General features: G+C 69.9%; 61 protein-coding genes (1 of these 61 cut by a window edge). 31 read left to right on the top strand and 30 right to left on the bottom strand.

Translation table 11 applies throughout. The annotated features are described in order from the left end of the window. A protein-coding gene (locus tag AB0M88_RS14345) for a potassium/proton antiporter (RefSeq protein WP_364100726.1) crosses the window boundary here: on the top strand, nucleotides 1–894 show its 3' portion. 588 nt of this gene lie to the left of the window's left edge; 894 of the gene's 1482 nt are visible here — the last part of the coding sequence; the start codon falls outside the window, past its left edge; the stop codon is at nucleotides 892–894. A gap of 67 nt (nucleotides 895–961) precedes the next feature. On the opposite strand, the gene AB0M88_RS14340 is transcribed toward AB0M88_RS14345, so the two are convergent. Further along, nucleotides 962–1396, bottom strand: coding sequence for a response regulator (locus tag AB0M88_RS14340; protein WP_364100723.1), 435 nt, complete (start codon nucleotides 1394–1396; stop codon nucleotides 962–964). A gap of 474 nt (nucleotides 1397–1870) precedes the next feature. On the opposite strand from AB0M88_RS14340, the gene AB0M88_RS14335 reads away from it, so the two are divergent. Beyond that, nucleotides 1871–2563 carry a serine/threonine-protein kinase gene (locus AB0M88_RS14335; RefSeq protein WP_364100720.1) on the top strand — a complete coding sequence of 231 codons (693 nt, stop codon included), beginning with the start codon at nucleotides 1871–1873 and terminating at the stop codon, nucleotides 2561–2563. A 151-nt stretch (nucleotides 2564–2714) separates the two neighbouring features. Here AB0M88_RS14335 and AB0M88_RS14330 read toward each other — a convergent pair whose 3' ends face one another. Further along, complete coding sequence (locus tag AB0M88_RS14330; RefSeq protein WP_364100717.1) at nucleotides 2715–3326, bottom strand: TetR/AcrR family transcriptional regulator; 612 nt, start codon at nucleotides 3324–3326, stop codon at nucleotides 2715–2717. A gap of 67 nt (nucleotides 3327–3393) precedes the next feature. On the opposite strand from AB0M88_RS14330, the gene AB0M88_RS14325 reads away from it, so the two are divergent. Next, the gene (locus AB0M88_RS14325; RefSeq protein ID WP_364100714.1) at nucleotides 3394–3798 is read left to right on the top strand and encodes a nuclear transport factor 2 family protein; all 405 of its coding nucleotides are present in this window, start codon (nucleotides 3394–3396) and stop codon (nucleotides 3796–3798) included. Nucleotides 3799–4006: 208 nt separating this feature from the next. Here the strand turns inward: AB0M88_RS14325 and AB0M88_RS14320 are convergent, their stop codons facing one another. Next, nucleotides 4007–5344, bottom strand: coding sequence for a DUF2254 domain-containing protein (locus tag AB0M88_RS14320; protein WP_364100711.1), 1338 nt, complete (start codon nucleotides 5342–5344; stop codon nucleotides 4007–4009). A gap of 300 nt (nucleotides 5345–5644) precedes the next feature. Between AB0M88_RS14320 and AB0M88_RS14315 the strand changes: the two genes are divergently transcribed. Beyond that, nucleotides 5645–6943, top strand: coding sequence for an ArsB/NhaD family transporter (locus tag AB0M88_RS14315; protein ID WP_364100708.1), 1299 nt, complete (start codon nucleotides 5645–5647; stop codon nucleotides 6941–6943). A gap of 6 nt (nucleotides 6944–6949) precedes the next feature. Here the strand turns inward: AB0M88_RS14315 and AB0M88_RS14310 are convergent, their stop codons facing one another. From AB0M88_RS14310 to AB0M88_RS14295, 4 genes are all read right to left on the bottom strand, one after another. Beyond that, nucleotides 6950–7396 (bottom strand): CBS domain-containing protein, encoded by a 447-nt coding sequence (locus tag AB0M88_RS14310; protein WP_364100705.1) that lies wholly within the window; start codon nucleotides 7394–7396, stop codon nucleotides 6950–6952. Between the two features lie 100 nt (nucleotides 7397–7496). Further along, the gene (gene nhaA, locus AB0M88_RS14305; protein WP_364100823.1) at nucleotides 7497–8726 is read right to left on the bottom strand and encodes a Na+/H+ antiporter NhaA; all 1230 of its coding nucleotides are present in this window, start codon (nucleotides 8724–8726) and stop codon (nucleotides 7497–7499) included. Between the two features lie 135 nt (nucleotides 8727–8861). Next, nucleotides 8862–9359, bottom strand: a complete 498-nt coding sequence (locus AB0M88_RS14300; RefSeq protein WP_364100702.1) for a MarR family transcriptional regulator — start codon at nucleotides 9357–9359, stop codon at nucleotides 8862–8864. A gap of 58 nt (nucleotides 9360–9417) precedes the next feature. Further along, a complete protein-coding gene (locus tag AB0M88_RS14295; RefSeq protein WP_364100699.1) occupies nucleotides 9418–10161 on the bottom strand; it encodes a DUF4142 domain-containing protein in 744 nt (247 codons plus the stop codon). Between the two features lie 194 nt (nucleotides 10162–10355). On the opposite strand from AB0M88_RS14295, the gene AB0M88_RS14290 reads away from it, so the two are divergent. Next, nucleotides 10356–11105 carry a DUF4142 domain-containing protein gene (locus AB0M88_RS14290; protein WP_364100696.1) on the top strand — a complete coding sequence of 250 codons (750 nt, stop codon included), beginning with the start codon at nucleotides 10356–10358 and terminating at the stop codon, nucleotides 11103–11105. Nucleotides 11106–11278: 173 nt separating this feature from the next. On the opposite strand, the gene AB0M88_RS14285 is transcribed toward AB0M88_RS14290, so the two are convergent. Beyond that, nucleotides 11279–12220, bottom strand: a complete 942-nt coding sequence (locus AB0M88_RS14285) for a calcium/sodium antiporter (RefSeq protein ID WP_364100693.1) — start codon at nucleotides 12218–12220, stop codon at nucleotides 11279–11281. A 61-nt stretch (nucleotides 12221–12281) separates the two neighbouring features. On the opposite strand from AB0M88_RS14285, the gene AB0M88_RS14280 reads away from it, so the two are divergent. Beyond that, nucleotides 12282–12548: a hypothetical protein gene (locus AB0M88_RS14280; RefSeq protein ID WP_364100690.1), complete on the top strand. Its 267-nt coding sequence runs from the start codon at nucleotides 12282–12284 to the stop codon at nucleotides 12546–12548. Here AB0M88_RS14280 and AB0M88_RS14275 read toward each other — a convergent pair. Then, nucleotides 12502–13278, bottom strand: a complete 777-nt coding sequence (locus AB0M88_RS14275) for an alpha/beta fold hydrolase (RefSeq protein ID WP_364100687.1) — start codon at nucleotides 13276–13278, stop codon at nucleotides 12502–12504. The two genes, AB0M88_RS14280 and AB0M88_RS14275, sit on opposite strands and share 47 nt — an antisense overlap. 125 nt (nucleotides 13279–13403) lie before the next feature. Between AB0M88_RS14275 and AB0M88_RS14270 the strand changes: the two genes are divergently transcribed. Next, nucleotides 13404–13598 carry a hypothetical protein gene (locus AB0M88_RS14270; protein ID WP_364100684.1) on the top strand — a complete coding sequence of 65 codons (195 nt, stop codon included), beginning with the start codon at nucleotides 13404–13406 and terminating at the stop codon, nucleotides 13596–13598. A gap of 145 nt (nucleotides 13599–13743) precedes the next feature. On the opposite strand, the gene AB0M88_RS14265 is transcribed toward AB0M88_RS14270, so the two are convergent. Both AB0M88_RS14265 and AB0M88_RS14260 read right to left on the bottom strand, forming a co-directional pair. Continuing rightward, nucleotides 13744–14067 carry an SDR family oxidoreductase gene (locus tag AB0M88_RS14265; protein WP_364100821.1) on the bottom strand — a complete coding sequence of 108 codons (324 nt, stop codon included), beginning with the start codon at nucleotides 14065–14067 and terminating at the stop codon, nucleotides 13744–13746. Between the two features lie 45 nt (nucleotides 14068–14112). After that, nucleotides 14113–14412, bottom strand: coding sequence for an SDR family NAD(P)-dependent oxidoreductase (locus AB0M88_RS14260; RefSeq protein ID WP_364100681.1), 300 nt, complete (start codon nucleotides 14410–14412; stop codon nucleotides 14113–14115). A gap of 110 nt (nucleotides 14413–14522) precedes the next feature. On the opposite strand from AB0M88_RS14260, the gene AB0M88_RS14255 reads away from it, so the two are divergent. Then, a complete protein-coding gene (locus tag AB0M88_RS14255; RefSeq protein WP_364100678.1) occupies nucleotides 14523–15413 on the top strand; it encodes a LysR family transcriptional regulator in 891 nt (296 codons plus the stop codon). Nucleotides 15414–15490: 77 nt separating this feature from the next. On the opposite strand, the gene AB0M88_RS14250 is transcribed toward AB0M88_RS14255, so the two are convergent. Beyond that, complete coding sequence (locus AB0M88_RS14250; protein WP_364100675.1) at nucleotides 15491–16414, bottom strand: SDR family oxidoreductase; 924 nt, start codon at nucleotides 16412–16414, stop codon at nucleotides 15491–15493. Between the two features lie 234 nt (nucleotides 16415–16648). Here AB0M88_RS14250 and AB0M88_RS14245 point away from each other — a divergent pair, with 234 nt between their 5' ends. Continuing rightward, nucleotides 16649–17650, top strand: coding sequence for an aldo/keto reductase (locus AB0M88_RS14245; RefSeq protein WP_364100673.1), 1002 nt, complete (start codon nucleotides 16649–16651; stop codon nucleotides 17648–17650). A gap of 80 nt (nucleotides 17651–17730) precedes the next feature. After that, complete coding sequence (locus AB0M88_RS14240) at nucleotides 17731–18573, top strand: helix-turn-helix transcriptional regulator (RefSeq protein ID WP_364100670.1); 843 nt, start codon at nucleotides 17731–17733, stop codon at nucleotides 18571–18573. 37 nt (nucleotides 18574–18610) lie between these two features. On the opposite strand, the gene AB0M88_RS14235 is transcribed toward AB0M88_RS14240, so the two are convergent. Then, nucleotides 18611–19132, bottom strand: a complete 522-nt coding sequence (locus tag AB0M88_RS14235; RefSeq protein ID WP_364100667.1) for a DUF1360 domain-containing protein — start codon at nucleotides 19130–19132, stop codon at nucleotides 18611–18613. 285 nt (nucleotides 19133–19417) lie between these two features. Here AB0M88_RS14235 and AB0M88_RS14230 point away from each other — a divergent pair, with 285 nt between their 5' ends. After that, the gene (locus AB0M88_RS14230; protein ID WP_364100665.1) at nucleotides 19418–20140 is read left to right on the top strand and encodes a GAF and ANTAR domain-containing protein; all 723 of its coding nucleotides are present in this window, start codon (nucleotides 19418–19420) and stop codon (nucleotides 20138–20140) included. 102 nt (nucleotides 20141–20242) lie between these two features. Here the strand turns inward: AB0M88_RS14230 and AB0M88_RS14225 are convergent, their stop codons facing one another. Both AB0M88_RS14225 and AB0M88_RS14220 read right to left on the bottom strand, forming a co-directional pair. Further along, complete coding sequence (locus AB0M88_RS14225; RefSeq protein ID WP_364100662.1) at nucleotides 20243–21355, bottom strand: glutamate--cysteine ligase; 1113 nt, start codon at nucleotides 21353–21355, stop codon at nucleotides 20243–20245. Between the two features lie 4 nt (nucleotides 21356–21359). Next, nucleotides 21360–22337, bottom strand: a complete 978-nt coding sequence (locus tag AB0M88_RS14220; RefSeq protein ID WP_364100659.1) for a class I SAM-dependent methyltransferase — start codon at nucleotides 22335–22337, stop codon at nucleotides 21360–21362. A 193-nt stretch (nucleotides 22338–22530) separates the two neighbouring features. Here AB0M88_RS14220 and AB0M88_RS14215 point away from each other — a divergent pair, with 193 nt between their 5' ends. After that, nucleotides 22531–22869, top strand: coding sequence for an STAS domain-containing protein (locus AB0M88_RS14215; RefSeq protein WP_364100656.1), 339 nt, complete (start codon nucleotides 22531–22533; stop codon nucleotides 22867–22869). A 220-nt stretch (nucleotides 22870–23089) separates the two neighbouring features. Here AB0M88_RS14215 and AB0M88_RS14210 read toward each other — a convergent pair whose 3' ends face one another. Further along, nucleotides 23090–23989: an SDR family oxidoreductase gene (locus tag AB0M88_RS14210; RefSeq protein WP_364100653.1), complete on the bottom strand. Its 900-nt coding sequence runs from the start codon at nucleotides 23987–23989 to the stop codon at nucleotides 23090–23092. 190 nt (nucleotides 23990–24179) lie between these two features. Here AB0M88_RS14210 and AB0M88_RS14205 point away from each other — a divergent pair, with 190 nt between their 5' ends. Further along, nucleotides 24180–24698 carry a hypothetical protein gene (locus AB0M88_RS14205; protein WP_364100650.1) on the top strand — a complete coding sequence of 173 codons (519 nt, stop codon included), beginning with the start codon at nucleotides 24180–24182 and terminating at the stop codon, nucleotides 24696–24698. A gap of 265 nt (nucleotides 24699–24963) precedes the next feature. Here AB0M88_RS14205 and AB0M88_RS14200 read toward each other — a convergent pair whose 3' ends face one another. The 4 genes from AB0M88_RS14200 to AB0M88_RS14185 form a co-directional block, all read right to left on the bottom strand. Further along, the gene (locus tag AB0M88_RS14200; RefSeq protein WP_364100647.1) at nucleotides 24964–25578 is read right to left on the bottom strand and encodes a dihydrofolate reductase family protein; all 615 of its coding nucleotides are present in this window, start codon (nucleotides 25576–25578) and stop codon (nucleotides 24964–24966) included. A 125-nt stretch (nucleotides 25579–25703) separates the two neighbouring features. Beyond that, nucleotides 25704–26639 (bottom strand): hypothetical protein, encoded by a 936-nt coding sequence (locus AB0M88_RS14195; RefSeq protein WP_364100644.1) that lies wholly within the window; start codon nucleotides 26637–26639, stop codon nucleotides 25704–25706. Nucleotides 26640–27063: 424 nt separating this feature from the next. Then, the gene (locus AB0M88_RS14190) at nucleotides 27064–27627 is read right to left on the bottom strand and encodes a DinB family protein (RefSeq protein WP_364100641.1); all 564 of its coding nucleotides are present in this window, start codon (nucleotides 27625–27627) and stop codon (nucleotides 27064–27066) included. A gap of 514 nt (nucleotides 27628–28141) precedes the next feature. Further along, nucleotides 28142–28486, bottom strand: coding sequence for a metalloregulator ArsR/SmtB family transcription factor (locus tag AB0M88_RS14185; protein ID WP_364100818.1), 345 nt, complete (start codon nucleotides 28484–28486; stop codon nucleotides 28142–28144). 119 nt (nucleotides 28487–28605) lie between these two features. Here AB0M88_RS14185 and AB0M88_RS14180 point away from each other — a divergent pair, with 119 nt between their 5' ends. Genes AB0M88_RS14180 through AB0M88_RS14170 form a run of 3 tightly spaced genes read left to right on the top strand, consistent with a single transcriptional unit; the run spans nucleotide 28606 to nucleotide 31081 of the window. Beyond that, nucleotides 28606–30576 carry a heavy metal translocating P-type ATPase gene (locus AB0M88_RS14180; protein ID WP_364100815.1) on the top strand — a complete coding sequence of 657 codons (1971 nt, stop codon included), beginning with the start codon at nucleotides 28606–28608 and terminating at the stop codon, nucleotides 30574–30576. Further along, nucleotides 30573–30938, top strand: coding sequence for a (2Fe-2S) ferredoxin domain-containing protein (locus AB0M88_RS14175; protein ID WP_364100638.1), 366 nt, complete (start codon nucleotides 30573–30575; stop codon nucleotides 30936–30938). Before AB0M88_RS14180 ends, AB0M88_RS14175 begins: the two co-directional genes overlap by 4 nt. Beyond that, nucleotides 30935–31081 carry a hypothetical protein gene (locus AB0M88_RS14170; RefSeq protein ID WP_364100635.1) on the top strand — a complete coding sequence of 49 codons (147 nt, stop codon included), beginning with the start codon at nucleotides 30935–30937 and terminating at the stop codon, nucleotides 31079–31081. The genes AB0M88_RS14175 and AB0M88_RS14170 overlap by 4 nt, the downstream gene beginning before the upstream one ends. A 143-nt stretch (nucleotides 31082–31224) precedes the next feature. On the opposite strand, the gene AB0M88_RS14165 is transcribed toward AB0M88_RS14170, so the two are convergent. The 5 genes from AB0M88_RS14165 to AB0M88_RS14145 form a co-directional block, all read right to left on the bottom strand. Further along, the gene (locus AB0M88_RS14165) at nucleotides 31225–31680 is read right to left on the bottom strand and encodes a hypothetical protein (RefSeq protein ID WP_364100633.1); all 456 of its coding nucleotides are present in this window, start codon (nucleotides 31678–31680) and stop codon (nucleotides 31225–31227) included. A 2-nt stretch (nucleotides 31681–31682) separates the two neighbouring features. After that, nucleotides 31683–32558, bottom strand: coding sequence for an ABC transporter permease (locus tag AB0M88_RS14160; RefSeq protein ID WP_364100630.1), 876 nt, complete (start codon nucleotides 32556–32558; stop codon nucleotides 31683–31685). Next, entirely contained in the window at nucleotides 32555–33508 is a 954-nt protein-coding gene (locus AB0M88_RS14155; protein ID WP_364100627.1) for an ABC transporter ATP-binding protein, read from the bottom strand. The genes AB0M88_RS14160 and AB0M88_RS14155 overlap by 4 nt, the downstream gene beginning before the upstream one ends. Nucleotides 33509–33578: 70 nt before the next feature. Further along, entirely contained in the window at nucleotides 33579–34754 is a 1176-nt protein-coding gene (locus AB0M88_RS14150; RefSeq protein ID WP_364100624.1) for an MFS transporter, read from the bottom strand. 109 nt (nucleotides 34755–34863) lie between these two features. Further along, nucleotides 34864–35502 carry a DedA family protein gene (locus AB0M88_RS14145; RefSeq protein ID WP_364100621.1) on the bottom strand — a complete coding sequence of 213 codons (639 nt, stop codon included), beginning with the start codon at nucleotides 35500–35502 and terminating at the stop codon, nucleotides 34864–34866. A gap of 244 nt (nucleotides 35503–35746) precedes the next feature. Between AB0M88_RS14145 and AB0M88_RS14140 the strand changes: the two genes are divergently transcribed. The 3 genes from AB0M88_RS14140 (at nucleotide 35747) to AB0M88_RS14130 (ending at nucleotide 38988) form a co-directional block, all read left to right on the top strand. Next, on the top strand, nucleotides 35747–36424 hold the full coding sequence (locus AB0M88_RS14140) for a response regulator transcription factor (protein WP_364100618.1): 678 nt from the start codon (nucleotides 35747–35749) through the stop codon (nucleotides 36422–36424). A gap of 4 nt (nucleotides 36425–36428) precedes the next feature. Then, nucleotides 36429–37868: a HAMP domain-containing sensor histidine kinase gene (locus AB0M88_RS14135; RefSeq protein ID WP_364100615.1), complete on the top strand. Its 1440-nt coding sequence runs from the start codon at nucleotides 36429–36431 to the stop codon at nucleotides 37866–37868. 214 nt (nucleotides 37869–38082) lie between these two features. Beyond that, a complete protein-coding gene (locus tag AB0M88_RS14130) occupies nucleotides 38083–38988 on the top strand; it encodes a hypothetical protein (protein WP_364100612.1) in 906 nt (301 codons plus the stop codon). A 69-nt stretch (nucleotides 38989–39057) separates the two neighbouring features. Here the strand turns inward: AB0M88_RS14130 and AB0M88_RS14125 are convergent, their stop codons facing one another. After that, nucleotides 39058–39642, bottom strand: coding sequence for a DUF5709 domain-containing protein (locus AB0M88_RS14125; protein WP_364100610.1), 585 nt, complete (start codon nucleotides 39640–39642; stop codon nucleotides 39058–39060). A 72-nt stretch (nucleotides 39643–39714) separates the two neighbouring features. Between AB0M88_RS14125 and AB0M88_RS14120 the strand changes: the two genes are divergently transcribed. Further along, nucleotides 39715–39966, top strand: coding sequence for a hypothetical protein (locus AB0M88_RS14120; RefSeq protein WP_364100607.1), 252 nt, complete (start codon nucleotides 39715–39717; stop codon nucleotides 39964–39966). Between the two features lie 55 nt (nucleotides 39967–40021). On the opposite strand, the gene AB0M88_RS14115 is transcribed toward AB0M88_RS14120, so the two are convergent. From AB0M88_RS14115 to AB0M88_RS14105, 3 genes are all read right to left on the bottom strand, one after another. Then, nucleotides 40022–40570 carry a hypothetical protein gene (locus AB0M88_RS14115; RefSeq protein WP_364100604.1) on the bottom strand — a complete coding sequence of 183 codons (549 nt, stop codon included), beginning with the start codon at nucleotides 40568–40570 and terminating at the stop codon, nucleotides 40022–40024. Nucleotides 40571–40580: 10 nt separating this feature from the next. Then, on the bottom strand, nucleotides 40581–41729 hold the full coding sequence (locus tag AB0M88_RS14110) for a zinc-dependent alcohol dehydrogenase (RefSeq protein WP_364100601.1): 1149 nt from the start codon (nucleotides 41727–41729) through the stop codon (nucleotides 40581–40583). Nucleotides 41730–41832: 103 nt separating this feature from the next. Beyond that, complete coding sequence (locus tag AB0M88_RS14105) at nucleotides 41833–42843, bottom strand: hypothetical protein (protein WP_364100598.1); 1011 nt, start codon at nucleotides 42841–42843, stop codon at nucleotides 41833–41835. A gap of 177 nt (nucleotides 42844–43020) precedes the next feature. Here AB0M88_RS14105 and AB0M88_RS14100 point away from each other — a divergent pair, with 177 nt between their 5' ends. From AB0M88_RS14100 to AB0M88_RS14060, 9 genes are all read left to right on the top strand, one after another. Next, nucleotides 43021–43395, top strand: coding sequence for an STAS domain-containing protein (locus AB0M88_RS14100; RefSeq protein WP_364100595.1), 375 nt, complete (start codon nucleotides 43021–43023; stop codon nucleotides 43393–43395). A 2-nt stretch (nucleotides 43396–43397) separates the two neighbouring features. Then, nucleotides 43398–45017, top strand: coding sequence for an alpha-amylase family protein (locus AB0M88_RS14095; protein WP_364100812.1), 1620 nt, complete (start codon nucleotides 43398–43400; stop codon nucleotides 45015–45017). A gap of 36 nt (nucleotides 45018–45053) precedes the next feature. Next, entirely contained in the window at nucleotides 45054–46388 is a 1335-nt protein-coding gene (locus tag AB0M88_RS14090) for a cytochrome ubiquinol oxidase subunit I (RefSeq protein WP_364100592.1), read from the top strand. Continuing rightward, nucleotides 46385–47353 carry a cytochrome d ubiquinol oxidase subunit II gene (locus tag AB0M88_RS14085; protein WP_364100589.1) on the top strand — a complete coding sequence of 323 codons (969 nt, stop codon included), beginning with the start codon at nucleotides 46385–46387 and terminating at the stop codon, nucleotides 47351–47353. The genes AB0M88_RS14090 and AB0M88_RS14085 overlap by 4 nt, the downstream gene beginning before the upstream one ends. Before the next feature lie 80 nt (nucleotides 47354–47433). Next, nucleotides 47434–47976, top strand: a complete 543-nt coding sequence (locus AB0M88_RS14080; RefSeq protein WP_364100586.1) for an SRPBCC family protein — start codon at nucleotides 47434–47436, stop codon at nucleotides 47974–47976. Then, complete coding sequence (locus tag AB0M88_RS14075; protein ID WP_364100584.1) at nucleotides 47973–49148, top strand: zinc-dependent alcohol dehydrogenase; 1176 nt, start codon at nucleotides 47973–47975, stop codon at nucleotides 49146–49148. The genes AB0M88_RS14080 and AB0M88_RS14075 overlap by 4 nt, the downstream gene beginning before the upstream one ends. Further along, nucleotides 49145–49822 carry a DUF1345 domain-containing protein gene (locus AB0M88_RS14070; protein ID WP_364100581.1) on the top strand — a complete coding sequence of 226 codons (678 nt, stop codon included), beginning with the start codon at nucleotides 49145–49147 and terminating at the stop codon, nucleotides 49820–49822. The genes AB0M88_RS14075 and AB0M88_RS14070 overlap by 4 nt, the downstream gene beginning before the upstream one ends. A 93-nt stretch (nucleotides 49823–49915) precedes the next feature. Then, complete coding sequence (locus AB0M88_RS14065; protein WP_364100809.1) at nucleotides 49916–50434, top strand: helix-turn-helix domain-containing protein; 519 nt, start codon at nucleotides 49916–49918, stop codon at nucleotides 50432–50434. Nucleotides 50435–50566: 132 nt separating this feature from the next. After that, complete coding sequence (locus AB0M88_RS14060) at nucleotides 50567–52012, top strand: methyl-accepting chemotaxis protein (protein ID WP_364100578.1); 1446 nt, start codon at nucleotides 50567–50569, stop codon at nucleotides 52010–52012. Here AB0M88_RS14060 and AB0M88_RS14055 read toward each other — a convergent pair. Next, the gene (locus AB0M88_RS14055) at nucleotides 51964–52926 is read right to left on the bottom strand and encodes an AraC family transcriptional regulator (RefSeq protein ID WP_364100575.1); all 963 of its coding nucleotides are present in this window, start codon (nucleotides 52924–52926) and stop codon (nucleotides 51964–51966) included. The two genes, AB0M88_RS14060 and AB0M88_RS14055, sit on opposite strands and share 49 nt — an antisense overlap. Nucleotides 52927–53070: 144 nt before the next feature. Here AB0M88_RS14055 and AB0M88_RS14050 point away from each other — a divergent pair, with 144 nt between their 5' ends. Together AB0M88_RS14050 and AB0M88_RS14045 are read left to right on the top strand one after the other, a co-directional pair. Then, nucleotides 53071–53451, top strand: coding sequence for a DUF2267 domain-containing protein (locus tag AB0M88_RS14050; RefSeq protein ID WP_364100572.1), 381 nt, complete (start codon nucleotides 53071–53073; stop codon nucleotides 53449–53451). 106 nt (nucleotides 53452–53557) lie between these two features. After that, nucleotides 53558–54235 (top strand): BON domain-containing protein, encoded by a 678-nt coding sequence (locus AB0M88_RS14045; RefSeq protein WP_364100569.1) that lies wholly within the window; start codon nucleotides 53558–53560, stop codon nucleotides 54233–54235. The last annotated feature ends 105 nt before the right edge of the window (nucleotides 54236–54340 follow it).

The following is a 54340-nucleotide window of genomic DNA, read 5'->3' as shown; positions in this document are numbered from 1 at the left end:
ATCGGCGGTGTGGCCGGGGCGGCCGGTGGCTGGCTGCTGCAGCGCCTGATGCGCCGGTTGCCGCTGCCCAGCGAGGCGCTGTACCCGCTCCGGACACTGGCGTTCGCCGGTGCGGTCTACGGTCTGGCCACCGTGGCCGGCGGCTCCGGCTTCCTGGCTGTCTTCGTCGCCGGGATCGTCGTGGGTGACGCCAACGCACCGTACAAGCGGGAGATCGAGCGGTTCCACAGCGCCGTCGCGAGCCTGGCCGAGGTCGTCGCGTTCGTGGTGCTCGGCCTGACCATCTCCCTGCGCGACCTGCCCAAGGTTCACGCGTTGTGGCCCGGCCTGATCATCGCGGTCGTGCTCACCCTCCTCGTGCGGCCGCTGCTGGTCGGCCTCGTCTCGCTGCCCGTACGGCTGCGCGCCGGCGAGCGGATCTTCGTACTCTGGGCCGGCCTCAAAGGCGCCGTGCCGGTGTTGCTGGGCACCTTCGCCTTCACCGCCGGCATCCCGGGCGCCCAGCGCATCTACGAGATCGTCTTCGTCGTGGTCACGTTCTCGGTCGTCGTCCAGGGCGGCCTCGCCCCCACCGTGGCCAAGTGGGCGAAGGTACCCATGCGCAGCACCGAGCTGGAACCGTGGGCGCTCGGCATGCGCTTTCGGGAGGAACCCACCGGCCTGCACCGCTACCGGGTCGCCGCCGGCTCGACCGCCGACGGCAGCACCATCGCCGACCTGCCCCTCGGCGAAAACCTCTGGATCAGCATGATCAACCGCGACGGCCGGCTGGTCCAGGCCGCGCCGAACACCGTCCTGCACGCCGGCGACGAAGTCCTCGCGCTCGCCGACACCGAGACCGACACCGACGGCAGTGATCCCGGCCGCATCTTCACCGCCGCACCCGAGGACTGAGGGCGGCACGCTCCGAGATCACCCCGGCGGATCCGCGGCGCCGGGCACGGATAGTTGATCGCTGCGATCAATCCCGCCGACGTACCTCGAAGCCGAACGAGGCCTGAGATCGAACGATCTCGGCCAAGGCTTCGAAGTCGACCGGCTTACGGGCATAGCCCTGCACCGGCAAGCCTTGTCCGCGCAGAATCTGCTCGGCGACCGGCGAGTCGGCCAGCAGGATCACCGGTGTGCCGGCGGTCACCGGATCGGCGCGCACCTTGGCCAGGAATGCCCGGCCGTCGCGACCGGGCAGGTTGAGATCGAGCAGGATCAGATCGGGCCGGCCGGGAGCGCGATAGGGCGCCGATCCGTCGAGGTACGCGGACGCGGTCGCGACGTCGCGGACTGCGTGCAGGGTGTTCAAGACGCGATGTGACTCGAGGATCTCGCGCAGGAACAGTTCATCGGCGACGTCGTCCTGCACGAGCAGGAACTCCGCCGCCCGTCCGCCGCTTGTCATCCGTCCTCCGCAAAAGATGCAACGGTGCACATGATGCCGCCTCGGCGGCGGTCAAAACAAGCGGGTAGTGCCACAGGATCGCGCACGGAAAAGCGGAAAACCGGAGCGGCACTCGCTGCCCAGGGTCATGAATGATTCATGGTTGCACCTGAATCGGCTCGCTGAGACCAGCCGGAGTGTCGCACAACCGTCACGCGATCGCGGAACTCCCGCCGCATCCGCGACCAACGATTGCCAGGATGCCCAATCGCCGGAGCTCATATGTGCGGAGGTGTGAATCATGACGCTCGCCGGGCGCTACCGCCTCGGAGACGAGATCGCCCGCGGCGGCATGGCTACAGTGCACCTCGCGACCGACACCGTCCTGAACCGACCCGTAGCCATCAAGGTGGTGACACCCGAGCGGTCCAACAACTACAGGTACCGCGACGCGGTGCGCCGCGACGCACTGAGCGCGGCCCGACTGACCCCAATGTGGTCCGCGTCTTCGACTACGGCGAGATGGAACGAGGCGGCCACTACCTGCCGTTCGTCGTCATGGAATTCCTCCCCGGCCGATCGCTGGCCGCCCACCTTCACGACACCGGCCCGCTGACGTGGCACGACGCCGCGCGCATCTGCATGGACATCGCCTGCGCCCTAGCGGCCGCGCACCACCACAACGTCGTTCACCGCGACATCAAACCAAGCAACATCATGCTTGCTCCCGCCGGCCCCAAAGTCGTCGACTTCGGCGTGTCGGCTGCTCCCGGCGAGTCCTCGATCGGCGACGACGGCCGGGTCTGGGGAACGCCCGCCTATTTCGCCCCGGAACAAATGCGCGGCGAAGCCGCCGGACCGGCAGCCGACATCTATGCACTGGGCCTGGTCCTGCACACCTGTCTGACCGGTCGCCCGGCCTGGACCGGCCACACCTTCCGCGACGTCGTCGTCTCCCGCGCCCTCTCACCGCTCCCCCGGCTCCCGGACCACTGCGACGTACCCGAACAGGTTGTGGCCGTTCATCGCCGCCGCCTGATGCCACAGCCGCGGAAACGCCCGTCGGCCCGCGAGGTCGCCCGCTTGCTGCACGACGCAATCACCCCGACGAGGGGCGAACAAAACAAAGCCGGCGGCTTCCCGTGGGTGAGGAACGCCGTTCTCCGAGTCGCAGGAGCGCAATCGTGATGGCGAGCTTCGTTCTCGCCTGACTCACCGCTGGATTCCTTGCCCGCCGTCCTGCTCGCTCCGTTGTTCTTCGCCGGCGTCGGCGTCGCGGTGCTGACGTTCGGTACCGGCAGGCCGGCCAAGGGACGCCGCTGATACCGCGGTGCCGGCGTCAGCCGTTCCCGGCGGCCGGCCGGTTCAGGAGAAGGCGCATGACGCCGTCGCGGTAGGCCGCTCCCGCGTCGTCCCGGCTCATCCGGCCCGCTGCGACCTCCTGCCCCGCGGCGTGGCCGAGGGCGATGACCGCGGCGACCGCCCACGACTCCGGTGAGCTCGTATCGAACACGCCGGTCCGCCGGCCGCGACGGATCAACTCGATCAGTTGGGCGGTGACGGGTTCGTGACGCTCGTTCTCCTCGGCGGCCGGCGCGGCCTCGGCGATCACGGGACTGAGCAGGACGGGATAACTGTCGATGATGTTCCAGGTCGCTCGCAGCCATCGTCGTAGTGCTTCGTCGGCGGGCGGGGTCGTCAGGTCGAGCGCGGCCAGGCCGGCCGCGGTCTCGGCGGTCAGACGCTCGAGCACTGCGCCGACCAGAGCGCTGCGCGACGGAAAGTGGGCGTACACGGTCTGCCGGACGACACCCGCGGCCGAGGCGATGTCCTCGATGCTCGCATCCGGGCGCCGGCCCAGCAGGGCGATGGCCGCGTCGAGAACGGCGCCGCGGCTGCGGTCGGCGTCGGTCCTCCGCTTGCGAACTCGGCGCGCCTCGGGGTCAGCCACGGTTGCCAAGCCTAAGCCGCCCTCTTATCTTAGACATGAGTGTAAGAGATATTGAGGAGGCCTCGCCATGGCCCAGCCACTCTTCCGACCACCCGGCGACGACCTGGCCGGATACCTGACCCGCTATCCACAGGAGGTCTCGTTCGGCGACGAGGAACCCGCGGCCGTGTTCAGGCGCTATCACACCGACGACTTCGTTCTGCGCAACGACGGCATCGACCTCGACCGGGACCGGCTCCTGGCTCATGTCCGCTCCGGCCGCCGCAACGTCGAAGAGATCAACGTCGAGGTCCACCAGACGCTCACCTCCGGAAGCCGGGTCGCCGGGCGGTACACGCTGACCGCCGTGATGCGCCGCGGTCAGGTCATCGCGACGGAGATCTACATGTTCGGCGAAGTGACCGCGGACGGACGGCTCCATCGGGTGGAGCAACTGTCACGAGACGTCTCCGCGAAACAGCCCGCCCACTGATCGGCGGGATTCTGTAAACGGCGCGGCCGCCGTTGAAATAGGTTTAGCAGTGCACCTAAACATGACGACCAACGGGGCGCGAACACCCCGACCTCGGGTACGCCAGGGCCGCGCGCCTCCCGAGCGAAGCGGTAGCGCGGAATCGGTGGCCCACGTCGTGCCGGCGCCCGTACGGGCATCCATCTCACTTACCGCCCCGTGCCGCCCATCATTCCTGCTGGCGGTCGGCGGCCGCGGTGAGCGGTTCGAGTTCGGAGTCCGGCAGTCCGGCCCGCTTGGCGTCGTCGAGGACCGCGGCCAACTGCCGGTCGATCTCCTCGACCGCCGCGCCGCGATGCAGACCCTCGTCGTCGGCGACGTCGTGCAGCATCCGCAGCACCCGGACCAGGGTGAGCGCGACCTGCGGGTGCGCGCCGGCGTAGAGGCGGATCTGGCCGTACCCGTGCCGGATGTATTCCGCATGGTCGAGGTCCCACGGTGTCAGCAGCACCCGGCCGGCGTCGTCGCGCTGGGCCTGCCCGGGCAGATCGGCCCGCAGCAGCGGCCGCAGGATCGAGGTCACCCGCAGAATGACCTCGATCGCGGTCGTCGGATCGTTGACCGCCGGCGAGAGAGCGCGCAGCCCGATGTCATTGAGCTGGCGCAACGCGAAATCGATGTCCTGTTGCATGGTGCGGGTCGCACCGACGATCACCGCCTCGCCGATCGCCCGCGCGGCGCGGCGGGCGGTGCCGGCGTCGGGTTGCGGCCAGATCCTCGCCAACGGCTCGTCGCGGATCAGGTACGCGCCCACCCGGGTCTCCAGGCGCACCACGCTGCCCGGTTGCACGGCGGCCAGGACCGCGCTGTGGCTGACCTGTTGCACCCATCCGTCGGCGTGCGCGCGCACCAGCAAGGCGGCGCCGGTCAGGTCCGGCGGGTCGATCGGATCGCCGACCCGGCGGCCCATCCGGGAGCCGTACGGAAGGTCCTGGACCAGTTCGTCCGCCTCGCCCTGAATGCGTTCCATGATGCGGCCGACGTACTGCTGACGGGTGATCCGGTTGAGGAACACGACAATCGCCAGGATCGACGCCAGCGCGAGCACTATCGCGCCGGTCATCGTCAGGGTGGGGGCGTCATCGGCCTTGGTGTCGATCTGGCTCAGAGCCAGCACGCAATAGGCGAACGCCGCGAGCAGCAGCCCGATCAGGACCTGGCCCATCCGGTCACGCCAGAACGTTCGCAGTACGCGGGGCGAGAACTGGCCGCTGGCCAACTGCAGCGACACCACCAGCAGCGAGAACACCACCCCGGCCGTGGTGATGGTCGCCCCGGCGACCGTCGAGAGCAGCGTCACCGCGGCATCCGGCGCCATCGTGAACGGCGCGAGCCAGCCGATCCGGGAGTGCTTGTCGATCTCCCGGGCGGCCGCCTCGGCCAGCACTGCTCCGACCAGCAACACGAGCGGAAGGAAGAGCAGGCTCTCCCGGAGCCGGTCACTGAACGCGCGCTGCCGTAGCCGCCGGACATGCGGCGCGACACTCTCCGGGCTGCGATCAGCCATGCGGTCGTTCCTGTTCAGATCTTCTCATCGCCCCTGACCCACCTCGCACCGACCGGGACGATCAGTATGCGGCCACGTCCGCTGCGCCGCCCGGAGAGAGATCCGGTGTGCGGGCGCGTTCCGCGGTGACCCCACCGGGCCGGGAGCGAGAGAGTCGTCGCAGCTCACGGCGCGAGCCGAGGATCGCCGTTTCGACGAACCGAAGCTCGGGTCAGCGGCGGATGTGCTGCTAAGTTGATCGAAGGTGTGCCGGGAAGTCTGGTCGGCGATCGATGACGGCTGCCTATCCCCGGGAGATCTGTGAGCGCGCTGGCCTGGATCGCCGTGGTCATCTTCGTCGTGGCGTACGTGTTGATCGCCACCGAGAAAATCAACCGGGTGGCCGTCGCGCTCGGCGGGGCGGCCCTGATGCTCGCCCTGGGCGCCACCGACGCGCGGCACGCGTTCTTCTCCGAGGACGCCGGCATCGACTGGAACGTCATCTTCCTGCTGATGGGAATGATGTTGATCGTCGGCGTCCTCAAGCGCACGGGCCTGTTCGAGTACGTGGCGATCTGGTCGGCCAAGAAGGCCCGCGGCCGCCCGTTCCCGATCATGGTGTTGTTCATCGTGGTGACCGGGCTGGTGTCCGCGGCGCTCGACAACGTGACCACCGTGCTGCTGGTCGCCCCGGTGACGCTGCTGGTGTGCGACCGCCTCGCCGTACCCCCGGTTCCGTTCCTGATCGCCGAGGTCCTCGCCTCGAACATCGGCGGGACCGCGACCCTGGTCGGAGATCCACCGAACATCATCATCGCCAGCCGCTCCGGTCTGACCTTCAACGCCTTCCTCAGCGTCCTGGCCCCGTTCGTGCTGCTGGTCCTGGTCGTACTGGTGCTGCTGAGCCGGATCATGTTCCGCCGGGCCTTCCGCTACGACGCCGAACGGGTCGAACGAATCATGGCCCTGCGAGAGGCCGACGCGATCCGCGACCGACGGCTGGTGGTGATCAGCCTGGCCGTGCTCGCCGCGGTGCTGGCGGCGTTCGGACTGCACACCGTGATCGGTCTCGAGCCGTCCGTGGTCGCCCTGCTCGGCGGGCTGCTGCTGCTCGCCCTGTCCCGCCTGGACGCGGGCGAGGTGGCCAAGGAGGTCGAGTGGCCGACCCTGATCTTCTTCGCCGGCCTCTTCGTGATGGTCGGCGCGCTGGTCGCCACCGGCGTGATCGACACCCTGGCCCGGCAGGCCACCAGCGCCGTCGAGGGCAAACTGTGGCCGGCCACCCTACTGCTGCTGTGGGCGTCGGCCGCCCTGTCGGCGATCGTCGACAACATCCCGTACGTGGCCACGATGAGCCCGATCGTCGCCGACCTGGTCAACGCCGCCGGTGGCACCGACCGTGGACAGATGCTGTGGTGGGCTCTCGCCATCGGCGCCGACCTCGGCGGCAACGCCACCGCGGTCGGCGCGTCCGCGAACGTCGTCGTGCTCGGCATCGCCGACCGCGCCGGGCACCGGATCTCGTTCTGGGGCTTCACCAGATACGGCCTGATCGTCACCGCGATCTCCGTCGCGCTGGCCGTCCCGTACCTGTGGCTGCGGTTCTTCGCCTTCTCCTGAACCGACTCAGGTGTGCAGCAAGTGGTCGAGCAGCCCGTCCAGGGTGATCGCCCCGGTCATGACCTTGTCCTTGTCGACCACGGCGACCAGCGGAACATTCGAGCGGGCCATCACCGAGGCGACCTCCAGCAGGGTCGCGTCCGCGCTGACCGCGGGCAGGTCCGGCCGGCTCTTGGGCAGCAGGTCAGCGACCGTACGCTCACCGATGCCGTCGAGGATCACATCGGCGGCCGCCTCGTCGACGACCCGCGCCAGCGCCGGATCCTCCTGGCAGTACAACGGCAACGCCATCCGCAACACCTGCGTGCCGGCCAGCACCGTCAACGGACGACCGCGCCCATCGACCACCACCAGACCCGGCAGGTCCTGCGCGGCGAGAACCTTGGCGGCTTCACGGGCCGGCAGGTCCTCGGTCACGGTACTCATCGGGATCGACACGTCACGGGCGCGCATAGGCCGACGATACGCCGGGCGGCCGGCACCCCGGCGTCACCATGTTTTCGCTGATCCGTGGCCGCTCGTCCACGTCATCGGCCGGCGGACGAGTCCCGCATCAGGCCTCCGGTCCGTTCTGGTAGACGTCGGGAATGCTGTCCCCGTCGAGGTCGGCCTGCTCGGCGTCGTACAGCCGCCGATAGGTGCGGTTACGGGCACGCAGGAGGACGCTCGCGAGCACGGCCGCGGTCAGAGATCCCAGCAGGACCGCGACCTTGACGTGGTCGTCGCGGTCGCCACCGGCGCCGAAGGCCAGCTCACCGATCAGCAGCGACACGGTGAAACCGACCCCCGCCAGCACCGCCAGCCCGGCCACGTCTATCCAGGCCAATCCCCCGGCCAGCGACGCCCGGGTGAACCGTGCGGTCAGCCAGGTCGCCGCGAAGATCCCCACCGGTTTCCCGGCCACCAGGCCGGCCATGACGCCGATCGCGATCGGATCCGAAAGCGCCGACGACAGCCCGGACAGGCCGCCGACGGTGACGCCGGCTGACATCAGCGCGAAGACCGGAACCGCGAGCCCGGAGGACAAGGGCCGGAACCGGTGCTCGAAATGCTCGGCCAGACCCGGCCCCTCGCTGTTGTCGCGGCGCAGCACCGGCACCGCGAAACCGAGCAACACCCCGGCGACGGTCGCGTGCACCCCGGAAGCGTGGATCAGCGCCCACGTCGCGACCGCCAACGGCAGCAGGATCCACCACGACCGGATCCGTCGCTGCACCAGCCAGGTGAACGCCCCGAGCGGAAGCAGTGCGGCCGCCAGGGGCAGCACCGACAGGTGAGCGGTGTAGAACACCGCGATGATCAGGATGGCGAGCAGGTCGTCGACCACCGCCAACGTCAGCAGAAAGGTACGCAACGCGGCCGGCAGACAGCGGCCGACCACCGCCAGCACGGCCAGCGCGAAGGCGATGTCGGTCGCCGTCGGAATCGCCCAACCGCGGGTGGCCCCGCCCGCGTTGACCAGCGTGTAGACGACGGCGGGAACAATCACCCCACCGACGGCGGCGGCGACCGGCACCGCCGCCCGCCGCGGATCCCGTAGATCCCCGGCGATGAACTCCCTCTTCAGCTCCAACCCGGCGACGAAGAAGAAGATCGCCAACAGGCCGTCGGCCGACCACGCCGCCAGGGACAGGTCGAGATGCAGGGCAGACGGGCCGAACCGAAATCCGATCAGGGCTTCGTACCGGCCCGCCCAGGCGGAGTTCGCCCAGATCAGCGCGACGACGGTCGCCGACAGCAGCAGCGCCCCGCCGATCGTCTCCTTGCGCAGCACATCGGCGATCCGACGGGCTTCCGCCCACGATCCGAGGCCGAGAAGGCGAGGAGGCGACTTGGTTGACTGGCTCACGGTGTGCTCCGAACTTCGGGGTCGGGTCGGACATCGCCGACCAGGCTTCCCGGCACACCGATGACTACCCTACCCGGCCTCGGCCTCCTGCCACTGCTGCCACCACTGCGTGTCCGGGACCTCGCCGACCGCCTCGACCAGGGCGTTGAGGACCGAGGCGAACGCCAGCGGACGGGTGAGCGACAACTCCGCGATCACCTCGCCCAGCGCCTCCTGACGACGCCGCATCACCTCGCCGACCAGCTCGCGGCCGCCGGCCGTGAGCGTGATCCAGGCGGCCCGGCGATCCTCTGGGCGTTCCTCCCGCGCCACCAGACCCTTGCGAACCAGACGGTTGCACATCCGCACCGCCGTCGAGGACGTGACGGTCAATTCCTGGGCCAGGTCGACGACGCGCTGCGGCCCACGCGAGACCAGCACCACCAGGGTCCGGAACTGGGGCAGCGTCACGTCCTCGTCCAGGCCGCTGAGCGAACGGGCCGTCTGGGCCACGAAAGCGCGGCTGAGTGCCAGCAACGCGCCGACCACTTCGGCCTCGCCCGGCGACAATGTCGTCTGTGATGTCACGGGCCAACTCTGACACGACGGGCGATCCGGGGTCGGCCGGGCGTCTACCGCACCGATTTCATCGGCCCATGGTGCGCGGGTCCGCGGTCGAGCGCCGGCTGAGCTGGATCCGCACGGCGGCGACCGCCGCGACAGCGGCCGCTCCGATGGCCAGCAGCCAGAGGATAGCCGGGGAGATCGGCGGTGAGATGCCCGCGTCGGCTCCGGCCATCCCCATCGCGGACAGGTCCTGAGCCGGTGGAATCGCCGCCGGCGCCAGCTTCTGGTACTGCACCAGGCCGGTGCTCTCCAGCATCTGCATGTAGCCCAGGACGGCGACGTTGGCCTGGTCGGCCAGTTGCCGGATCACCGTGCTGCGGGTGGAGGAACGGACCTCGCCGATGATCGGGTAGAGGAACCCGTACGCGTCGCGCAGGGAGCCGACGAACAACTGGTTGAACTGGTCGCCCTCGGCCGTCTGCAACTGGTTGAGTATTCCCTGCTGCTGCGCGGTCGGCGTGGCCGGGAGGGTCGCGCCGAGCTTCTCGGCCGCGTCCATGGTCCGTTGATCGAGTTGAGCATGCTGATCGGCGATCTTCTGACCGGCCTGCTGGACCTTCGGCGTCGTGCCCTTCTGGGCGGCCATCTGACCGGCCGGGATCTCCCACAACCCGGCCTGGTGCAGGCCGACGAGCAGCGTCATGTCAGCCGCGTTCAACTGACCCGGCCCGTCCGCGGCGGCCTGGGCAGACGCCGGCGACACGATCAGGGCGGTGATCGCAGCGACGGCGACCGCGGCCGTGCGGCGAATGAGCGATGACATCGAACCTCCACGTGGGCGGGACCCTCGGCAGGTAGTACGGCCGTCCCCGCAAAAAGGTTCGACTGTGCATCCAAATCTTCGGCATCCTGACTCGTCGTTCCCGCGGTCGGCAACTATGTAGGTGTACCTGTGAACCTTCCCGCGGTCGTGGCCGTATCAAGTGGCGGCAGTTGACCGACCACGTGGAGGAACTGATGTCACCGTTGATGCGCCGCACGGCCGCGCTGGCCGTCGCCGCGATCACCGCCCTGATCGTGTTGCCCGCGCGTGCCGATGCCGACCCGGCGTCGACCCAGCTGAACGTGGCCGACATGACCCTGCTCAACGGCGTACGGCAGGCCGGCCTGTGGGAGATCCCGGCCGGGCAGATGGCCGCCCAGAAGGGCACGACGGCGAAGATCCGGCAGATCGGCCAGATGATCGCGACGCAGCATGTGCAGCTGGATCAGTTGACCGTCGACGCCGCGAACAAACTGGGTGTGACGCTACCGGCCACGCCGACCACCCAGCAGCAGGGTTTCCTCACCCAACTGCAGGCAGCCAAGGGCGTCCAGTTCAACCAGCTGTTCGTCACCTTCCTGCGGGGCACCCACGGCTTCATCTTCCCGGTCATCTCCGCGGTACGGGCCTCCACCCACAACGAGGTCGTACGGACGCTCGCCGGTCAGGCCAGCATCTTCGTCATGCATCACATGGAGATGCTGGAGAGCACCGGACTGGTGCAGTACGCCAAATTGCCGCCGGCCGCGATGTCGCCGGAACAGGAGCTGGCCGCACTGGGAACCGCACAGGTCGACAGCGCCACCGCGCCCTCGATCTCGCCGGCGCTGCTGTGGCTGCTGGCCGCCGGCGTCACGGGCATCGCGGGGATCGCCACCGTACGGATCGTGCGCCGTCGGCGTCCAGCGATCGACCTCGCGGGCCGGGGCGCCGCGCGAAGTTGACATACAGGTTGCCATCGGCGCTGCGCGGCTCGAACGGAGAAAGGTGAACGGCATGCGGCAATAGTCGTCGGGAACGGGCTCGGCGAGCGCGACTGCCTGGACCAACCATGACATCGCAGACGCCCCGGTCACCGGCCGAGGACGAGGTGATCGGTGCGCTGCTCGCGGCCGCCCTACAGTAACGCCGGTAGGGTGACCACGTAGATCGACAGAAGAAGAATCGCCTCCGGCCGGGTCAGGCGCCGCCCGCGAAACAGCAGCGCCCAGGCCACCACGGCGACCAGCACCATCAGACCCAGAATCGGCAGGCCCACCGCGGCATCCCTGACTCCGCCGGCCAGGCCCACGATGGCGCCGCCGAACAGCGCGTTGAACAGATTGCTGCCCAACAGATTGCCCACCAGCAGGTCGCTCTCTCCTCGCCGCTGGGCTTGAATCGCGGTGACAAGCTCCGGCACGGACGTGCCCACCGCCACGAGGGTGAATCCGACGACCACCTGTGGCGCACCCAACCTCTCCGCCAGCGAAGCGGCGTTGACCACGAGCAGCTCCGCCCCCGCCAGGGTGCCCGCAAGGCCGAGGAAGGTACGCACGATATCTCGCCCGAAACGAGGCCGGGTGCCCTCCCCCAGAAATTCGTCCACCTCGGCCGGCATCGGCGGACCCGACTCCCGGCGCGCCTGCCGGACCAGCCAGATCAGCGCGGCCACGCCGGCCACGCCAAGGACAACGCCCGCAAGCAGATCGAGCCCACACCACACGGCGAGCCCGAACAACACCACGGCCGCCACCGAAAGTGGCGCCTCCCGGCGCACCACCGACGCGCGTACGACGACCGGAGCCAGCAGGCCGGCAAGCCCCAGAACAAGCGTCACATTGACCACATTGGAGCCGACCAGGTTGCCGACGGCGAGGGCCCCGTCGCCGCGGGCCGCGGCCAACCCCGACACCAGGAACTCGGGCGCGCTCGTACCCAACCCGATGATCACCACACCGACCACCACCGGCGACAGCCGCAGCCGGCGAGCCACCCGGCCCGCGCCAACCACGAGGTGATCGGCCGCCATTGTCAGCACGACCAGACCCAGCGCGGCCAGCAGAACAAGGCCAGCCATGCCCCTCCCGACCCAAGCGATCACATCCGGCTACATCGACCGGCCGATTCAGCCTAGGCGGGTGTCGCAAGGCGGCACTCAGCCGGGAAGTTCTGCGACGGCGTGCATCTGGGGTCTGGACCGGCTGTCCGGCCCGCCGGAGCGCGACGTCGAGGACGGCGGCTGGTCGCTGCCGCTGGACCCGGCCGTCGCCCCGCCGGCCGAGGGGCTGCCGCGGGCCGACCCCGTACCGGCGAACCTCGAGATGTTGGGTCAGCCGCAGGCGGCGAACCCGTCGTTCGTCACGGTGCCGGAGTTCGCCACGATCGATCGGCGTCTGCGCGCCTGATGTGGTCGTCGATCGCGGCCGCGCTGCGCCGGGGTGACGTGGTGAGAACGTTGTGCGCGGCCTGCGAGATGGTGACGGCGGTGCCGCCACTCAGCGCCGCCACCTCGGCCCGCCAGGGCAGCGGGGCGATCGGGTCGAGCGCGCCGCCGAGGACGAGCGGGGCCACCGGCAGGCGCACCAGGTCGTCCTCGATCGCGTTGGCCAGCGAGTGGTTCACGGTGGCCGCGACCCGCCACGGCCGCGCGGTGGCGACCCCCTCGGCCAACAGCGCGGTCTGCCACGGCTGCTCGACCAGCACGTCGGCGGCGAACCGGGACACCAGGCGCGGCCAGGTGCGGGCGGCCGGGTCGGTGGTCGGGCCGGCCAGCACCAGGGCCGCAACCACGTCGGGGCGCAGGACGGCGAGCCGGGCCGCGACCTCGGCCCCGAACGAGTGGCCGACCAGGCATATCCGGTCGAGCCCGCAGCGGTCCAGCCACTCGGACAGGGCCCGGGCGTGCCGGTCCACGTCGTACGCCCGGGCCGGTTTGCCGCTGCGCCCGAAGCCCGGCAGGTCGGGGACCACGACCGGACGCCGGGCGGCGAGGACCCGCGCGGTGGGCGTGAGGTAGTGGTGGGTGACGGCCAGCCCGTGCAGGAGGACGGCGGGCAGGCCGGGCGACGCGGTGTTGAGGCGCGCGTGGATGCGTACGCCGTCGACGCCGGTCCGGATGGTGCGGAAGCCGTCCATGGGGTTGTCCGATACCCGAGCGGGCCCGGCGTAATCCAGCGGGCCTCGCCGGCCGAGACGGCGGGCCCCCGATACCGTTTCGCGGTTCCACGTTTGAGGAATCGGCTAGGGGGAAGCCGCCGGTCATGCCAACTTCACGATCCGACTCGACCGCACCGGAGTCCGGGCTGGAACCGCTGGGCGATCCCGACGAGGAGGCCGGCGACTTCGCCGGCGAGCACGACCAGTTCGTCGTGGAGGGCAACGACGAGCCAGACGATGGCGAGACCGAGAGTCCGGACCGCTACAGCGGCGGACTCGACCGCGAAGGACCGCCGTAGTCCGTTATTCGGCTGCCGGGGCGGCCGGAACCCTCACTGGGTAAATTGGTGCCATGCGGTGCCGGGCACGAGGTGCGCGTTCGCTCGCCCGAATGTGTATTCCGATATAGCCGCTGTTTTGCTCAGACGTCGTGGAGGTATCCCGTCACCGGAGGCCGCCGTCGACGGCCAGCGTGCGACCGGTGACGTAAGAGGCGTCCGCCGAGACCAGGAACGCGACCGCCGCCGCGATCTCGGCCGGCTGGGCGCTCCGGCCGAGCGCGATGAGCCGCTTCAGCTCGTTCGCGACTTCGGCCGCTTCCCGCCCGGGGAAGTAATTCTGCCGCGTGGCGGCCGCCATTTCGGTCGCGGTGCCACCCGGAGCGACCGCGTTGATGGTGATACCTCGCGGGCCCAACTCCGGCGCGAGGTTGAGCACCATGGCCTCGATCGCGCCTTGGCCGACGCGTACAACGTATGGTGCAGGAATGACCGGTGAGCGCTCACCGAGGAGGTCAGCACGATCCGTCCACCGTCACCCATGTGCCGGCTCGATACCGGCGTTGCTGACCAGGATGTCCAATCCGCCGAGCCGCTCGACGGTTTCATCGACCATCGAGCGGACGTCCTCCGGCACTGACACGTCGCCGCGTACGGTGATGGCGCGACCGCCGTTCGCGGCGATGTCCGCCGCGATTTTGCCGGCGGCGTCGGCCCGCATTCGATAGTTGATTGCGACTGCCGCCCCGTCCGCGGCGAGCCGCTGTACGATCGCCGCGCCGATGCCGCGGGAACCACCGGTGATCAGTGCTGCCTTGCCTTTGAGATCGCTCATTCGGTTCCTGTCGCCGTCGATCGTTCCGGTTGACCGGTCCACCCAACCCCGGTGTAATGCAGATCGGAAACGAAAAGTGGAGCTAACGGTTATCGCGAAAGGAGATGAGCGTGGAGTTGCGGCAGCTGGAGGTGTTCGTCGCGGTCGCGGAGGAGATGAGCATCACCAATGCCGCCAAGCGGCTCAACGTAGTGCAGTCCGCGATCTCGGCGACTTTGCGCAAACTCGAGCGGCAGCTGGGTGTCGAACTGGTGGCGCGCACCACCCATAAGGTGGAGCTGACCGATGCGGGGCGGTTGTTCCTACCCGAGGCGCGGCGCACGCTGGCCGCCGCCGCGGAGGCGCGCCACGTGCTCGAACAGCTGCGCGGAGGCTTGCGCGGCACTGTGCGGCTGGGCGTCATGTTGTACGACGGCGTCCTCGCCGCCAGCCCGCCCCGGCTGATCTCCCACCTCGCCGCCCACCACCCGGGCCTGGAAATCGTCGTCCGAACCGGGACGAGCGCCGAACACGCCGAGGCGCTGCGACGCGGCCGATTGGACCTGGCCTACGTCGCACTGCCGCCCGACGACGCCACCGGGCTCGTGCTACACCCACTGCTCACCGCGACGATGGGCCTGGTCGTGCCCCCGGGCCACCGGCTCGCCGGCCGTACGCAGGTCGACTTGACCGAGCTTGCCGACGAGCCGTTCGTGGAGGCGGCGGCCGCGTGGGGCACTCGCGTCGCCAATGACCGGGCGTTCGTCCGCGCCGGGGCAACCCGCACCATCCGCTACGAGATCGGCGACAACCGCGGGCTGCTCGACTTCGTACGTCACGGCCTCGGCATCGCGATCGTCCCGCCGCTGTTCGTCGACCCTGATCTGGTGTTCGTGCCGATCGCCCGCCATGCCCCCCAGCTCGTGGTATCGCTGGCCACCGCCGACCGCGACGTCAGCATGCCGGCCCGCGAGCTGCTGCGAGCCGGCCGCCGGCTCGCCGGCGACTTCGCCGGCCGGTGACCCCGATCTGCTGCCTCGGTCCCGGAAGGGTCATGCAACAACGCGCGACGCGGGGACGCTTGGACCGCCTCGCGGTCCTAGCCGCGTTCGCCTGCCGGCGAGTGGGTGATGCTCGGCTGGTTGCCCGCGATCGTGACGTGCAGGAGCCGGCGTAGGCCCAGTCGGCCGATGAATTCCTCTTGGGCGCGGTACATCACCTCGTTGACGTGTTCGATACCAGCTTCTGTGAAATCGACTATGCTTCGCAGCGGTTTCGTGCCGGCGGGCAGGGCCAGGATTCGGGTTATCTCCTCGGCCACGGCCTGCGGGTGAGCATCCACGTCTGGGGTGAAGAGGTTCGAGGTGGCCTGTTCGTAGCCGGCGACCAGCGGATCGAGCATGGAGTAGGCCTGGCCGCGGTTGTGGTCGGCGGCGTGGCTGGCGTTGGGGAAGTGCTCGGTGCCCTGGGTGAACGGACCGGGTTGCACGATCGTGGTCTCGATGCCCAGCGGGTTCAGTTCGTATGCGGTCACCTGGGCGAGAGCATCCGCGGCGGTCTTGGATGCGACGTAGGGTCCCATGAACGGTGGTAGCAGCGCGGAGGTGGTGCTGCCGACGTAGACCAGGGTTCCCGAGCGGCGCTCGCGCATGTGCGGGAGCGCGGCGCGGTTGACGCGCTGGATGCCGATGACGTTGATGTCGAACAGCCGTTGGACGTCTTCGGGTGTGAAGGCCTCGACGTAGCCGATGTAGAGGTGCCCGGCGTTGTGCACGACGGTGTCGAGCCGGCCGGCCTGCTCGAGGACAGTCGCGACGGCTGCCTCGGTTGATGCCTCGGACTGGACGTCCAGTTCGACCACCCGCAGGTCGAGCCCATCGCGCCGGCCGAGAGCCAGCAGTTCCCCGGCATGCCCGGCATTGCGGGAGCCGATGCCGCGCATGCTAGCATAAACGGTGTGTCCCGCCGCTGCGAGCGCCCGAGCGGTCAGGTTTCCGATGCCGGTCGCGGCGCCGGTGATCAATACAACTGATGGCATGAGAATTGCTGCTCCTTTAGTGACGAGCGAATGATCGCCTGTCATTAATGGCGACGACCTATCAGCGACGCTACCGGCCTCCGCGCTCCTTATGGTGGCCCTGTCAGGGCGAGGATAGGCAGGACGACGCTAATAGCTCTAACCTGCGGCAGACTGTGTTCTGGCAGCCGGATTTCGATACGGCGACAACGGTCAGATGACACAAAGACAGGAACAGCGATGACAGTACGAAAGCACGCGATCGGAAATCAGGGTCTGTCCGCGTCGGTCGAGGGACTCGGCACGATGGGAATGACCGCGATGTACGGCACACCCGACGACGCGGAATCCGTCGCGACCGTGCACCGCGCTCTGGAACTGGGCGTGACGTTGTTCGACACCGCCGACATGTACGGCCCGTTCACCGGCGAGGAACTTCTCGGCCGCGCCCTGCATGATCGCCGCGACCAAGCGGTCATCGCAACGAAGTTCGGCGGTCTGACACTCGACGACGACGGCAAGGTCATCGGAGGGCCGAACGGCCGCCCGGACTATGTACGCAGGGCAGTCGAGGGGTCGCTGCGCCGCCTGCGCACCGACCGCATCGACCTGTACTACCAGCACCGGGTCGACCCGACGGTGCCGGTCGAAGAGACCTTCGGTGCGCTCGGCCAGCTGGTGACCGAGGGCAAAGTGCGCTTCCTGGGCATCAGCGAGGCAGCAGCGGACACGATCCGCACCGCGCACGCCACGGCGCCGCTGTCAGCGGTACAGACCGAATACTCGCTGTTCACCCGCAACGTCGAGGCCAACGGGGTACTCGACACCGTCCGCGAGCTCGGCATCGGGTTCGTCGCTTACGCACCGCTGGGCCGAGGACTGCTGACCGGCAGCCTGCGTACCCTCGGCGAGTTGGCGGACAACGACTGGCGGCAGAGCTGGCCCCGCCTGGCCGGCGACAACCTGCAGCAGAACCTGCTCCTGGTGGATCGCCTCCGCGCTATCGCCGAACGGCAAGGCGTCACGGCCGGCCAGCTCGCCCTTGCCTGGGTCCTGAACCAAGGCGATCACATCACCGCGCTCGCCGGCACCAAACGCCGCAGCTACCTCATCGAGAACGTCGCCGCCACCCAGATCGAGCTGGACGCCGACCTCCTCGAGGAAATCAGCGCGGCCGTGCCAGCCGGCGCAGCCGCCGGGGAACGATACGTGCCGGCGACGATGGCCACGGTCCAGGAGTAACGCCGAAACCGTCAAGATCGTGGTGGCGCTGCCGGGTCGTTCTCGCACCGCGGCGCCACCACGGCGGAAGGAAACCCTCGATGTCGACCGAACTCGGCAACTTCCTACGCGGCCGGCGCCAGGCACTTCGGCCCGCCGACCTCGGATTCGCTCCAGGAACCCGCCGGCGCACGCCCGGCCTGAGACGCGCGGAGGTCGCACTGCTGGCCAACATGTCGGCCGATTACTACTCGCGGCTCGAGCAGTCCCGTGACGCCAACCCCTCCGAAGCTCTACTCGCCGGTCTGGCCCGCGCGCTGCGACTTTCCGTCGACGAGCGTGACCACCTTTATCGTCTCGCCGGACACCCGGCGCCGGCCGTCACCGGGTTCAGCGGCTACGTCGAACCCGCAATGATGTTCCTGCTCGACGCACTCACGACCGTGCCCGCGCACGTGATGGACGATCTCACCACCATCGTGGCCCAGAACGCCCTCAGCCGCGCCCTGCTCGGTTCCTGGACCGGCACCGACCCTCGACAGGCGAACGTAGCGTGGCGCTGGTTCACCGATCCCCAATCCCGGCTGCTCAACCTGCCCGAGGAACACGAGGCGATCAGCCGCGGCTACGTCGCAGACCTGCGCAACGCCGCCGCGCGGCGCGGCCACGACCGAACCGTCCAGCACCTCATCGCCGATCTGCATAACGCCAGTGCCGAGTTCACCCGGCTCTGGAACGACATGCAGGTCGCCCCGCTACGCAGCACCCGCAAAACTCTCACCCACCCGGAGGCCGGCCACCTCGACGTGCAGTGCGACATCGTCCTCAGCGGCACCCCGACCGGCCACCGGCTAGTCATCTTCCGACCTCAGCCCGGCACGGCCACCGCCGCCGGCTTCGACTTCCTCCGAGTCCTCGGGCAGCAGTCCTTCAACGCGCAATGACTGCCGCGGAAGCGTAACGGCAGGTGCGGGCCTGGGCTCAGCTTTCGCCGCTCTTCTTGGCCGCGTCGTACGCCAGCTGCAGGAAGTCGGACACTGCCGTGGCCGACAGCACGGTGGCGGCCAGCCTGGTCAGCCGTGGGGCCAGGACCAGACCGCCGGTGAGCCCCGTCGCCACCCAAACCGCCAGGCAGAACGGGCAAGTGACCAGTTCGCCGATGCCGTGCCGGACACTGCTGCCTTCGTCGCGTACCTCCTCGTTGAGTTCGGCCGCCCCGGCCGGGCCGGCGTACTGGACGAAGGGTGCCCGCAGTGGACTCGTGACCGCGTCCTTGGCGAGAAGCCGGCTGAGCTTGTGCGTGGCGACCGAGACGAGCGCCACGTCGGCGAGCGGCGGCCGGTCGGGGACCGGTCGTCCGGTGATGCGGGTGGCCGCGGCCAAGGTGGCCGTCAGGCCCCCGAGCGCGGCCATCGCGGTCAGGTAGCCGTCGAGCGGACGATGCTCGTGCGGGGCGTACCGGTTGGTGGTTCGGGTCAGCCGGTCGCGCAGGGCGTCGAACACCCGGTTCTCCTTCCGTCAGGTGGATGCAGCACCGAGCGTCTACCCCGGTTCGCGGCGGGCAATCCCGCCGGCTGGCAGTGTGATGCGCTCGGCCCAGCCCTGCCCCCGGGGCCCGCGGCCACGCACGCCGAACCACGCCGCTGGGCGGCGCGACCTCGCGCCGCGCGACAGAAATCGGCGATTGCCCCGCGTAGCCAACCCATTCAGGGGTACGCGGTGCGCACGCCGAGGTCGTCCTCGACCGCGCCACCCCATCATGCGAAGTAGGACATGGGGAATGCCTTCATGACGGACAGCGACTTTCTCGACCCGCTCGACGCCTTCGGGCAGCTGGCGCGGATCAAGTTCAACGAGACCGACGTCGACGGCGTGCTGCACCAGATCGCCACTCTGGCCAAACGCACCGTTCCGGGCGCGACCGAGGTGTCGGTCACCCTCGTACGCGAAAAGGGCCCGCACACCGCCGCCTTCACCGGTGAGATGGCCGTCGAACTCGACGAAACCCAGTATCAGCGCGGCCATGGGCCGTGCCTGGATGCCGCCGAATCCGGCGAGACCCTTCTGCTGGCCGACATGCGACGCGAGATCCGCTGGCCGGAGCTGGCCCGGCGAGCGCTCGAGATCGGATGCCACAGCTCACTGTCGATCGGGCTGCCGGTGCACGAGCAGACCACCGGCGGCCTCAACATCTACGGCGGCCGGGCACACGCCTTCGACGACGACGCCATCGGCCTGGCCCAGGCGTTCAGCGGCTATGCCGCCGTCGCACTCGCCAACGCCCACCTGTACGACACCACGGCCGCGCTGGCGATGCAGATGCAGCGGGCGATGGAGACCCGGGCGGTGATCGAACAGGCCAAGGGCATCATCATGGCCGACCGGCGGTGCGGCGCGGACGAGGCATTCCACCTGCTCACGAAGCTCTCGCAGGACACCAACCGCAAACTGCGCGACATCGCCGCCATTTTGGTGGCTCAGGCCGCCGAGCGACGGCCGGGCAAGCGGTGACCAGCCTGTACGTCTACGGCTGCGGCGCCTCGGACGCAAAGGGCAGGATCCGAGGTGACGGGCCCGATGCGCGACGTCCACGGCGGCACGCCGATGCGGAGGTCAACCGGCAACGGTGAGCCCGGCCAGATGATCCAGGACCGGGCCGGCCGCGCCGTGGACGCCGAGAAGCCGCCGCTGACGGGTTGCGCCGGTTCCGGCCCGGCGGATTCTGGCCAGCTGCGCCTCGACGATCTCGAGGTCACCGTGACGGTGCAACGCCGGGCGGACGAAGGCGAGCAGCTCCTCGACGATCTGCCAGGCCGGCCGCGCGCGCTCCGACCGCAGGTCCATCAGCGTTCCGTCCAGCCCGGTCCGGGCGGCGTTCCAGTGGGCCGCGCGTAGCAGATCGTCGGCCGCCGCCGGGGCGGGACGGCCGGCCGCGATGTCGTTGCTCACGGTCGCGACGAGAGCCCGGACCAGTCCGGCGATCAGCACCGTGTCGTCCGCCGTCGGGCATACGTCCCCGACGCGTACCTCGACCGTGGGGTAGGTGGCGGACGGCCGCGCGTACCAGAAGACCATGCTCTCGTCGAGCATCATGCCGGACGCCACCAGCGCGGCGACGGTCCGGTCGTAATCGCCGGCCGAGGCGAAATGCGGCGACGGCCCGAGGCTCGGCCAGCGCAGCAGCTGCACGGACCGCCAGCTGGCGAAACCGGAGTCGGCGCCGTCGTAGAGCGGAGAGTTGGCCGCGAGCGCCTGCACGACCGGGAGCCACCGCCGCAGGTGGTTGCACACCTCGATCGCCAAATCCCGTCCGGGTACGCCCACATGCACGTGACAACCGCAGACCGCCGGGTCGTACGCTATCGGCCCGTAGTGCCGGGTGATCGCGTGGAATCGAGGGTTCTCCATCGGCTCCCGGCACGGCTCGGACACGGGCGTGGCCCCGATCGCCACCAGCCGCGCGCCGACGCCGGCGGCCGTGGCGGCCGCCGCCCGCCTCAGGGTGAGCAGGTGCCGTCGCAGGCCCACCAGGTCGGTGCAGACCGGGGTGACCATCTCGATCATGCTGTGCCGGAACTCCTGGCGGCTCTGGCCGCGGACCGCCTCGGGAAGGTCGGCGAACACCTTGCCGGCCAGCGGCATATTCGCGCCGCTGTGCGGATCGAGCAGCAGGAACTCCTCCTCGACGCCGACGGTTGGGCCGGCGTCGGCTGCGTGGGCGCGCACGCGATCAGCCGGCGCGGGTGGCGGTCAGCACCACGACGGCCAGACGCTCCGCGTCCCGGTAGGCGTCCGTGTCGAGCTCCTCGCCGTAGACGTCCGGATCCACTTCCCGATAGGTCCAGGTCAAGTCGGTGCCCGTCAGCCGGGCGGCGGCCGCCGCCCGCAACGGATCGCGGCCGGCGACGATTCCGGTCCCGCTGAACAGCACCAGCGAGCCGCCCGGGGCCAGCCGATCCGCGGCGGCGGCAATGACCGCGAGGGACAGCTCGTTCCCCTCCGGCCCGCCGCCGTTCCGATAGGTCCGGCTCCCTGGATCAATCATGAAGGGCGGGTTCGAGATGATCAGGTCGAAGGCGCCGTCCACCCCGCTGAGCAGGTCGCTGTGCACCGCCCGTACGCGGTTGACGCCGGCCAGGGCGACGTTGATCTCGGCGTACCGCAGCGCGGTGTCGTTGATGTCGACGCCGAGCACTTCCGCCTCCGGCGCCCGTTTCGCGACGGCGATCGCCCCGGCGGCAGTGCCGCAGCCGATGTCCACAGCGCGGCCGACGGGCCGTGTCCGGGCCTGGACGTGCGCGACGGCGGCGTCGGCCATCCGGTACGTGTCCGGGCCGAAGAACACCGAGTCAGCGGCGTCGGTCGGAAAGGCGGAGTGGATGAAGAGTTCATCGTCGTAGGACGAGAACCGCACCCGGCTCCGGTACACCCCGCCGTCGCGTTCCAGGGCTCCCCCGGCGTCCAGCAGCTCCATCAGCCGATCCGGCAGCACGCCGGGCCGGAACGGCCGGCTCCAGCCGAAGACATCGCGCAGGTCGCGCGCCGAGGCATTCGCGGAGCGCCGGTTGACCCGCAGATGGGTCGCCGGCGTGACGGTGGTGAACCGGTAACCGAGCTCCTTGAGCGCCTCGCCGAGGCGAAGCAGCGCCGCGACGGCGCTCGCGCTCGGCGCGGTCGCGGCGGTCGCCGGCGTGTAGGTCGTGGTCATGGCCGGCCGCATTCCCGGCCTCGCGCCACTTATTCGTCGTCAGCGTCGTCGCGCCCGGGCTGCTGCTGAGCTGTGTCCGGGCATTGGCCGACGGCCACCTGATCGGGGAATGTTTGCTCCGCGCGTGGCTGGATATCCTCCTCTGCGAACCTTCAGCAGCGAGGGCGCACCGTCCCGATTGTGGAGGGTCCCCATGCCCTACAACTCTGCATCCGCAGCCGTCGTCACCGATACCGCGAATCCGGCTGAAGGCACGGTGCGCCTGGTACTGAGCGGAACGGTGGACGCCCAGCGCGTCCGTACGGTTCACTGCAGCATCATCGACGCCTTACGTCGCCATCGACCGGCCCGCATCGACATCGACCTCGCCGGCGCCACCCTCCTCGATGCCGCCGGGCTGCACGGATTGCGGCTCTGCCGGGCCGACGCCGCGCAGCTGGACTGCCGCCTGCTGATCGTTCGGGCGCCCGTGGCCATAATGCGTGTCCTGCAGTTCGCCGGCCTTGCGGAAAATCCCCCAGAGACAACTTAGTCCGCATCCGCCGCTGGCAGCGCAAGGCGCGCAGACGGCCTCATGCCCCGGCGATCTGACTCCCGGCGATCTGACTCCCGGCGAGTTCCCGACCGGTGCCGCGCCAAACGCGCGGGCCGCAGTCCTCGCCGCGGCGCTCGGCGGCGCGCTCGATCTGACATGAGTTGTCCCGCCGGCCCACCGCTGCGCGAGGCCGGGGCGCCGGCGGCGCCTCGCCGGTTCAGGACAGCGGCTGCCCGCCGGTCACGCCGAGCACCTCTCCGGTGACATAGCTGGACTCTTGGGAGGCGAAGAATACGTACGCGGGAGCCAGTTCGGCCGGCTGGCCGGCTCGGCCCAGCGGAGTGTCCTCGCCGAACGACTCGACCTTGTCGTCTCCCATGGTCGCCGGGATGAGCGGTGTCCAGATCGGACCGGGCGCCACCGCGTTGACCCGAATGCCCTTCTCGGCCAAGCCAGCGCCGAGAGCCTTGGTGAACGCGACGATGCCCGCCTTGGTGGTGGCGTAGTCGAGGAGCTCGGGCGACGACTGGTACGCCTGGATCGAAGCGGTGTTGATGATCGTGGAGCCCGGCCGCATGTGAGGGACTGCCGCCCTGCTCAGCCAGAACATGGCGTACAGGTTGGTCTTCATGACCCGGTCGAACTGCTCGGTGGTGATATCGCTGATGCCGCCCGGCTGAGCCATCTGGTAGGCCGCGTTGTTGACCAGGACGTCGATGCCGCCGAGTTCGCTGACCGCCCGCTCGACGATCGAGGCACAATGACTCTCGTCGCGAATGTCGCCCGGCACGGAGACCGCCTTGCGCCCGGCCTTCTCGACGAGTTGCGCGGTGGTGCGGGCGTCTTCTTCCTCCTCCGGCAGGTAGGCGATGAGTACGTCCGCCCCCTCACGGGCGAACGCGATCGCCACTGCCCGGCCGATGCCTGAGTCACCGCCGGTGACGACCGCCTTCTTGCCGGTCAGCCGCCCGCTGCCGCGGTAACTCTCCTCACCATGATCCGGCTGGTCGTCCATCTGTCCGGTGACGCCGGGGTGCGGGATCTGGTCGCTCTGCTGCTGCTCCGGCGACTGGAACTGGCTCTGCGGGTCCTGCCGGCCGTATTGGTCCTGGCTCACGAGTGTCCTTCGGGGTGTCATGGGGCGGGTCAACGAGGCGGTCGTCTACCCATGGAGCGGCCGCGTAAACGGTTCGGCATGGTTGTCACGTCCGTTTCCATCTGCGTGCATCTCCCGCCGACGGCGCGCGCATGGATGACGCGGGCGGGGGTACACGCCGCCCCTTTAGCGGGACGACGAGAGGTCCACCATGCAGACCGACACGGCGATCGACTCCTACGGGAAGATCGACTCCTACGGCAAGTCGGTGCTCGAACTGGCCAACACCGGTGCCGCGCTTCGCTACGCCGGAGATTTCCTGGTCGCGATCGCTCACGACCGGCCGACCGGCTACTACGAGACCGGCCCGGCGGGCCTCGGCTGGCGCGAGGCAGCGCCGTTTCACACCGTCCGGTTCGACGTGGCGGTGGCGGATGCCCACGACGGTCGCTTCGTACCCGGGCTCACGGCCCACCTTCGCGCGGAGAAGGACGGACGCACGCTCGCGGCCGGGCAGTGCGGCTTCCGCTGGCATCCGCGGCTGCACCGGTACGCCGTTGACCTGCGCCTGCCGCCGGACCACTACGACCTCATCGTCCACATCGCCGCACCGGACTTCCCACGCGACGGGCACGACGCGGGCCGCCGCTACTGCGACCCGGTCGTGCTGCGCTTCCCCCGTTTCGGGGTCTCCCGAACCAGCACGGTTCCGGGATCACCGCCCGGGTAAGCGACGCCTCCAGTCGACCGGCCCGGACGGGCGTGCCCTGGCCACCCACGCCGATCCGATCATCATCCGTACCGGCAGCCGGTTCATGGCGATGGCGGGAGCCCCACTGCCCGGAGCCGCCGCCACGTTTCTGCGGGCCGGCGCTGGCTCAGCAGACGATTCCTCGAGGCCCCAACGCGGCGTTCGGCATAGGGCATGTCGGCAATGCACGGCGTCAGGCCGGCAGCGGCCGGAACTTGAAGCTAACGATCTACACCTGGTGGGTCTAGTTTCCCTCGGGAACCTTGCCTCTGACCTCGTCGTAGCCGACCTTGGCCGGCGTCTCGGCCGGCGCGTAGATCACCCGGATCACGCCCGTCGGGAAGACCTCGGTCGCGGTCACCGTCAGGTGCAAGGGGGCGTCGCCGTCATCGAAGAGCCGGCGGCCCTTCCGCGCCGCCACCGGATGGACCAGCAGACGCAGCTCGTCGATCAGGCCGGCCGCCAGCAGCTGCTGCACCACCGAGATCGAGCCGGGAACGAGGATCCCCCTGATGCCCGCGTCGGCCTTCAGCGCAGCCACCGCCGGAGCGAGATCGCCGTCGAGCAGCTCCGAATTTCGCCAGGTGAACTCCAGCGGCTGCCGCGAAACCACAACTTTCCGTACGTCGCCCAGCTGTTTCGCGAAAGCCGCGTCGTCCCCGCCGGCGGCCTCCCGGCCCGGCCACGCGCCCGCGAAGCTGTCGTAGGTCACCCGGCCGATGAGCAGCACGTCCGAGGTGTCGTAGTCCTCACTCACCGCGCGGCCCATGTTGTCGTCGAAGTAGGGAAAATGCCAGTCGAGGTCGATCTCGGCAACCCCGTCGGCCGAGATGAACAGCGTGGAGATGACCTTGGCCATGATGCGGTTCCTTTCAACGTCGGGTCGTCCGGTGGGACAGACCGGCGCCGGGCCCGAAACTCATCGGTCAGGGCCGCGCACGCCCGGCGGCCAGATCCGGGTACCTGACTCGGATCGGCGTGCAGTCAGAAGTCGCCGTTGTTGTTGTCGCCGCCGATGTCGCCGCCATCGCCGCCGAAGTCGCCGTCCGCGCCTCCGCCGCCGTAGTCGTAGCCCTGCTCGGCACGGTCGTCTTGCTCGCGCTCTTGAAATTCACGCTCCTCGCGCTCGCGGTCCTGCTCCCGGGCGAGTTCGTAGCCGAGCAGACCGCCGCCCACCGCGCCCACACCGCCGGCAACCCAGGGGCTCACGCCGGGCCGGCCCACCTGGCCGTAGCCGGGCCCGTACCCGGGCCCGTACCCGGGCTGATAGCCAGGTTGATAGCCGGGTCCGTAGCCCTGGGGCGGCCCGTAACCCGGTGCGGCGAAGCCGTCGTTCATGGCGCCGAACCCGCCGATCGGGCCGGACGGCGGGCGCAGCCGACCGCGCCGCCGGGCCAGGATCGCGATCACCGCACCGGCCACGACCAGCAGGCAGATCACTCCGCCGATCGACACCCCGGTTGCGGAGTGCGACGTCGTGTGCCGGGATGCCGTGTTCTGCCGTGGTGCGACGGCCTGGATGCTGGCGCGCATCGAGTCGAGGGCCGCAAGGGTGGCCGCGGTGTAGTCCGGGCTGCTGTGATAAGTGTCGATGAAAGCCTGGGTGGCGGCGGCCGCGGCCTGCTGGGTGACGCGAGACCTGGCTCCCGTACGGATCGCGAGGTGGTGCGACTGGGTGTTGACGGCGATCACGACGACGGTGGGCCCCGTCACCTTCGACTGGGTCTCACGGTCGAAGGCAGCCTTGTCATCGGCGTCCTTGGTCGTGGTGTAGATCTCCACCGGGTCGGGCAGCGTCGCAGCCGCGTTCTGCACCCGCGTGACGTCCAGGACGTGCGAGTCGTCGTGAATGCTGACCGTAGCGGCCGCGGCGGGAGCGGCTGCCAGCAGCAGCGTGGCCAGCCCCGTGGCCGTCGACACCGCAGCGCCGATGAAACGGCCCGCTCGTAACCGGCTGTTGATCGCCATCGTGATCACTCGTCCTCACCGCCGCGTCGCCGATGTCTACCCGAGTGTGTATCACCAGCAAAAGGGCCGCTAAACGACCGCTCGCCAAGGGCCGCACCGGGTCTTGGTGTCCCGTGTCACCGAGTGGTCCCTGACGCGGTCGCTCTGACCTGCGACCAGGAATCTTGAGTGGCGAAGTGGCCGTGAACCGCGGGTGACGCCGTTCGGAGATGCGGAGAGCTTTCGCCAGTGGATCTTGCTGGACGGTGAGGATGCTGGCGAGTGCTGCTGCGGCGAGTTTGATGGTTAAAACTCGTGAGGCCTCTCGGCGGCAGCAGCCATGGAGCTCCACGGAGTCCACGTAGGTTTCCGAAGCTCGATCGCCGGTTACCGAAAATCATATTCGGTGCGGTGTGGCTCCGTCCTGCCAGCGGTAGAGGTCGCGCAGCAGGGAAATCTCGGCGCCGTGATGGATCAGCTCCCTGTTGACGTGCAGGACCCTGTTCTCCATGGGAAACCGCTCGGGACCCACCGTGGGCGGATTGTCCAGGTCAGCGTCCGAGAGCTCGCGGACCCCCGCGTTCCATCGCCCATACATCTCATCGAGCTGTTTCAGCGCCTCGTCAGCGGTCCCCGCGTAGGCGAATGTCTCAGCGTCGACTTCCTGGCCGCCGAAGTACCACCCGACCCGATAGCCCAGGCACGAGACGATGATGTGCGCCAGCCGCCAGGCAATCGTGGTCACCGGTGCCGGCACCGGGGCAGGGGACGCGAAGTCCACCGTCCATTCCCCCGAACCTGCCGACATCGGAGCGGCCGACGTGCCATGTGGGCGGATGCTCCAGCAGCCGCGCACCGGCTCCCAGAAGTACTCCTCGTCAGTAAGACCGTCCAGCCGCGGCCGCAGGTTCTCGCGCCAGTACCAGTCCAACTGCTCCGCGAGCCGCTCGCTTCTTGTCATTGGCGCACACTACAGACCCGTCGAGCAGAGTGTGACAGGACAACCTAGCCCCCGACCGAGCAAACCGTAGTGGCAACAAGCCGAGCTTGAGCAAGATTCAGTGGCAAAGAGGAAGGTCGACTGTCACAGGACACTTGCACAGCCGGTTCGCGCCAGCGGCGGCTTCCGTATTGTTGTCGGTTCTCAAGAGCTCTGATCCGGGTACGGGTCGTTGGCCTGCGGCGGATCACTTTGACTGAGATGGTTTCGGGCTGACGGGTCTCACTGAATCTGATCTTTTTCTGGGGTGGACCGCTGCGAAATTCGGGTCGTTCCTAAGCCGGAAGTAGATGCTCTGTCGGGTTCGGTTCCGTAGTCGCGCCACCAATAGCCGGGGTCGTTCGGGGGACGCCGGCCCAGCGGCAGAGCGGGTCCCCGCGTTGGAACAGCTGGCTGGGTCCGGGATGGGCGAGGTGCGCACGCGGATCGCGGTGCGCGCCGAGCCGCCGGCCCGAGCTGGGCAGAGCGCGACCCGCTATGCGGGGAGATGTTGGTGTGTCTCTTCGCTGTCGGCGTGGTCGGGCAGGTCACGGTCGGTGTGATCGGCGTGGAACAGCGCCTCGCCCAGCAACGCCCGCACGTGCGCGTCGGCCGCGGAGTAGTGCACGAAGGTGCCCTCCCGGCGGCCGCGGACCAGGCCGGCCAGACGCAACTTGGCCAGGTGCTGGCTGACCGCGGTCGGGGCTGCCCCGACGAGTTCGGCCAGGCACGCGACCGACGACTCACCTTGCAGCAGCGCCCAGAGGATCTTGATCCGCGTCGGGTCGGCGAGCAGCCGGAAGCCCTCGGCGGCGAGGTGGACCTGCTCCTCGTTCGGCATCTGGAAGTCCGGCAGCGTGTTGTGCACGGCACCATCGTAACCGAACCAGCGCATTCATCTGCTTGGCTGACTGCATACCTTCGTGAGTACGCATGTATGGTGGCTACGTGATCTCGACTCTGACGCGGCCCTCGGCGCCGGTTGCCCCGGTAGCGGCGAAACGGCTGACTGTCCGGTTGTGGGCGCTCGCGGAGGTGCGCTGGGCGGCCGGGGCGACCGTGTTGTTCGCGGTCGGTGGGCTCGCGCAGCTGCTCGGGTTGCCGGCGCCGGTGTGGTGGACGTTCCACCTGGCCGCGTATGCGGCGGGCGGCTGGGAGCCGGCGCTGGCGGGGCTGAAGGCGCTGCGCGAGCGGACCCTGGACGTCGATCTGCTGATGATCGTGGCGGCCATCGGCGCCGCCGCGATCGGTCAGGTCTTCGACGGCGCGTTGCTGATCGTCATCTTCGTGACCTCCGGCGCCCTGGAGGCTTTCGCCACTGCCCGCACCGCCGACTCGGTGCGCGCCCTGCTCGACCTCGCCCCGGAACGCGCCGCCCGCCTCGACGCCGACGGCAGCGAGACCGAGGTCGACACCGCCGACCTGCACGTCGATGACCTGATCGGGATCCGGCCCGGCGAACGCATCGGCGCCGACGCGATCGTCGTCGACGGCGCCAGCGACGTCGACCAGGCCACGATCACCGGCGAGCCGCTGCCGGTCGCCAAAAAACCCGGTGACGAGGTGTTCGCCGGGACGCTCAACAGCACCGGCACCCTGGTCGCCCGGGTGCACCGCGAGCCCGCGGAGTCGGTGATCGCCCGGATCGTCGTGCTGGTCGAGCAGGCGTCGGCGACCAAGGCGAAAACCCAGCTGTTCATCGAGAAGGTCGAGCAGCGCTACTCGATCGGCGTCGTGGCCGCCACCCTGGCGCTCTTTGCGATTCCGTTGGCGTTCGGTGCCGATCTGCAGTCCACGCTGTTGCGGGCGATGACGTTCATGATCGTGGCCTCGCCGTGCGCGGTCGTGCTGGCCACCATGCCGCCGCTGCTGTCCGCGATCGCGGTCGCCGGCCGCAACGGCGTGCTGGTCAAGTCGGCCGTCGTCATGGAACAGCTCGCCGACACCAGCGTGGTCGCGTTCGACAAGACCGGCACCCTCACCGAAGGCGCCCCCCGGATCGCCGAGATCCACCTCGCGGCCGGGCAGCAGGTCGCGGACGAGCGCCGCCTGCTGCGCCTGGCCGCCGCAGCGGAACGCCCGAGCGAGCACCCGATCGCCGTCGCCGTGCTTGCCAGTGCCCATGACCACGGCGTCGACGTCGACGCCGGGCAGCATTTCTCGTCGGCCCCGGGACGGGGCGTGCGCGCTGTCGTCGACGGCCATGTCGTCGAGGTTGGCAGCCCGGCCCTGCTCGGCCATGCATCGGCCGGACCGGCGAGCGGGCAGGTGCGCGCTGTGGTCGAGGCCGCGCAGGCGGCCGGTCGGACCGCGGTGGTGGTCGTGGTGGACCGTGTCCCTGCGGGGGTGCTCGCGCTGGCCGACCGGATCCGTCCCGCCGCCGCCGGAACAGTCGCCGACTTGACCGCGCTGACCGGGGCGACTCCGGTGCTGCTGACCGGTGACAACCGGGGCGCCGCCGTCCGGCTCGCCGGGGAGGCCGGTATCAGAGAGGTGCACGCCGGCCTGCTGCCGGCCGACAAGGTCGACCGGGTCCGCGCGTTGCAGGCCGCCGGGCGCCGGGTGCTGCTGGTCGGTGACGGCGTCAACGATGCTCCCGCGCTGGCCGCGGCCGATCTCGGCGTGGCGATGGGCTCGCCCGGCTCGGATCTGGCGTTGCAGTCCGCCGACGCGGTCCTGGTCCGCGACGACCTGACCGCCCTGCCGGCCGTGATCGGCCTGTCCGTGCGGGCTCGCCGGCTGGTCGTGGCCAACCTGGTCATCGCGGCCACGTTCATCACCGCGCTGGTCGCCTGGGACCTGTTCGGCCACCTCCCGCTGCCGCTGGGCGTAGCCGGCCACGAAGGCTCGACCGTGATCGTCGGCCTCAACGGGCTGCGGCTGCTCTCCGGCCGGTCCTGGCGCCGCGCCCAGGGCGAGCAGGCCGCATGAGCCGCCGAGCACGGCGGCCCGAACCTGCCCCGGCAGCCGGTGGCTCGGCGGCGGGCTGCACCCTGACCGTGTGCCGCGGCGGACTGTGCGGCACGCCGCGGGCGCCGGGCACGGGGCATGACGCCCAGCTGGCGGCGCTGCGTCAGTCGTTGGCCGGGGCGGCGGCGCAGGTCCGCGTCAGCGGCTGCCTGGACGCCTGCTCCCAGGCCAACGTCATCGTCGTCCAACCATCGGCCGCCGGACGCGCCGCCGGAGGGCGGCCGGTCTGGCTCGGCCTGGTCAACGACGCCGACGCCACCGACGACATCGCCGCCTGGGTCCGCGCCGGGGGCCCCGCCGTGGCCTGCGCACCCTCGGGATGACCCGAATCCTGCTCCGAATACCAGCGGAAAACACCGCCAGCAGCGCCGTCGCGCACGCCGCCGGGTTCCACCTCGACAACACCGGCCCGACCACGCGTGAAGGTGTGCGGTACGAACTCCTCACCTGGCGCCGGTCAAGATGACCACCGACCGCTGAGAACGCACGGCTACAGCGACAACGCGATCGTCGTCCCCGCGGCGTCCGATGCCGTGTAGCCGATCCGACATCGTGGCGCGGCTGCGCAAGCGGCGTCTGCCGGCTTGACCGCACCGCCCATGCGAACAGTTATTTGCTGATTTCGATGACGCCGTCGAATTCGAAGACGGGGTTGGGGACGTCGTGGCCGTGGGTGTCGGTGATGGTGGCCAGTCCGGTGGTTTTGGAGGGTCCGCCGGCGACGTAGGTGGCGTCGGTGTGGACGGTGACCTCGAACTTGGCGCCGTCTTGGTGTTTGCCCTGGTTGTCGGTGAAGTTCATCAGGCAGATCCAGTTGGGTCCGGCGCCGGTGTCGGCGACCTTGGGTCCGCCTTTGTCGCAGCTGGTGGTGGCGCCGATCGTGGTCGGGGTGATCCCGGGGATGCCGAGGATGTGGGACTGCTGGACGTACAGGTTGGCGAAGGTCGGCACGAGCGCCTTTTCCAGGTCGGCCCGGGTGATCTCGGGGTGGCCGGCGGCGACGGTGGCGGCGATGACGGCGCCGACGGCGAGCACGGTGGCGGTACGGGTGACGATCGGGCGCATGGTCAGCCTCCGGTGATGTCGCGGCGGCGCACGGACACGTACGCGGCGGTCAGGCAGATGAGGGTCCAGCCGGCGCTGACGGCCAGCCCGGTGAGCAGGGGTCCGGTGAACGGGTGCTGGGCGAACAGGCCGTGCCACGCCTCGAACGGGGTGGTGAGCAGCAGCTTGCGGGTCAGGTCGAGCCCGGAGACGCTGCCCAGCAGTTGCATGGCGAAGCCGAGCACGACCGGGGCGGCGATGCCGAAGGCCGGGTTCTTCGTCCGCACGGACAGCAGCAGCGTCAGCGCGGTGAACCCGATGATCGGCGGGATCGCGGTGGCCCAGGCCGCGATGACCAGCCGCAGGGCGTGGCCGGAGGCGATGGTCTGCCCGGACAGGCCGGTCAGTGGCTGGTGACCGATGATCAGCAAACTGGAGACGATGGTGCTCGCGGCGAATACAGCGAGCAGCAGCAGGTTGTAGCCGAGCGCGGTGAGCGTCTTGGCCCAGAAGATCTGGCTGCGGCTGACCGAGCGGGTCAGCAGCGTCTTCCAGGTGCCGTGCTGGTCCTCCATGGCGAAGATGTCGCCGGCCACGACCGCGGCGAGCAGCGGCAACACCCATTGAGCGGCGAAGGCCAGCATGAGCAGCGGCATCGCGTACCCGCTCAGATGGATGAGCTTGCCGTAAATCGTGTCCGACGGCGGCTGCTCCTGGCCGTTGAGCACGAGGACCACGGCGATGGGGATGATCAGGGCGGCGGCGAGCAGGGCCCGGCTGCGGATCTGGGCGGCGAGCTTGACGATTTCCCAGCGCAGAGCGGCGCCCAGGCCAGGCCGCCGGGCCGTGGTGGCCGCGGACGCGGTGCGGGCGCGTTCGGGTGTGGTGGTCAGCGTCATCGGGCGGCTCCGGTGGTGACGAGTTCGTGGGCGGGCGCGTCGGTGCCCGGTTCGGTGAGCATGAAGAACAGCGCCTCGAGCGGTGTCTCCCGGCGCGCCAGGGTGCGTAGCGCGATGCCTTCACCGATCACCTCGGCGACCAGCGCGTCGGTCTCGAGCTGAGGGCCACGCACGCCCAGGCCGTCGCCGATCCGGGTGACCTCGAGCCGGCGCCCCGCGGCGAGCAGCGCGACCCGGTCGTCGTCGGTGGTCTGGATCTCGTGGGCCTGCTCCGGTGCCTTCGCGCGCAGCGCGGCGATGGAGCCGTGGTAGACCACGGCGCCGGTACGCATGATCGTGACGTCATCGCAGATCTCCTCGACCTCGCCCATGTCATGGCTGGACAGCAGCACGGTCAGCCCGCTGGCGGCGAGGCGCTTGACCAGGGCGCGCATGTCGCGGATGCCGGCCGGGTCGAGGCCGTTGGCCGGCTCGTCGAGCACCAGCAACCGCGGGTCGCGCAGCAAAGAGGCGGCCACACCGAGACGCTGGCGCATACCAAACGAGTAGCCACCCACCTTGTCACTGGCCCGCTCACGCAGGTCGACGGTCTCCAGAACCTCGTCGATCCGGGTCCGGCTGGCCCCGCCATCGAGCCCGGCCAGCAACTGCAGGTTCTTGCGACCGGTCAGGCCGGGGTAGAACTTCGGGCTCTCGATGAACCCGGCGACGCCGTCCAGCGCCCGCACGCCGTCGCGCTGCCAGGTGCGGCCGAGGATGCGCAGGGTGCCCGAGTCGGGCCGGATCAGCCCGAACAGCATCCGTAGAAAGGTGGTCTTGCCGGCCCCGTTCGGGCCGAGCACCCCGTACACCTCACCCTGGGCGACCTGAAGACTGAGCCGGTCGACCGCGGTGAGCGCGCCGTAGGTTTTCGTGAGGCCGACCGCGTCGACCGCCAGCACATCGTTCATGAGCAGCCAAGCTAAAGATCGGCCATGAAAGGCACATGAAGCCGTCACCCACCCGAACCGGGCCGCGGTATCAGCTCGAGGGGTTCGAGGCGGTGATCCGGCGGCGGGCGACGGCCAGGGCGGTGCCCGCAGCGATCAAAATCGCGAGGGCGCCGAAGCCGTACGCCAGACCGGCCAGCGACGCCACCGCTGCCACCAGCAGCGGCCCTCCGGCATCACCAAGCTCGCGGCCCAGCTCGGCCGCGCCCATGGTCTGACCGATGCGCTCCGCCGGTGTGCTCGCCGCCAGCGCCGCGAAGCCGAGCGGCGTGATCAGTCCGGTGCCCGCGCCGATCACCGCCGCCGCCGCGAGAACGCCGGCCAGACCGGGCAGCATCGCCGCGCCCAGCCCCGCCGCGGTGACCGCCAATCCCACGGTGAGTCCGGTGCGAGTGGTGATCCGGCCCTCGTCCAGCGCCCGTCCGGCGCGCGGCTGCACCAGCGCGGCGCAGGCCGCTAACACGGACACAGCGGCGCCCGTAGCGATCGGGCCCAGCCCGGCCGCGCGTCCGGAGACGGGCAGGAAACCCACGCCGACCGACAGCGCCGCGGTGGCCGCGGCCAGAGCGGCCGTCGGGCCGAGGAAGACCGGGTCGGTGAGCCGGCGAGCCAGGTCGAGCACGGTCTGCCGGGTCTTGGGCAGCGGCGGCACGACCGGCACCTGCAGCGCCGCGGCCGCGACCGAGGCGGCGAGCACGGCGAGCACGACGAACAGCAGGCGCAGGCCGCCGGCCCAGACGAGTAAGCCACCCAGGAGCGGGCCGAAGGTGTAGCCGAGGGACTTGAAGAAGCCGTACGAGCCGAACGCCCGGCCGCGTCGGGCGGCCGGGTTCAGCCGGGCCACCATCGCGGACGCCGCCGGGGAGAACGCGGACGCGGCGGCGCCCTGCCCGAGCCGGGCGGCCCACAGCCAGCCAGGGCTGTCGGCGACTGCGTACACCGCCGAGGCCAGCGCGAACGCGACGAGCCCGCCGAGCAGCACCGGACGGGCACCGATCCGGTCGGCCAGGGCGCCGAAGACCGGCTTCAACAGGACTTCGGCACCGTCGTACAACGCGAGCAGACCGCCGAGCACGAGCAGGGAGGTGACCGCCCCGGGAGCGAGGCCGCCGAGGTTGGCGGCGATCGCGTGGGCGCCGAACGCGGTCGTGAACCCGGCCGCGTACAACGGCCACATCCGCCGCCGTGAGACCACCGGTTCGTTCACCGGCGAGACCACCACGGGCTGGGCCGGCGGCCGGGCCGGGCGCCGCCGCAGCGTGGCCCTCGATCGGCGGGTGGCATGTCGTTCATCCTCGCATCCCCGTGCGTGCAGGTCAGAGCCGCGGATCGTCCTGGGGCAACTGGCTGGTCGGACGGCGATGATGGCGCAGCCGCCACCAGATCAGGGCGAGCCCGGCTATCAGGATGCCGGCGAACACGTACGGCTCGTAGCGGTGCACAACGGCGGTGATGGCGTTCCAGTGGTCGCCCGCGACGTAGCCGAGGGTCGACCAGACTCCGACCCACAGGGCGGCGCCTATGGCGTTGAACAGCACGAATCGAGGCCAGGACATGCCAGGAGCGCCGGCTACGAGGCCGTTGAGCTGGCGCAGTCCTTCCACGAAACGGGCAGCCGCGACGACCTTCGCGCCATGCCGGTGCATGAACGCCTCCACCCGGGCGAAGCGCTGCGGCGTCAGCCGGACGAGGCGGCCGTAGCGCAGCACTAGCGGGCGCCCACCGGCCCGGCCGATCAGATAACCGATGCTGTCGCCGCACACCGCAGCCGCGAACGCGACGAGCGCGACCACGACGATGTTGAGCCGGCCGTGCCCGGCCGCCCCGGCGCCGGCGATGATCGCGGTCTCGCCCGGGGCGGGAACACCGAAGCCTTCCACGAACACGGTCAGCGCCACGCCGAGATATCCGTACCGGGTCGCCAGCGCGGACAGCGAGAGACCCAGGGTGATCATCGCTGATGGCCTACCGGCGGTGTCGGCCGGTCTACGCACGCCACCGCTGTGGGTGCGGCGGGCCCGGCCGGCAGCCGGCGCGCGAACCGGTTGAACGTCAGCAACCACAACCCGTCCAAGCCGGCTCCTCATCTCACCGTGTTTTGTCCACCGTAGGAGCCGACCGTGAAAGGAACGTGAAGCCCACAAGCAGGCATGATGCACTGACCGGCGACACAGTTGACGAGGTAGGCAGGGAGGTTTCATGCGGGTGTTGGTCGTCGAGGACGAGCCACGGCTGGCCGGCCTGCTCGCGCGGGGCCTGCTCGAGGCCGGCCATACCACCGATGTGCGACACAACGGCGGTGACGGGCTCCTGGCCGCGACCGTCGAGCAGTACGACGCGGTGGTGCTCGACGTGATGCTGCCCGGCCTGGACGGACTCACCGTCTGCCGCAAGCTGCGTGAGCGGGGCCTGCGCGTGCCGGTGCTCATGCTCACCGCCCGCGACGCGGTCCCCGATCGGGTCGCCGGGCTGGATGCGGGCGCGGACGACTATCTGAGCAAACCGTTCTCCTTCGACGAACTGCTCGCCCGGCTGCGGGCCCTGCACCGGCGCACCACCGATCAGGCCGACACCGTGCTGCAGACCGGTGACCTGCGCCTGAACCCGGGCGCCCGGCAAGTCTGGCGCGGCGACACCGCCATCGAGCTGTCCGCCCGCGAATTCGACATCCTCGCCCTGCTCATGGCCCGCGCCGGGCAGTGCGTCACCCGCTACGAGATCCTGAACGAGGTCTGGGACGGCGAGACCGACCTGCGCTCCAACGTCATCGACGTCTACATCGCCAGCGTGCGCGCCAAAGTCGACAAACCGTTCGCCCGGCACGCCATCACCACCCTGCGCGGAGCCGGCTACCGCCTCGAACCCGACGGCGGCTGACCCCATGACCGCTCCCGGCCGCCCTCACGGGCTACGCCGTCTGCCGCTGCGGGTCCGGCTCATCGCCGGGTTCGCCACCGCTATGCTGATCGTCCTCACCGGGGCCGGCGCGTTCGTCTACCTACGTGTGCGCTATGCCCTCGATCTACGCCTCAACGAGGACCTCGCTGCCCAGGCCGGCCAGCTGACCAGCTCGGTCAGCCGCGGCGGCCCGCCCACGGTCACCACCGGCACCGAATACCAGCTGCTGGACGCCGCGAACCATGCGGTGGCCGCCAGCACCGGGCTCCGGGGCGCCTCACTGCTCAGCGGCGCTCAGCTCGCCACCGCCCGCACGACCTCGGTTCGCGCCGATCGCGGTCCGTTGTTTCCCATCCGCGCCGACACCCTGCGCCTGTATGCCGTCCCGGTGCACCCCACCAGCGGGCCGGCCTCGGTCGCCGTCGTTGCTCTGCGCCGTGACCAGCGCGACGAAGCCCTGCGGGAACTGATCGGCCAGCTCGCTCTGGCCAACCTCGCCGCCCTCGCGATCGCGTCGCTGGTCGGCTACCGGCTCACCCAGGCCGCGCTCGCCCCCGTCGAGCGCTACCGCACCGAGGCCGCCCGCATCGCCGGCGGCGCCACCGGGCTGCGGCTGGCTGTCCCGCAGCGCACCGACGACGAGATCACCCGCCTCGGCCGGACCCTGAACCAGATGCTCGCCGCGCTCGAGGGTGCCCTTGACCGGGAACGGCAGATCGTGCACGACACCAGCCACGAACTACGCACACCCCTCACCCTAATCAGCACCGAAATCGAACTGGCCCTGCGCCGCCCGCGCAGCACCGCCGAACTCGAGGAGACGCTGCGCAACGTCGCCGGCGACGCCGAACGGCTACGCGAGCTCGCCGACACCCTGCTCACCGTCGGCGTCCAGCCTCCGCCCGCACCCGGCGACACCGTCGACCTGGGCGCGCTGGCCACCGACGCCGCCGCCCGCTACCCACACACCCACGCACAACATCACGGACCGGCCGTGGCGCTCGGCGACACCACCCGGCTACGGCAAGTCGTCACCAACCTGCTCGACAACGCCACCCGCCGCGGCCGCCCACCCATCACCATCACCACCGGCCGCACCGGCAACGCCGCCTACCTGCGCATCCACGACAACGGACCCGGCATGGACCCCGACTTCCTCACCCACGCCACCGCCCGATTCACCCGCGCCGACACAGCCCGCAGCACCCCGGGCACCGGCCTTGGCCTCGCCGTCGTCGACGCCATCATCACCGCCCAGCACGGCGAGCTACGGCTCTGCGCGAACGGCGCCCACCACCGCACCGGCGACAACTTCCCGACCGGCTGCAAACACCCCGCAGACGGCACCAGCATCACCGTCTTACTCCCGGCCGCGGACCCACCCGAGCCTCCGACCATGGCAACGGCCAATCCCACCGAATGAGGCGTGAGCTACCACGCATCCCCGGCACCCGACGCTGGGGCTAGCCGCGCCACCGGGCCTCGCAGGCCGCTGGACGGAGCAGATTCATTGAGACCGGACCAGTTCCACTGAGAACTCACACCAAGCAAGCGCGCCAAAAAGACGAGGCCGATTTCGACGGCGCAGCCTCGAGAACTACACGGTAGTAATTCGGCCGTCCGGGTATCCCGCGCGTATGCCTGAGGACTGGGAGGTCGCCGGGCGCCGGGTGCGGGTCACGAACCTCGACAAGGTGCTGTTCCCGGGCCGGGCCGGCGAGGAGCCGATCACCAAGCGCGAGTTTCTGCGGTACACCGAGGCGATCGCGCCGACCCTGGTCCCCTACCTGTCCGGCCGGGCCCTCAACCTGCACCGCTATCCCGACGGCGCGACGGCCAAGGGTTTCTGGCAGAAGGAGGTGCCCGACCACGCCCCGCCCTGGCTGCCCCGCTGGGACAATCCGGAGGCCGACCCCGGCGAGACGAAGACCTATCTGGTGGTCGACGAGCCGGCCGCGCTGGTCTGGGCGGCCAACTTCGGCGGCCTCGAATGGCACCCGTGGACCTCACCCACGGCGGCCCCGCACTGCCCGAGCTACGCGCTGATCGACCTCGACCCGGGCACCTCGACCCCGTGGGAGGACATCCTCACGCTGGCCCGGCTGCACCGGGCCGCGTTCGAGCACCTCGGGGTCACGGCCCGCGCGAAGGTCACCGGACGCCGCGGCATCCAGATCTGGATTCCGATCATCGGTGGTTACGGTTTCGACGAAACTCGCGCCTGGGTGCAACGCCTTTCCCGTACGGTCGGGGCCGTGCTGCCCGACCTCGTGAGCTGGAAGTGGTATGGCAGCGACCGGGGCGGCCGCGCCCGCCTCGACTACACCCAGAACGCGATCAACAAGACGCTGGTCGCCCCGTACAGCCCGCGCCCGGCCCCCGGCGCACCGGTCTCGGCCCCGATCGACTGGGACGAGCTCGACGACCCGTCGCTGCGACCGGACGGCTTCACGATTCGTACGATCCTCCCCCGGCTGGCCGCCCGCGGCGATCTCTTCCGCGACGTGCCGGACCACCCTCAGCACCTGCCACCGATCACCTGATCCGCCGGCGCGTCTCACCGGGGCCGCGCACGCCGCGGCGCCCCGGTCGGCGCGAGCCGGATGCGCGGCCTAATCCCCCGGGAGCTGGTGCATGGCGAGTTCCTCGGCGCTCGCGCCGCCGCCCGAGGCGCCCACGTCGGTGGCCACGGCGTCGCGCTCATTGTCCGGGCCCAGTCCTTCGTCCGGTTCGACCAGGCGGCCCACCGTGCCTCCACCCGCCCCGGTGCCGGTGTCGTACATCGAGACCTTGGAGTCGAGATGAGGGTCGACCGGGTCCTCGTCCTCCAGCCCGGTGCCCTGATCGACCAGGTCCAGGCCGTCGTCGGACGGATCCGGGTCGAACGCCTCGGCCGCGATCGGCGACGGCACCGTGTCCGGGCGCGGGGCGGCCCCCTCGAGCGCCGGGTCGGGCACCTCCCGGTCGAGCTTGCGGTCGAGCGACTCGCCGACGCGCTGCTCCTCCGGGGTCGTACCGTACCGGTCGATCGCCAGCGGCCCGTCCTCGCGGTCGCGCGGCAGGATTCCCGGCTCGGGGCCGTCGGCCACCCGCGGCGAGTCGACGTCGTCCCAGGCCGACGAGTCGTCGTCGGCGGTGCCGGGCAGCCCTTCGGCCTCCGGATCGGACACGGGATGGGGAAACTCGTCTTCACGCATGGCGGTCGGGCTACCCCCGGACGAGGCCGGGAAACGTGGTTTGTCCCGGCCCGGTCCGGGTAGCCGAGCGCCATGACAACCGACTCGAGACCACCCGCGGGTGACGACGACGGCCAGTGGCGCGACGAGCACAGGCTTCCGCTGGAGGAACTGGTGCAGGCGGTGGCCACGTCGTCGAACGAGGGTCAGATGGACGACCGGACCGGCAACGACGCGGGCATCGAACGTCCACCGGCCGCGCCCGACGACCACGACCCCGACCCGGACAGCGCCGAGGGCCGTGCCCTGCGCACCGACTTCACCGGTCCGGTCGGCCCCAACTGAGGCGACCACTTTCCGAAGGCGCGGCCTCGCACCAGGCCCCCGTGATCATCGCCGGTCAGCGGGTCACGCGGCGGATCACGGCATAGGTGATCGCCGCTCCCAGCAGCCACGGCGCGGCCACGACGAGCGGATCGAACGCCTGATGGATCCGGTCGGTCCGATGTGGTCCCCGGCTCGCATTCCGCTCGGCCCGGATGCCGGTCTCGGCGATCAGGCGGTCCGGACGTCCGCTCACGAGACCGCGCAACCGGCTTTCCAGCACGTCCACCCGGTCCGCCCCGAGCAGCAGAAGCCAATGGGCGGCTCGGCCCTCGCTGTACTTCGCGTACGCGAACCGGCGGATCTTCCCGGAAAGGCCGCGCGGCGGGCAGGACGTTCCGAAGACCGGGGTGAGGAACTTGTGCTCGATCGACCGTTCCCGGGGCCATCGCTCGGGTTGCCGCTCCGGGAACTCCCAGTGCGCCCCGCCGAACTGCGGGTCGAAACGCTCCCGGGGCACCGCGGGCCGGTCCTTGGGATCCAGGTCGGCGCCCCAGCCCGGGATGCGGGCGCGCAACTCGTCGCTGGTCTCGGTCAGCTTCGGCTTCTCCGGTGTGTAGGCCATGATGTCTTCCTCACGCGGCGTTCGGGACGATGATCGGCTTGATGCAACCGTCGAGCTTGGCCGAGAACATGTGGTAGGCCTCGGCGATGTGCTCGAGCGGGATCCGATGGGTGACGATGTCGCTCGGCTTGAGATAGCCGGCGCGGATGTGCTCGAACAGCCGCGGCCACTGCCGTTTGACCGGGCACTGGTTCATGCGCAGGGTGAGCCCCTTGTTCATGGCGTCGCCGAACTTCACCGCGCTGAACATCGGCCCGTAGGCGCCCATCACCGAGATCGTGCCGCCCTTACGGACCGAGTCGATGGCCCAGTTCAGGGCCACCGGTGAACCTCCCTGCAGCTTCAGCTTGGCCGCCGTCACGTGCTGGATCAGATTGCCGTCGGCCTCCGCGCCCACCGCGTCGATCGCGACATCGGTACCGAGGTGGTCGGTGATCTTCTTCATGTGCACGACGATGTCGTCGTGGTCGGTGAAGTTGATCGTCTCGGCGTGGGCGAACTCCGCCGCCTTGGCCAGCCGGTAGTCGAGGTGGTCGATCACTATGACGCGGCCGGCCCCCATCAGCCAGGCCGACTTCGCGGCATAGAGACCGACCGGGCCGGCCCCGAAGACGACCACCACGTCGCCTTCCTTGATGTCGCCCAGCTGGGCGCCGAAGTAGCCGGTGGCCAGCGCGTCGGTCAGCAGCACGGCGTCGTCCTCGTCCAGCCAGTCCGGGATGACACTGGGGCCGACGTCGGCGAACGGCACCCGGACATATTCGGCCTGACCGCCGTCGTAGCCGCCGGTGGTGTGCGAGTACCCGTAGATGCCGCCGACCGCGGTGGCGTTCGGGTTGACGTTGTGGCAGTTGGAGTACATCCCCCGGGCGCAGAAGAAACACGTGCCGCAGAAGATGTTGAACGGCACCATCACCCGGTCACCCGGCCGCAGCCGCTCGACCGACGGCCCGACCTCCTCGACCTGGCCCACGAACTCGTGCCCGAACGTCATCCCGACCCGGGTGTCCGGCATCATCCCGTGATAGAGGTGCAGGTCCGAGCCGCAGATGGCGGCCCGGGTGACCCGCACGATCGCGTCGTTCGGGTGCTCGATCACCGGGCGGTCCTTCTCCTCCACCCGTACGCGGTAGGGGCCGCGATAAACCATCGCCTGCATTGAGGAACCTCCCGGGACGCCTCGTGTATCACTGTGAGGCGGACGGCTACCCCCGGTCGGGCCGCCCAAACAGCTCGTTGCCCGAAATGAAGCGCCCGCCCGGTCAGATGGCCGGCCGGCGCAGCCGGTAGCTCAATACCGCGAGGACCAGCAGGTTGAACGGCAGCTCGCCGACCGCGGCGAACTGACTGTCGGTGAAGTTGAAGATCTGGCTCACCAGCAGCTCGATCAGCACCGCGACCCGGAACCAGCCGTACGCCGCGCGCTTGTCGGCCCGCCAGCGCAGGAGCCCGGCCACCACGAACGCCAGGGCGACGCTGCGGGACACGGCCCCGCCGGTGATCGCACCGGGTTCGGCACCGGAGCTCAGGTCGTGGCCGGTCGCCAGGGACAGCGCCTGGCTCACGAACACCACCGCGACCACCACCCGCGAGACGATGAACAGGCCCAGGACCGCCGGGGTGAACCAGCGCCCGTCGAGCAGCCGTCGCGCCACCGCCTCCGTCCGGTCGAACAGGTCCTGCATCCGTTGTGAGTGCGCGCGGTGCGGCGCGGCGGAGAGCAGCCCGCGCACGGCCTCGGCCGCCTCCCCCTCCTGCCCGTCCAGCAACTCTTCCGCCGCGCGCCGCTGCCGGCTGGTCAGCCCCGAGGTCACCCCGGCGGACGCCAATTGCGCGGCGGTCGCCAGACGGTGCCGGTCCTCGACCGCCCGCCGCCGGCGCAGCTGGGAGGCGGACACCAGCAGCGCGGCGAAGACGAGATAGATGATGGCCGCGGCGGGGCGGTAGAAGTAGTCGTTGCGCCGGGTGATGAATTTGCCCACCTCGTCGACGAACAGGCCCAGGCCCACCCCACCCAGAACGGCCGTGGCGGCCCGCGCGCCGACACCGGCGAGGAGCAGGGCACACAGCAGGCCGGCGAGCATGAGCAGGCCGCCCCACAGGACGTGCGCGATGTGCAGGGAGGCGCCGCCCACCTGTGGATAGCCGGCCAGGCCCAGGAAGGCCCGGACGATCAGGACGGTGCCGACGCCGGACAGCGCCAGCAGTTGGAGGTAGGCCGCGCCGTCGGTGACCGTGGTCAGCGGCCGGCCACCGCGGGAAGCGATGAGCACCGGCCCAGCATAGTTACGAAGATCGACCGCCGGTGCTCTCGGCCCGGACGCGTGGTCGCGGCAACGAACAATGCCGATGGTCATGCCGGACCGACGCATCCGCTATCGGCCGGGCCGCCGGCGAGATCGGTGGTTTCGCCAATGGACTGTCTGCCGCGACGTTGATGACATGGGGTGATGCAGCCGATTGACGAACCGACGGAGAGCCGGGACGGGTATGGCGGCGAGAGCCGGGCCGCCCCGGCGCATCGGCTGGATCGGAGCGTCCGCGGCCCGGCCGCGCGGGTCGTCCTCAGCGGGGAGATCGACTGCGACTGCGCCGGCGTTGTCGAGGAAACCCTGATGGCCGCGGTCGAGGAGCGGGGCGTGCGCTCCGTCGTCGTCGACCTCAGCGACCTGCGATTCATGGATGTCAGATGTGCCGGGGTCCTGCTGGGCGCGAGGCGCCGGGCGGACCAGCGAGGGGTAGCGATGAACGTCGCCTACGTCAGCGGCATACCCCGGCGGGTTCTGGAGATCCTCGGCCTCTACGACGAATTGCTGAGTTCGTAGAGGTGGCCGGGCGGTGGTACCGCAACGCGGTTATCTATTCGGTGGATGTGCGGCTGTTCCAGGATTCCGACGGTGACGGTGTCGGGGATCTGCCGGGGCTGACGGCGCGGTTGGACTATCTGTGCCGGTTGGGGGTGAGTACGCTGTGGCTCAATCCGATTCACCCGTCGCCTCGCCTCGACGGCGGGTACGACATCACCGATTACTACGCCGTGGATCCACGGTTGGGCAGCCTCGGGGATTTCGCGGCTTTTCTCAATGAGGCCGACGAGCGGGGTATCCGGGTGATGCTCGATCTGGTGGTCAACCACACCAGCGACGAGCACCCCTGGTTCCACGCCGCCCGGCGGGACCCGGGCTCGGCGTACCGTCCCTGGTACGTGTGGTCCGACACCGAACCGCCGGATCGGTACGAGGGCCAGGTTTTTCCGGGCGTCGAGGTGGAGACGTGGACCTTCGATCGTTGCGCGGGAGCCTGGTACCGGCATCGCTTCTACCGGCATGAGCCGGATCTGAACACCGATCATCCGGCGGTGCGCAGCGAGATCTACAAGATCGCCGAGTTCTGGCTGCGGCTCGGCGTGTCCGGGTTCCGCCTTGACGCCGCGCCGTTCGTCATCGAGTCCGGCGAGCGGGGGCGGCGCGACTACACTTTCCTGCGCGACCTGCGGGAGAGCGTGTCCTGGCGGAGCGGCGACGCCGTGCTGCTGGCCGAGGCCAACGTCGCCAACGACGAATTGATCGAATATGTGGGGCAGGCCGACGGTTCGGCGAGCCGGACGACGATGCTGTTCGCGTTCCGGCTGAATCAGGCGTTGATGCTGTCGCTGGCCAGAGAGGACGCCACGCCGATCCGGCAGACCTTGGCGGCGCTGCCCTCTCTGCCGAAACACGCGCAGTGGGCGACCTTCCTGCGCAACCACGACGAGGTCGATCTTGGCCGGCTGTCGGACGCGGAACGGGCGGACGTCATGGCCGTCTTCGGCCCGGAGGCTGACATGCAGGTGTACGGGCGCGGTATCCGCCGCCGGTTGGCTCCCATGCTCGGCGGTGATCGCCGGTGGCTGGAGCTGGCCTACAGCCTGCAGTTCACGATGCCCGGCACCCCGGTCATCCGGTACGGCGACGAGATCGGCATGGGCGAGGACCTGCGACTGCCGGAACGCAACGCCATCCGGACCCCGATGCAGTGGGACGACACCGAGAACGCGGGCTTCTCCACCGCCGCGCCCGATGACCTGATCTGCCCGGTCATCGATTTCGGCCCGTTCGCCTCGTCGAAGGTCAACGTGACCGACCAGCGCCGCGACGAACACAGCCTGCTGGTCTGGTTCGAGCGGATCCTGCATTCCCTGCGCGAGTGTCCCGAGATCGGCTCGGGCGAACACACGGTCATCGACTCCGGGCCCGGTGCGGTGCTGGTGCATCGCGCGGATCTCCCCGACTCGGGCATGCTCTTCGTCCACAACCTCGCCGACCGTCCGTGCCGCATCGACCTCGGCAGCCAGCGTGGTAACCGCCACAAGCCGCTCAATATCCTCGCCGACGCCGACTACGGCCGGGACGTCGATCTGGCCGCTCTCGAGATCAACGGACGCGGCTATCGATGGATCCGCCTATGAACGGTTACCTCGGGGGTTCGGGGGTAGGGGCGCATCATGCCTGATCCGGCACAAGTGCTGCCCGCCCGCGAACAGATGGCCTTCACACTCGGCTTCCACATCATCCTGGTGCCGTTCGGGGTGGCCTTCACCTTCCTCATGCTGATCGCCAACTACCGAGGCCTGCGCCGCGGTGACGCGACCGCGCTGCTGCTGGCCGAGCGCTGGTCCAAGGTGGCGGCGGTGCTGTTCGCGGTCGGCGCGGTCTCCGGCACCGTGCTCTCGTTCGAACTGGGGCTGCTCTGGCCCGGGCTGATGGGCCGCTACGGCGCCGCCTACGGGCTGCCCTTCGGGGTCGAGGGCATCTTCTTCTTCCTCGAGGCGATCTTCGTCGCGATCTACATCTACGGCTGGAAGCGGCTGAGCCCGTGGGCCCACTTCTGGTCCGGCGTGCCGGTCACCGTCGCCGGGCTCGGCGGCACACTGTCGGTGGTCGCGGCCAACGCCTGGATGAACCAGCCGGCCGGCATCACTCTGGACCACTCCGGCCAGGTCGTCGACGTCGACCCGTGGCGGGTGTTCTTCAACGGCGCCTTCTGGTACGAGGCGATCCACATGTTCCTCGCCGCCTACGTGGTGGCCGGCTTCGTGGTCGCCGGTGTGTACGCGACCGGCATGCGCAAAGGGCGGCGGGACGCGTACCACCGGCTCGGTTTCCTGATCGCCTTCTGGACCGCCGCGGTGGCGATGCCGATCCAGATCTATGTCGGCGACGTGGCCGCGCGGGCGGTCTTCGACCGGGAGCCGGCCAAGTTCGCCGCGATCGAGGCGCTGCCGCACACGTCCACCAACGTGCCCGAGACGCTCGGCGGCGTGCTGATCGACGGTCAGGTGAAGGCCGGGCTGAAGATCCCGGACGGCGCTTCGCTGCTCGCCGGCTTCAGCCCCGGCACGAAGATCGACGGGCTGGACGCGATCCCGGTCGACGTCCGCCCGGCCGACCGGCTGGTCAACACCGTCCACCTGTCGTTCGACGCGATGGTCGGCATCGGGTTCGCGCTGCTGGCGCTCGCGCTGTGGTTCGCGCTGCACTGGTGGTTCCGGCGAGATCTGCCCCGCACGAAGTGGTTCCTGCGGGCGTGCGCGGTGGCCGGCGCACTCTCGGTCGTCTGCCTGGAATGCGGTTGGGTGGTCACCGAGGTCGGCCGTCAACCGTGGACGGTCCACGGGCTCCTGCTCACCCGCGACGCCGTGACGACCTCGGGCAACGTCTGGTGGTTCTTCACCGGCGCCCTGATCATCTATCTCGCGGTCGGCGCGGCGGCGGTCTTCGTCCTCAAGGGCATGCGCCGGCGCTGGTCGACACCCGTGCCGTACGGGCCGCGGTCATGAGCACCGCCGTCGCGATCGCCCTCATGCTCGGCGTGCTCTGCTACGCCGTCTTCGCCGGCGCCGACTTCGGTGCCGGCTTCTGGGACCTGACGGCCGGCGGCGCCGAACGCGGCCGCGGCCCCCGCGCGGTCATCGACCACTCCCTCGGCCCGGTCTGGGAGGCCAACCACACCTGGCTGATCTACTGCCTGGTCGTCTTCTGGACCGGCTTCCCAGCCACGTTCGCCGACGTCATGCGCACCCTCTACCTGCCGCTCGGCCTGGCCGCCCTCGGCATCGTGCTGCGCGGCAGCGGCTTCGCGTTCCGCAAAGCCGTCCAGGCCACATCCCACCAACGGCTGGCCGGCGCGGCTTTCGCCGCCTCGTCGGTGGTCACTCCCTTCTTCTTCGGTACGGTCGCGGGCGCGCTCGCCTCCGGCCGGGTCCCGGGCCCGGCCGTCACGTCGTGGATCAATCCGACCTCGCTGCTCGGCGGCGTGCTGGCGGTAGCGGTCTGCGCCTACCTGGCCGCCGTTCTGCTCACCGCCGACGCTCCGGCCGCGCTCACGGCGTACTTCCGCAAGCGGGCGTGGATCGCCGCCTGGACCACCGGGGTTCTGTCGATCGCGGGCATCGTGGTGCTCCGCCTCGATGCCCGGCGCATCTTCGACCGCCTGCTCGGCCCGGCCCTGCCGGTCGCCCTGGTCAGCCTGGTCGCGGGCCTGCTGGCCCTGGTGCTGCTGCGCCGCGTCTCCGCCCGCCTGGTACGCCTGCTGGCCGGGCTGGCAGTGGCGGCCCTGGTCGTCGGCTGGGGCGTCGCCCAATACCCCTACCTGCTCGGCACCCACGCCCGCATCACCGACGTGGCCGCCCCGCACTCGACCCAGGTCGCCCTGATCGTGATCGTCGCCGTGGCGATCGCCCTGGTCGGCCCGTCGTTCGCCCTGCTCTACACCCTCCAGCAGCGCCACCTCACCGAGGAATGAGCGCAAGTTCCGGTTTCGCCGTTTAGCCCTCGAGCAGCGGGAACCCACCCGAAACGCACACGTTTCGGGAGGAGGAGGAAATGGATCTGACCGCTGCGACGACCATCCGCAAGCCGGTGTCTGACGTATACACGTTCTGGCGCCGGCTCGAGACCCTGCCCACGTTCATGGCCCACCTGGACGAAGTTCACGCCGTCGACGAGCGCACCAGCCACTGGCAGGCATCGGCGCCGTTCGGCCGTACGGTGCGATGGGACGCTGAGATCATCGACGACGTACCGGACGAGAAACTCGGCTGGCGTTCCGTCGACACCGCGGACGTACCCAACGCCGGCACCGTGTGGTTCCGGCCCGCACCCGACGGGGTCAGCACCGAGGTGCACGTGCTCCTGGTCTACGACATCCCCGGCGGCGAGCTGGGCAAGGCGGTTGCGAAGTACTTCGGGGAGGAGCCGCACCAACAGCTCGACGACGACCTGCGCCGGCTCAAGCAGGTCCTGGAGACCGGCGAGGTGGTGCGTTCCGACGGCGCGCCGTGGGGCAAGCGGGCCCGCACGGAGTTCCCGCAGCGACCGGCGCAGCCGCTGCCGGCCGCCGAGCGGGCCGAGGCGGTGGCGTCATGAGGGCGAACACCTGGGCCGGGCGCAACCAGGTCGAGGTCCGCGACGTACCGGACCCGGGCATCCTGAACAGCCGCGACGCGATCGTGCGGATCACCGCGACCGCCATCTGCGGATCGGACCTGCACCTGCTCGACGGGTACGTGCCGACGATGCAGGACGGCGACGTCATGGGGCACGAGCTCATGGGCGAGGTGGTCGAGGTCGGATCCGGTGTCGGCCCGGACCGGCTGCGGGTCGGCGACCGGGTCGTCGTGCCGTTCCCGATCGCGTGCGGCGCCTGTGCCGCCTGCGCGGCGCAGTTGTATTCCTGCTGCGAGAACAGCAATCCCAACGCCGGCATCGCGGAGAAGATGTTCGGCCACCCGGTCGCCGGGATCTTCGGCTACTCCCATCTGACCGGCGGGTTCGCCGGCGGCCAGGCGCAGTACGCGCGGGTGCCGTTCGCCGACGTCGGCCCGCTGAAGATCGAGTCCGACCTGACCGACGAGCAGGTGCTGTTCCTGTCCGACATCCTGCCCACCGGCTACATGGGGGCGGAGATGTGCGACATCCAGCCCACCGACGTCGTCGCCGTCTGGGGTGCCGGTCCGGTGGGGCAGTTCGCCATGGACGGCGCCCGGGTGCTCGGCGCGGCGACGGTGATCGCGATCGACAAGGAGCCGTACCGGCTGCGCATGGCGGAGGAGGCCGGGTACACGACGATCAACTTCGACGAGGTCGACGTACGCTCGCGGCTCCTGGAGCTCACCGGCGGACGCGGCCCGGACAAGTGCATCGACGCGGTCGGGCTCGAGGCGACGCACGGCGCCGCGCACATCCACGCCTACGACCGGCTCAAGCAGGCGGTCCGCTCGGAGACCGACCGGCCGCACGCCCTGCGCCAGGCGATCATGGCGTGCCGCAGCGGGGGCGTGGTGTCGGTCATCGGTGTGTACGGCGGGTTCGTCGACAAGTTCCCGGCCGGCGCGTGGATGAACCGGTCGCTGACCCTGCGCACCGGCCAGTGCCACGTGCAGCGATACATGCGGCCGCTGCTCGACCGGATCGAACGCGGTGAGATCGATCCGACCCGGGTCATCACCCACCGGCTGCCGCTCGACCAGGCTCCGCACGGCTACGAGATCTTCAAGAACAAGCAGGACGACTGTGAGAAGGTCATCCTCACGCCATGATCGACGAACCCGGTCGTACGGTCACGCCGGTGCCCACCGAGCGGCTGCTGTCGATCCGGCGAATGTTGCTGTCCCTGGCCGCCGGTGTGGCGGCCGGGGCGGTGACCGCCGCGCTCGGCGCACCGGAACTCAGCGCTCTCGTCTGCTGGATCGTCGCCGCCGGCCTGATCCTCATCGCGGTGTGGCGCATCAGCTGGCAGCAGGGCCCGCGGGAAACGAAACGGCTGGCCGAAGCCGAGAGCCGCTCCCGGTCCACCACCGACACGGCCGTACTGATCGCCTGCGTCGTCAGCCTGGCCGCAGTAGCCGAAGCGTTGATCCGCTCGTCGGGCCGTGACGACCCGCTCGCGGTGGCCGCCGTGATCTGCGGCGTCGTCGCCGTCGTCCTGTCATGGGTTCTGGTCAACACGGTATTCGCCTTCAAATACGCCCGGATCTACTACCGCGATGCCGACGGCGGCATCGACTTCAAACAGCAGGCGCCGCCGTGCTACAGCGACTTCGCGTACATGGCGTTCACCGTCGGCATGACGTTCGGCGTGACGGAGACGGAACCGACCGACAGCGCGGTGCGCCGGGCCGCGCTCGGGCACGCGTTGCTGTCGTACGCCTTCGGCACGGGCATCCTCGCCGTCGCGATCAACCTGGTCACCAATCTCGGGCAGTCGTCCTGACCCGGCCGTGGCTTCACCCACTCACGTTGGGCGACCTGAGTTTCGGTGTCGACATCCGGATGCGGTTGGGTGAGCTCGGCGCCTACCACGTCGATGTGCCGGTCGGCGGCGTCATGCACTGGCACCAAGGCCATGACCGACCGCGACCACGAGCAACGCGGCCGTGTTTCAGCCCCTCGGCGACACGGTCCTGGAGCGGTGGACCGGCGACTGCCGCCTGCCCGCCGTCAAGATAGATCGGCGCACGCTGGAAAACCAGCTCGCCGACCTCCTCGACGCGCCGGTCCGCGGGCCGATCCGGGCCGGCCCTACACCGTCGCTGAGCTGGCCCGCGTCGCCGGGATCAGCTCCCGCTCGCTCCAGGAGAGCTTCCGCCGGTACACCGGTACGCCGCCCATGACGTACCTGCGCGAATTGCGCCTCGGTCTCGCACATGACCAGTTGGCGAGCTCGGATCCCGGCACGGCTTCGGTGGCCGGCATCGCCTACCGGACCGGCTTCGCGCACCTCGGCCGGTTCGCCGCGTACCGCGGCCGATACGGGGTCTCACCCAGCCACACCCTGCGCGACGACGGCCCAAAAACGAAGCCGGTCAGCCGAAGAGCGCATTGATCCCGCCGGTCCGGCATCCAACGGGACCGACTCGGTCATCCCGCTTCGGCCGGCGCCCTACGGTGAACCGGTGATCCCGCACGAGGCGGCGAACACCGGCCAAGCTGCTCGGCGAGGATGTAGGGAGACCGCATGACCACGGTGTCCGCTTCGGAGATGACCGGCCAGCGTCGATTCCACTTCGCCGATCTCAGTGTCAGCGTCAAGGTCCTCACGGCCGTCACCGTGGCCGCCGGGGTGGCGCTCCTGGTGGGGATCGTCGGGCTGTCCGCGCTGGGCGGCAGCAGCGAATCCGCGCAGCGGATCTACCGCAGCAATGTGGCCAGTGTCAAAGCCGTCGGTCAGCTCAGAGCCGCCGTCGGACAGGCCCGTGTGGACGCCGCCAATCAAGCGCTCTCCCACGACCGGACGTCGGCCGCGAAGTTCAGTGCCGCGTTCGCCACCGACACGCAGGACTTCACGGCCGCGATGACCGCTTACCGTGCCAGCTCTCCCGCCTGCAATCCGGCGGATATCGACGACCTGGAAACACATTGGCAGGCCTACGTCACGGTGGTGCGGGACAAGATGCTGCCCGCCGGCGTACGGCATGACATGACCGCCTGGGTGAGGATTCGCGACACCGAGACGTTGCCGCCCATCACCGCCATGTACGCCGATCTGGAAAAGCTCGGCGCGGCCGAAACGGCGGACGCTGCGGACAACGCGGCCGCGGCGAGATCGGGATACGAGTCCAGCCGAGTCATCTCGATCATCATTCTGGTCCTGGGTGTCGCGACGGCGATGGCCGCGGGTGTCGTGATCGCGCGCCGTATCGTGCGGTCCCTGGCCAGGGTCGAGGACGTCTGTGACGGGATCGCCGGGTCGGACCTGAGCCGCACCACCGGGCTGACCTCACGCGATGAGGCCGGCCGGATGGGCAGGTCGCTGGACACCGCGATGTCCGCCGTGCGGCAGACCATCGTCGCCATCGACGACTCGGCGGCCGCGCGGGCCGGCGCCACCGAGCACATGACCGGCACGGCCGCTCAGATCGCGGAGTCGGCTCGGCAGACGTCGAGCCAGGCCCAATCCGTCTCGGTCGCCGCCGAGCAGATCTCCCGCAGCGTCGAAACCGTCTCCTCCGGTAGCGAACAGATGGGTGCCTCGATCCGCGAGATCTCCGAGAACGCCGGCAAGGCGGCCGGCGTGGCCGGCGAGGCCGTCCTGCTCGCCTCGAGCACGTCCGCCGCGATGAACCAGCTGGGGACGTCCTCCGCCGAGATCGGCGACGTCGTCAAGGTGATCACTTCGATCGCCGAGCAGACCAATCTGCTCGCGCTCAACGCCACCATCGAAGCCGCCCGGGCCGGCGACGCCGGTAAGGGCTTCGCCGTGGTCGCCTCCGAGGTGAAGGACCTCGCCCAGGAAACCGCGCGGGCCACCGAGGACATCTCGTCGAAACTCAGCAGGCCATCGCCGACCTCGCGCGAATGTCCACGGACCTCGCCTCGCTGGTCGCCCGGTTCCGTATCTCGTGAGGACGACGTTCAACGTCGCAACGTTTCGCCCGGCGGCCGGCCGTATCGGTTGCGGTAGGCGGTGGCGAACCGGCTCGGGTGCGCGAACCCGGCCCGGTAGGCGATCTCGGCCACCGAGGTCAGTGCCGGGTCGGCCCCGGTCAGCTGTTCGTGTGCCAGTCCCAGGCGCAACTCGCGCAGATATCTCATCGGCGGCATTCCGACATGGCGCTGGAAGCCTTGCTGCAGCGCCCGCGGGCTCACACCGACGGTTCGGGCCAGTTCCGTGATCGTGAAGGGCCGTCCCGGATCGGCTCGCATGATCTCGGCCGCCCTGCGGACCGCCCTGGGCGCCGCCAGTGTGGGCCGAGGCCTGTCCAAGGCGTCGCGGTAAGGGTGGTCGCCCGCCAGCAGTAGCCCGGTGATCAAACTCTCGCGGAGCCGGGCACCCAGCACCGGGTGATGCAGCAGGCCGCCGCTGCGGCCCGACTCGGTGACGACCAACCGGAGCAGGTTCAGCCAGCCGGCGCCGGCCCCGGCGGACAGGTCGAGTGCCGGCGCGAATCGGACCGGGCCGCTGACCGGCGCGTCCAGCAGGACGGCCAGGTGATTCTCCAGTACGTGCCGCTCGATCTTGACGGCGAGCAGACGGCAGCCGCCGCTCCACCGCTCCAGCGTGGTGTCACCGACCGGCTGGAAAACGGCCGCGGTGGACGTGGTCGCCTCCTGCGAACGACTGTTGCCCTGGTGCCAGCTCATGGCACCGGTCATCGGAACGTCGACGTGATAAGCGCCGAGCTCACCGAACCGCATCCGGACGTCGGTGCCGAAGTTCAGATCGCCCAGCGTCACCGGGCCGGCCGGGGCGATGCCGAACCGCGCTCGCCACCCCGGTGGCGTCGAGACGGCGTCGACGAAGTTGGTGTAGAAGTGCCGAGCGATGATCGACCGCGCCTCGTCCAGGTCCTCGGTGACTTCGTTGAGGAACTGCATGGTGACAGCTTGCCGGACCCGGTACGCGCTTGGCCGGCGTTCGGGGACCGGCGTTCACCAGTTCATTCCTTCCAGGTGAGCCGGTCTCACCTGGAAGGCGGCCAGCCTCGACGGTGAGGACCGACCGATACGGAGGTATCCGGTATGACAGAACTGAACTTCATCGACGAGGTCGCCGAGCGGGCCGGGGTGCCCAGGGTCACCGGGCTGCTGATCACCGAGGGGACCCTCCTCGCCCTCTCGGACCGGATCAGCGGTGGGGAGGCCGAGGATCTGGCCGACCGGGTCCCGGCCGAACTGCGCCCATACCTGGTGAAGGTCACCGAGCCGGCCGTCCCGTTCTCTTACGAGGAGTTCCTCCAACGGGTGGCGGAGCACGCCGGGGTGGACCGGTCGACCGCCGAGCGGGGTGTGGCCGCCGTGCTGATGGTGCTGCGGCAGACGGTGGGACCCAAGGAGTTTTCCGACGCGATGGCCCAGCTGCCGAAGGACTTCGACCGTCTGGTGGCATCGGCGTCAACGTGACCGCCTCGAGAAGCAGGCACCCGACGTAGCAGCACTGACCCCACCCGGGCGATCCGGACTCACCCGGAGTCCGACGTGGCGCCCGCCGAGACTTTGGAGGAGCGGTATGACCAGCACAGTGGCTACAGGCAGCGACGAGGAGATCCGGCGAGAGGTGCAGCTGGAACTGGAGTGGGATGCCAGAGTGGCGTCGAGCGACGTAGCCGTCACGGTCAAGGACGGCGTCGCGACATTGACCGGACGGGTCGACACCTTCACCACGAAGTGGGCCGCCGAGCAGGCAGCCCTGCGGGTCCGCGGCGTTCGCGCGGTCGTGAACGAGATCGAGGTACGGCTCGCGGCTTCCCACGAGCGCAGCGACATCGACCTCGCCGAAACGGCCGCGAACGCGCTCGCGCTCGACTCGCTGATCCCGGACGATGCCGTCAAGGTGTCGGTGTCCGGCGGCTGGGTCACCCTGCGCGGCGAGGTCGAATGGGAGTATCAGCGCCGGGAGGCCGAGCGCATGGTTCGCACCCTGCGCGGCGTCAAGGGCGTCAGTAACCTCATCTCGGTGCGGCCGCGCACGGCGCCCAAGGCCGAGGAACTGACGAAACGGATCGAGAACGCGCTGGTCCGTGACGCGGAGCTGGACGCGGAACGGATCCGGGTGCAGGTCGACGGCAGCCGGGTGACGCTCACCGGGACCGTCCGGTCCTGGGCCGAGCGCCGCGAGGCCGAGCGGGCCGCGTGGTCGGCACCGGGCGTGACCTCCGTAGAGAACCACATCACGATCAGCGCGTGACCCACAGCGGCCGGCGGCGGCGCCCCCTTCCCGGGCAACGACTACGCGCTGGTCCGCTACTCCAACACCTCGCTGAGCCACCCGGGCGGCTTCACCGTGGCGGAC

Source organism: Actinoplanes sp. NPDC051411 (genome assembly GCF_040682075.1).
GTDB lineage: Bacteria > Actinomycetota > Actinomycetes > Mycobacteriales > Micromonosporaceae > Actinoplanes.
This window is presented reverse-complemented; position numbering and strand designations above follow the sequence as displayed.

Coding starts and splice junctions, on each gene's coding strand:
- AB0M88_RS14340 (WP_364100723.1), bottom strand. CDS start 1,396: ATGACAAGCGGCGGACGGGCGGCGGAGTTCCTGCTCGTGCAGGACGAC.
- AB0M88_RS14325 (WP_364100714.1), top strand. CDS start 3,394: ATGGCCCAGCCACTCTTCCGACCACCCGGCGACGACCTGGCCGGATAC.
- AB0M88_RS14320 (WP_364100711.1), bottom strand. CDS start 5,344: ATGGCTGATCGCAGCCCGGAGAGTGTCGCGCCGCATGTCCGGCGGCTA.
- AB0M88_RS14310 (WP_364100705.1), bottom strand. CDS start 7,396: ATGCGCGCCCGTGACGTGTCGATCCCGATGAGTACCGTGACCGAGGAC.
- AB0M88_RS14295 (WP_364100699.1), bottom strand. CDS start 10,161: ATGTCATCGCTCATTCGCCGCACGGCCGCGGTCGCCGTCGCTGCGATC.
- AB0M88_RS14290 (WP_364100696.1), top strand. CDS start 10,356: ATGTCACCGTTGATGCGCCGCACGGCCGCGCTGGCCGTCGCCGCGATC.
- AB0M88_RS14285 (WP_364100693.1), bottom strand. CDS start 12,220: ATGGCTGGCCTTGTTCTGCTGGCCGCGCTGGGTCTGGTCGTGCTGACA.
- AB0M88_RS14275 (WP_364100687.1), bottom strand. CDS start 13,278: ATGGACGGCTTCCGCACCATCCGGACCGGCGTCGACGGCGTACGCATC.
- AB0M88_RS14270 (WP_364100684.1), top strand. CDS start 13,404: ATGCCAACTTCACGATCCGACTCGACCGCACCGGAGTCCGGGCTGGAA.
- AB0M88_RS14260 (WP_364100681.1), bottom strand. CDS start 14,412: ATGAGCGATCTCAAAGGCAAGGCAGCACTGATCACCGGTGGTTCCCGC.
- AB0M88_RS14245 (WP_364100673.1), top strand. CDS start 16,649: ATGACAGTACGAAAGCACGCGATCGGAAATCAGGGTCTGTCCGCGTCG.
- AB0M88_RS14240 (WP_364100670.1), top strand. CDS start 17,731: ATGTCGACCGAACTCGGCAACTTCCTACGCGGCCGGCGCCAGGCACTT.
- AB0M88_RS14230 (WP_364100665.1), top strand. CDS start 19,418: ATGACGGACAGCGACTTTCTCGACCCGCTCGACGCCTTCGGGCAGCTG.
- AB0M88_RS14220 (WP_364100659.1), bottom strand. CDS start 22,337: ATGACCACGACCTACACGCCGGCGACCGCCGCGACCGCGCCGAGCGCG.
- AB0M88_RS14215 (WP_364100656.1), top strand. CDS start 22,531: ATGCCCTACAACTCTGCATCCGCAGCCGTCGTCACCGATACCGCGAAT.
- AB0M88_RS14205 (WP_364100650.1), top strand. CDS start 24,180: ATGCAGACCGACACGGCGATCGACTCCTACGGGAAGATCGACTCCTAC.
- AB0M88_RS14200 (WP_364100647.1), bottom strand. CDS start 25,578: ATGGCCAAGGTCATCTCCACGCTGTTCATCTCGGCCGACGGGGTTGCC.
- AB0M88_RS14190 (WP_364100641.1), bottom strand. CDS start 27,627: ATGACAAGAAGCGAGCGGCTCGCGGAGCAGTTGGACTGGTACTGGCGC.
- AB0M88_RS14185 (WP_364100818.1), bottom strand. CDS start 28,486: ATGCCGAACGAGGAGCAGGTCCACCTCGCCGCCGAGGGCTTCCGGCTG.
- AB0M88_RS14175 (WP_364100638.1), top strand. CDS start 30,573: ATGAGCCGCCGAGCACGGCGGCCCGAACCTGCCCCGGCAGCCGGTGGC.
- AB0M88_RS14170 (WP_364100635.1), top strand. CDS start 30,935: ATGACCCGAATCCTGCTCCGAATACCAGCGGAAAACACCGCCAGCAGC.
- AB0M88_RS14165 (WP_364100633.1), bottom strand. CDS start 31,680: ATGCGCCCGATCGTCACCCGTACCGCCACCGTGCTCGCCGTCGGCGCC.
- AB0M88_RS14160 (WP_364100630.1), bottom strand. CDS start 32,558: ATGACGCTGACCACCACACCCGAACGCGCCCGCACCGCGTCCGCGGCC.
- AB0M88_RS14155 (WP_364100627.1), bottom strand. CDS start 33,508: ATGAACGATGTGCTGGCGGTCGACGCGGTCGGCCTCACGAAAACCTAC.
- AB0M88_RS14145 (WP_364100621.1), bottom strand. CDS start 35,502: ATGATCACCCTGGGTCTCTCGCTGTCCGCGCTGGCGACCCGGTACGGA.
- AB0M88_RS14140 (WP_364100618.1), top strand. CDS start 35,747: ATGCGGGTGTTGGTCGTCGAGGACGAGCCACGGCTGGCCGGCCTGCTC.
- AB0M88_RS14135 (WP_364100615.1), top strand. CDS start 36,429: ATGACCGCTCCCGGCCGCCCTCACGGGCTACGCCGTCTGCCGCTGCGG.
- AB0M88_RS14130 (WP_364100612.1), top strand. CDS start 38,083: ATGCCTGAGGACTGGGAGGTCGCCGGGCGCCGGGTGCGGGTCACGAAC.
- AB0M88_RS14125 (WP_364100610.1), bottom strand. CDS start 39,642: ATGCGTGAAGACGAGTTTCCCCATCCCGTGTCCGATCCGGAGGCCGAA.
- AB0M88_RS14120 (WP_364100607.1), top strand. CDS start 39,715: ATGACAACCGACTCGAGACCACCCGCGGGTGACGACGACGGCCAGTGG.
- AB0M88_RS14115 (WP_364100604.1), bottom strand. CDS start 40,570: ATGGCCTACACACCGGAGAAGCCGAAGCTGACCGAGACCAGCGACGAG.
- AB0M88_RS14110 (WP_364100601.1), bottom strand. CDS start 41,729: ATGCAGGCGATGGTTTATCGCGGCCCCTACCGCGTACGGGTGGAGGAG.
- AB0M88_RS14100 (WP_364100595.1), top strand. CDS start 43,021: ATGCAGCCGATTGACGAACCGACGGAGAGCCGGGACGGGTATGGCGGC.
- AB0M88_RS14090 (WP_364100592.1), top strand. CDS start 45,054: ATGCCTGATCCGGCACAAGTGCTGCCCGCCCGCGAACAGATGGCCTTC.
- AB0M88_RS14085 (WP_364100589.1), top strand. CDS start 46,385: ATGAGCACCGCCGTCGCGATCGCCCTCATGCTCGGCGTGCTCTGCTAC.
- AB0M88_RS14080 (WP_364100586.1), top strand. CDS start 47,434: ATGGATCTGACCGCTGCGACGACCATCCGCAAGCCGGTGTCTGACGTA.
- AB0M88_RS14075 (WP_364100584.1), top strand. CDS start 47,973: ATGAGGGCGAACACCTGGGCCGGGCGCAACCAGGTCGAGGTCCGCGAC.
- AB0M88_RS14070 (WP_364100581.1), top strand. CDS start 49,145: ATGATCGACGAACCCGGTCGTACGGTCACGCCGGTGCCCACCGAGCGG.
- AB0M88_RS14065 (WP_364100809.1), top strand. CDS start 49,916: ATGTGCCGGTCGGCGGCGTCATGCACTGGCACCAAGGCCATGACCGAC.
- AB0M88_RS14060 (WP_364100578.1), top strand. CDS start 50,567: ATGACCACGGTGTCCGCTTCGGAGATGACCGGCCAGCGTCGATTCCAC.
- AB0M88_RS14055 (WP_364100575.1), bottom strand. CDS start 52,926: ATGCAGTTCCTCAACGAAGTCACCGAGGACCTGGACGAGGCGCGGTCG.
- AB0M88_RS14050 (WP_364100572.1), top strand. CDS start 53,071: ATGACAGAACTGAACTTCATCGACGAGGTCGCCGAGCGGGCCGGGGTG.
- AB0M88_RS14045 (WP_364100569.1), top strand. CDS start 53,558: ATGACCAGCACAGTGGCTACAGGCAGCGACGAGGAGATCCGGCGAGAG.